45 protein-coding genes, 1 other RNA gene and 1 pseudogene are annotated in these 42,087 nt (G+C 55.8%); 20 read left to right on the top strand and 27 right to left on the bottom strand.

The annotated features are described in order from the left end of the window. Nucleotides 1-123: 123 nt before the first annotated feature. Nucleotides 124-507, top strand: coding sequence for a type IV pilin (locus SV253_04245; GenBank protein ID MDY6775274.1), 384 nt, complete (start codon nucleotides 124-126; stop codon nucleotides 505-507). A gap of 125 nt (nucleotides 508-632) precedes the next feature. On the opposite strand, the gene SV253_04240 is transcribed toward SV253_04245, so the two are convergent. Further along, nucleotides 633-1,670: a zinc-dependent alcohol dehydrogenase family protein gene (locus SV253_04240; protein ID MDY6775273.1), complete on the bottom strand. Its 1,038-nt coding sequence runs from the start codon at nucleotides 1,668-1,670 to the stop codon at nucleotides 633-635. A 102-nt stretch (nucleotides 1,671-1,772) separates the two neighbouring features. Here SV253_04240 and SV253_04235 point away from each other — a divergent pair, with 102 nt between their 5' ends. Continuing rightward, the gene (locus SV253_04235) at nucleotides 1,773-2,318 is read left to right on the top strand and encodes an OsmC family protein (GenBank protein ID MDY6775272.1); all 546 of its coding nucleotides are present in this window, start codon (nucleotides 1,773-1,775) and stop codon (nucleotides 2,316-2,318) included. A 23-nt stretch (nucleotides 2,319-2,341) separates the two neighbouring features. Then, nucleotides 2,342-2,515: a hypothetical protein gene (locus tag SV253_04230; GenBank protein ID MDY6775271.1), complete on the top strand. Its 174-nt coding sequence runs from the start codon at nucleotides 2,342-2,344 to the stop codon at nucleotides 2,513-2,515. On the opposite strand, the gene SV253_04225 is transcribed toward SV253_04230, so the two are convergent. Further along, on the bottom strand, nucleotides 2,499-3,716 hold the full coding sequence (locus tag SV253_04225; GenBank protein MDY6775270.1) for a bacterio-opsin activator domain-containing protein: 1,218 nt from the start codon (nucleotides 3,714-3,716) through the stop codon (nucleotides 2,499-2,501). The genes SV253_04230 and SV253_04225 overlap by 17 nt on opposite strands. An 89-nt stretch (nucleotides 3,717-3,805) precedes the next feature. Between SV253_04225 and SV253_04220 the strand changes: the two genes are divergently transcribed. After that, nucleotides 3,806-4,228, top strand: coding sequence for a hypothetical protein (locus SV253_04220; GenBank protein MDY6775269.1), 423 nt, complete (start codon nucleotides 3,806-3,808; stop codon nucleotides 4,226-4,228). A gap of 82 nt (nucleotides 4,229-4,310) precedes the next feature. Here SV253_04220 and SV253_04215 read toward each other — a convergent pair whose 3' ends face one another. After that, complete coding sequence (locus SV253_04215) at nucleotides 4,311-5,279, bottom strand: HAMP domain-containing sensor histidine kinase (protein MDY6775268.1); 969 nt, start codon at nucleotides 5,277-5,279, stop codon at nucleotides 4,311-4,313. Between the two features lie 854 nt (nucleotides 5,280-6,133). On the opposite strand from SV253_04215, the pseudogene SV253_04210 reads away from it, so the two are divergent. Continuing rightward, nucleotides 6,134-6,316: pseudogene (locus SV253_04210) on the top strand (DUF2237 family protein). 185 nt (nucleotides 6,317-6,501) lie between these two features. Here the strand turns inward: SV253_04210 and SV253_04205 are convergent. Continuing rightward, nucleotides 6,502-7,815, bottom strand: a complete 1,314-nt coding sequence (locus SV253_04205; protein MDY6775267.1) for a hypothetical protein — start codon at nucleotides 7,813-7,815, stop codon at nucleotides 6,502-6,504. 122 nt (nucleotides 7,816-7,937) lie between these two features. Here SV253_04205 and SV253_04200 point away from each other — a divergent pair, with 122 nt between their 5' ends. Then, nucleotides 7,938-8,675 (top strand): ABC transporter ATP-binding protein, encoded by a 738-nt coding sequence (locus SV253_04200; GenBank protein MDY6775266.1) that lies wholly within the window; start codon nucleotides 7,938-7,940, stop codon nucleotides 8,673-8,675. After that, nucleotides 8,672-9,916, top strand: a complete 1,245-nt coding sequence (locus tag SV253_04195; protein MDY6775265.1) for an ABC transporter permease — start codon at nucleotides 8,672-8,674, stop codon at nucleotides 9,914-9,916. The genes SV253_04200 and SV253_04195 overlap by 4 nt, the downstream gene beginning before the upstream one ends. A gap of 11 nt (nucleotides 9,917-9,927) precedes the next feature. On the opposite strand, the gene SV253_04190 is transcribed toward SV253_04195, so the two are convergent. Further along, the gene (locus SV253_04190; GenBank protein MDY6775264.1) at nucleotides 9,928-10,590 is read right to left on the bottom strand and encodes a cyclase family protein; all 663 of its coding nucleotides are present in this window, start codon (nucleotides 10,588-10,590) and stop codon (nucleotides 9,928-9,930) included. A 113-nt stretch (nucleotides 10,591-10,703) separates the two neighbouring features. Here SV253_04190 and SV253_04185 point away from each other — a divergent pair, with 113 nt between their 5' ends. From SV253_04185 to SV253_04175, 3 genes are all read left to right on the top strand, one after another. After that, nucleotides 10,704-12,281: a globin-coupled sensor protein gene (locus SV253_04185; GenBank protein ID MDY6775263.1), complete on the top strand. Its 1,578-nt coding sequence runs from the start codon at nucleotides 10,704-10,706 to the stop codon at nucleotides 12,279-12,281. Between the two features lie 128 nt (nucleotides 12,282-12,409). Then, on the top strand, nucleotides 12,410-13,744 hold the full coding sequence (locus tag SV253_04180) for a methyl-accepting chemotaxis protein (GenBank protein ID MDY6775262.1): 1,335 nt from the start codon (nucleotides 12,410-12,412) through the stop codon (nucleotides 13,742-13,744). A 56-nt stretch (nucleotides 13,745-13,800) separates the two neighbouring features. Next, nucleotides 13,801-14,271, top strand: a complete 471-nt coding sequence (locus SV253_04175) for a cupin domain-containing protein (protein ID MDY6775261.1) — start codon at nucleotides 13,801-13,803, stop codon at nucleotides 14,269-14,271. A gap of 73 nt (nucleotides 14,272-14,344) precedes the next feature. Here the strand turns inward: SV253_04175 and dph5 are convergent, their stop codons facing one another. Continuing rightward, nucleotides 14,345-15,097: a diphthine synthase gene (gene dph5 / locus SV253_04170; protein MDY6775260.1), complete on the bottom strand. Its 753-nt coding sequence runs from the start codon at nucleotides 15,095-15,097 to the stop codon at nucleotides 14,345-14,347. 60 nt (nucleotides 15,098-15,157) lie between these two features. On the opposite strand from dph5, the gene SV253_04165 reads away from it, so the two are divergent. After that, entirely contained in the window at nucleotides 15,158-15,733 is a 576-nt protein-coding gene (locus tag SV253_04165; protein ID MDY6775259.1) for an isochorismatase family cysteine hydrolase, read from the top strand. A 592-nt stretch (nucleotides 15,734-16,325) separates the two neighbouring features. Beyond that, a complete protein-coding gene (locus SV253_04160) occupies nucleotides 16,326-17,495 on the top strand; it encodes a nicotinate phosphoribosyltransferase (GenBank protein MDY6775258.1) in 1,170 nt (389 codons plus the stop codon). Here SV253_04160 and SV253_04155 read toward each other — a convergent pair. Beyond that, entirely contained in the window at nucleotides 17,488-18,114 is a 627-nt protein-coding gene (locus tag SV253_04155) for a TIGR00296 family protein (GenBank protein ID MDY6775257.1), read from the bottom strand. The two genes, SV253_04160 and SV253_04155, sit on opposite strands and share 8 nt — an antisense overlap. A gap of 110 nt (nucleotides 18,115-18,224) precedes the next feature. Between SV253_04155 and rnpB the strand changes: the two genes are divergently transcribed. From rnpB to SV253_04140, 3 genes are all read left to right on the top strand, one after another. Further along, nucleotides 18,225-18,606: RNase P RNA component (rnpB, locus tag SV253_04150), an RNA gene on the top strand. A 56-nt stretch (nucleotides 18,607-18,662) separates the two neighbouring features. Next, nucleotides 18,663-18,977 (top strand): hypothetical protein, encoded by a 315-nt coding sequence (locus SV253_04145; protein MDY6775256.1) that lies wholly within the window; start codon nucleotides 18,663-18,665, stop codon nucleotides 18,975-18,977. Nucleotides 18,978-19,035: 58 nt separating this feature from the next. Beyond that, nucleotides 19,036-19,950: a thiamine-phosphate synthase family protein gene (locus SV253_04140; GenBank protein ID MDY6775255.1), complete on the top strand. Its 915-nt coding sequence runs from the start codon at nucleotides 19,036-19,038 to the stop codon at nucleotides 19,948-19,950. Nucleotides 19,951-19,957: 7 nt separating this feature from the next. Here SV253_04140 and SV253_04135 read toward each other — a convergent pair whose 3' ends face one another. The 16 genes from SV253_04135 to SV253_04060 all read right to left on the bottom strand — a co-directional run bounded on the left by SV253_04135 (nucleotide 19,958) and on the right by SV253_04060 (nucleotide 35,438). Beyond that, nucleotides 19,958-20,551 (bottom strand): hypothetical protein, encoded by a 594-nt coding sequence (locus SV253_04135; GenBank protein ID MDY6775254.1) that lies wholly within the window; start codon nucleotides 20,549-20,551, stop codon nucleotides 19,958-19,960. A gap of 1 nt (nucleotide 20,552) precedes the next feature. After that, entirely contained in the window at nucleotides 20,553-21,866 is a 1,314-nt protein-coding gene (locus SV253_04130) for a divalent metal cation transporter (protein MDY6775253.1), read from the bottom strand. 60 nt (nucleotides 21,867-21,926) lie between these two features. Then, complete coding sequence (locus SV253_04125) at nucleotides 21,927-22,979, bottom strand: phosphate uptake regulator PhoU (protein ID MDY6775252.1); 1,053 nt, start codon at nucleotides 22,977-22,979, stop codon at nucleotides 21,927-21,929. Nucleotide 22,980: 1 nt separating this feature from the next. Beyond that, nucleotides 22,981-23,619, bottom strand: a complete 639-nt coding sequence (locus SV253_04120) for an MBL fold metallo-hydrolase (protein ID MDY6775251.1) — start codon at nucleotides 23,617-23,619, stop codon at nucleotides 22,981-22,983. Next, nucleotides 23,619-24,467: an NAD+ synthase gene (locus tag SV253_04115; GenBank protein ID MDY6775250.1), complete on the bottom strand. Its 849-nt coding sequence runs from the start codon at nucleotides 24,465-24,467 to the stop codon at nucleotides 23,619-23,621. Before SV253_04115 ends, SV253_04120 begins: the two co-directional genes overlap by 1 nt. A 1-nt stretch (nucleotide 24,468) precedes the next feature. Next, nucleotides 24,469-24,807 carry a P-II family nitrogen regulator gene (locus SV253_04110; protein MDY6775249.1) on the bottom strand — a complete coding sequence of 113 codons (339 nt, stop codon included), beginning with the start codon at nucleotides 24,805-24,807 and terminating at the stop codon, nucleotides 24,469-24,471. After that, on the bottom strand, nucleotides 24,804-26,126 hold the full coding sequence (locus SV253_04105; GenBank protein ID MDY6775248.1) for an ammonium transporter: 1,323 nt from the start codon (nucleotides 26,124-26,126) through the stop codon (nucleotides 24,804-24,806). Before SV253_04105 ends, SV253_04110 begins: the two co-directional genes overlap by 4 nt. 65 nt (nucleotides 26,127-26,191) lie before the next feature. Next, complete coding sequence (gene glnA / locus SV253_04100) at nucleotides 26,192-27,520, bottom strand: type I glutamate--ammonia ligase (GenBank protein ID MDY6775247.1); 1,329 nt, start codon at nucleotides 27,518-27,520, stop codon at nucleotides 26,192-26,194. 434 nt (nucleotides 27,521-27,954) lie between these two features. Beyond that, on the bottom strand, nucleotides 27,955-29,004 hold the full coding sequence (prf1, locus tag SV253_04095; protein MDY6775246.1) for a peptide chain release factor aRF-1: 1,050 nt from the start codon (nucleotides 29,002-29,004) through the stop codon (nucleotides 27,955-27,957). A gap of 160 nt (nucleotides 29,005-29,164) precedes the next feature. Further along, nucleotides 29,165-29,296 (bottom strand): hypothetical protein, encoded by a 132-nt coding sequence (locus SV253_04090; protein ID MDY6775245.1) that lies wholly within the window; start codon nucleotides 29,294-29,296, stop codon nucleotides 29,165-29,167. 45 nt (nucleotides 29,297-29,341) lie between these two features. Next, nucleotides 29,342-29,791, bottom strand: a complete 450-nt coding sequence (locus SV253_04085; protein ID MDY6775244.1) for a TRAM domain-containing protein — start codon at nucleotides 29,789-29,791, stop codon at nucleotides 29,342-29,344. A 53-nt stretch (nucleotides 29,792-29,844) separates the two neighbouring features. Further along, nucleotides 29,845-30,582: a phosphate signaling complex protein PhoU gene (gene phoU / locus SV253_04080; protein ID MDY6775243.1), complete on the bottom strand. Its 738-nt coding sequence runs from the start codon at nucleotides 30,580-30,582 to the stop codon at nucleotides 29,845-29,847. A 23-nt stretch (nucleotides 30,583-30,605) separates the two neighbouring features. Then, nucleotides 30,606-31,568 (bottom strand): phosphate ABC transporter ATP-binding protein PstB, encoded by a 963-nt coding sequence (gene pstB, locus SV253_04075; protein MDY6775242.1) that lies wholly within the window; start codon nucleotides 31,566-31,568, stop codon nucleotides 30,606-30,608. Then, nucleotides 31,561-33,084: a phosphate ABC transporter permease PstA gene (pstA, locus tag SV253_04070; GenBank protein ID MDY6775241.1), complete on the bottom strand. Its 1,524-nt coding sequence runs from the start codon at nucleotides 33,082-33,084 to the stop codon at nucleotides 31,561-31,563. The genes pstB and pstA overlap by 8 nt, the downstream gene beginning before the upstream one ends. Before the next feature lies 1 nt (nucleotide 33,085). Further along, nucleotides 33,086-34,177, bottom strand: a complete 1,092-nt coding sequence (gene pstC / locus SV253_04065; GenBank protein MDY6775240.1) for a phosphate ABC transporter permease subunit PstC — start codon at nucleotides 34,175-34,177, stop codon at nucleotides 33,086-33,088. A 121-nt stretch (nucleotides 34,178-34,298) separates the two neighbouring features. Further along, nucleotides 34,299-35,438, bottom strand: coding sequence for a PstS family phosphate ABC transporter substrate-binding protein (locus tag SV253_04060; protein MDY6775239.1), 1,140 nt, complete (start codon nucleotides 35,436-35,438; stop codon nucleotides 34,299-34,301). A gap of 212 nt (nucleotides 35,439-35,650) precedes the next feature. On the opposite strand from SV253_04060, the gene SV253_04055 reads away from it, so the two are divergent. Next, on the top strand, nucleotides 35,651-36,064 hold the full coding sequence (locus SV253_04055; protein ID MDY6775238.1) for a CBS domain-containing protein: 414 nt from the start codon (nucleotides 35,651-35,653) through the stop codon (nucleotides 36,062-36,064). Nucleotides 36,065-36,123: 59 nt separating this feature from the next. Next, nucleotides 36,124-37,191 (top strand): phytoene/squalene synthase family protein, encoded by a 1,068-nt coding sequence (locus tag SV253_04050; protein ID MDY6775237.1) that lies wholly within the window; start codon nucleotides 36,124-36,126, stop codon nucleotides 37,189-37,191. Here SV253_04050 and SV253_04045 read toward each other — a convergent pair. Further along, complete coding sequence (locus tag SV253_04045; GenBank protein ID MDY6775236.1) at nucleotides 37,188-37,454, bottom strand: hypothetical protein; 267 nt, start codon at nucleotides 37,452-37,454, stop codon at nucleotides 37,188-37,190. The two genes, SV253_04050 and SV253_04045, sit on opposite strands and share 4 nt — an antisense overlap. Before the next feature lie 58 nt (nucleotides 37,455-37,512). Continuing rightward, nucleotides 37,513-38,640 (bottom strand): nitric oxide synthase oxygenase, encoded by a 1,128-nt coding sequence (locus SV253_04040; GenBank protein MDY6775235.1) that lies wholly within the window; start codon nucleotides 38,638-38,640, stop codon nucleotides 37,513-37,515. 56 nt (nucleotides 38,641-38,696) lie between these two features. Here SV253_04040 and SV253_04035 point away from each other — a divergent pair, with 56 nt between their 5' ends. The 3 genes from SV253_04035 to SV253_04025 are packed head-to-tail and all read left to right on the top strand — an operon-like array spanning nucleotide 38,697 to nucleotide 40,897. After that, on the top strand, nucleotides 38,697-39,362 hold the full coding sequence (locus SV253_04035; GenBank protein MDY6775234.1) for a glycerophosphodiester phosphodiesterase family protein: 666 nt from the start codon (nucleotides 38,697-38,699) through the stop codon (nucleotides 39,360-39,362). Nucleotides 39,363-39,404: 42 nt separating this feature from the next. Then, a complete protein-coding gene (locus SV253_04030) occupies nucleotides 39,405-40,706 on the top strand; it encodes an adenylosuccinate synthase (protein ID MDY6775233.1) in 1,302 nt (433 codons plus the stop codon). Then, nucleotides 40,703-40,897: a methytransferase partner Trm112 gene (locus tag SV253_04025; GenBank protein MDY6775232.1), complete on the top strand. Its 195-nt coding sequence runs from the start codon at nucleotides 40,703-40,705 to the stop codon at nucleotides 40,895-40,897. Before SV253_04030 ends, SV253_04025 begins: the two co-directional genes overlap by 4 nt. Before the next feature lie 20 nt (nucleotides 40,898-40,917). On the opposite strand, the gene hisI is transcribed toward SV253_04025, so the two are convergent. Together hisI and SV253_04015 are read right to left on the bottom strand one after the other, a co-directional pair. Then, entirely contained in the window at nucleotides 40,918-41,289 is a 372-nt protein-coding gene (gene hisI / locus SV253_04020) for a phosphoribosyl-AMP cyclohydrolase (GenBank protein ID MDY6775231.1), read from the bottom strand. Between the two features lie 15 nt (nucleotides 41,290-41,304). Beyond that, the coding region (locus SV253_04015) for an A24 family peptidase C-terminal domain-containing protein (GenBank protein ID MDY6775230.1) at nucleotides 41,305-42,087 on the bottom strand (783 nt) is incomplete at its 5' end.

Here is a 42,087-nt window from a genome sequence, read left to right as displayed (position 1 = left end):
AGACGCTAGTTACCGCTACGCAACCGAGGTGTGAGTCTTAGCTAAAGACGAATGAGTCCTGACCTAGCCCTATCTTTTCAGCACAGGCAGAAGACTCAAATATCTACATAATAAATCATCTACATGGTAGACGGTGAGGGAGTAAGAGACAAGGCAATCTCTTCGACCGTGGGAGTGATTCTGATGGTCGTAATAGCGGTTATGATAGCCTCTGTCGTCGGGATTACGGCTATGGAGGTCTCAAGCGACAACATACCCGAGGAGCCGGGTTTCGCGGGAATCGAGACCCAAGAGTACACGTTTTCGGAAGACGCTGACGATCCGTGCGCTGACAACGAGATAGGGATTAAGGCGACCCTAGTATCGGCTCCCAAGGCGGATCACATATATGTCCTCGGTGACGGTGGAAAGGTCAATAAAACAGTCTGGGACGACCCCTCTTCTCAGATAGGTGACACGAAGTATCTGGCTAACGAGGTAGTAGGAAACGGGAACCCCCCCTACTGACGTCGACATAGGAGTTCCAGGCGGATCAGACTGGGCGATCTGCCCCGGCGAGAACGTCCGTCTTCGTTTCATGGCGACACACGACGGCGGGAAACACGTAGTACGGATACACGAGACCGGCTAGGCTAAGGCTTCACGAGAACCTTGATCGCCTCGCGTTCGTCCATCGCACGGTAGCCCTCAGCGATCTCGTCGAGACTCACCGTCTTCGTGAATACCGGTGATGGATCGAGAGTACCCTGTAAGACGTCTTCCATGAGATCGTCGGCGTACGCACGAACCGGGGCGACGCCTCCGCGTAACTCGACGTTCTTCCGGAAGAACGAGAAGACGTCGAATCCCTCGTTCTCGACGCCGTATGGGACTCCGACGTATCCGACAGTACCCCCGGGTCTACACACCTCGACAGCGGTCTCCATCGAAGACGCCGCACCTACACATTCGAGTACGTGGTTCGGACCGCCGTATGTGAGTTCACGTACGCGTTCGATGGCTTCCTCACCCCTCTCCGAGACTGTCTGGGTCGCTCCGAACTCCTCGGCGACTTCGAGCCTGTCGTCGTGGTGTCCCACCGCAATTACACGTTCGGCTCCGAGACGGCTTGCGGCTAGGACTCCACAGAGACCAACCGCTCCGTCCCCTATAACCACACACGTGTCACCCTCTCCGACACGCGCACTCTTCGCAGCGTGGTGTCCCGTACCCATGACGTCGGTGAGGGGAAGAAGGGATTCGAGTGCGTCGTCGTCGGCGTGTCTGTCAGGTATTCTCACGAGAGTTCCGTCGGCGTAGGGACACCGGACGTACTCTCCCTGTGCCCCGCCGTTTTCGTCGTCCCACGACTCGGATTTAACGCACGACGTGTAGAGTCCCTTCCTGCAGAACTCACAGTCTCCACAGCTTATAGAGAAGGGTGCCAGGACGCGGTCTCCGGGATCGACTGAGCGGACGTCGTCGCCGACCTCCTCGACTATCCCCATCGGCTCGTGACCAACGCGTGAACCCGGCTCCTGATCCTTCTCGCCGCGGTAGAACCAGAGATCGGAGCCACAGATCGCAGTGTGTGTGATACGTACCACGGCGTCGTTCGGGCTGTCGATCTCCGGCTTCGGAACCTCCTCGACTGATATATCTCCGGGCGAGTTATAGACTGCGGCTCTCATATACGTATATCCTCTTCGGGGCTGTAAAAGCCTTCCACTGAGTTCTCGCCTATACATATAGGCTCCGTCTTTTTCGGAGTCGAGGGAGTACTTAGACACGAGATGAACCGAGTAAACGGACTCCCGACTCAGAAGCTGGAGAGCCTCCTCGAAGACGTCAACCAGAACCCCGAAGCCGCGTCGTTCACCTTCCGATCCGAGACCGAGTGGACGGGCGGGTTTTCGAGCGTGACGAGGATATCCGACTTCGATCACAACGGCGAGACGGTCGAATCCCCCGAGTTCGAGATCGTCGGCGACGAGCCAGAGGCACTTCTCGGAGAACGCGAGGGACCTAACGCAGTAGAGCTACTCCTTGGAGCGGTTGGGTCGTGTCTCAGCGTCACCTACGCGGGACACGCAGCCGCGAAAGGCATCGAGATAGAAGATATGGAGTTCGAGTTCGAGGGCGAGTTAGACCTCCGCGGATTCCTCGGAATCGGTGACGTCAGACCAGGCTACGACGAGATAAGCTGTAGACTGAGTATAGAGACCGAAGCCTCCGAAGAAGAGATCGAGAGCCTCCACGAGGAGGTCAAACAGACCTCGCCACTCTACGACAACGTCACGAACGAGGTCAGCCTCGACATCTCTCTTGAGACCAACTGATACATAGATACTGACACAATGGTATGATATGTGAAAGCTGTGTCTACTATCCGCCCAACCTCCGGAGAGACGACTACTCCGACGAAGAGTGGGAGGAGCTTCAGTCAGTCGACTGTTCGGTAGGAGCCGAGCCCGGGGACGAAGTATGTGACGAGTTCCGGACTGACTCTTGTGACTTGGTCAGCCTCCGAGAATAGACGAGAGTATCTCGCTCTCGGCTTCACGTATGTGCTCTGAGAAGGTGGGCTGAGAGATCCCGAGCATATCGGCGACCTCGTCGGAGGTCTTAGATCTCGGATACTCGAAGTATCCGCTGAGATAAGCCGTCTCCAGGACTTCCGTCTGTCTCCTCGTCAGACCGTCAGTCGGGGAGGACGCGACACGGCTGTCTCCGTCTGTGTCTTCATCCCCGATCCCGCGTCCTCTGGGTCTTCTCGCGGGATCACGTCTTGCTAGTATCTCCACTCCGTCGTACTCCGACTCTAACGACTCCATTAGACCCGACACGTCAGACTCGGGCGGAAGACGGGCTACTACTGTTCCCTCGCCGTCGTCAGCGGCTGCCGTCTCAAGCTTGCCCCCGTGCTCGGCTATGACTGCGGCTATACACGGCTTCGAGGTGATCACAGCCCATCTACATCTACCCTCGGTCGCGGTGTCATCCGGGACGGCTATCCTCGCGTACTCGTCAATCTTCCCGAACCTCTCCGCTATCCCACGTATCTCGGAGTCGGCGGTACCGTCTACCTCTACTGTGAGTATCTGGAGGAATCTACCGTCAGGACGTTGTACCATGCTTTCGATCTCAACAGTCGAAGACAGCTCTTCCGAGACATAGACAGAGAAGAGACGTGAGTCCGAGACACCGAACTCAAGCTCGACGTATCTGTCCGACAGGAGGCTCTTTCTCGTCTCGGCGGAGCTTATAGTGAATCCTACGAGGTCGCTCAGGCTCTCGAAGGTATGTACCTCGTCGTCGCTGAAACGTCTCTCGGAAACCACACCGAGGATACCGTAGGGAACGTCCTCGAAACTTATTGGAACTGTGGCTATGTACTCAGTCTCGGCGTCGGTACCCGTGTCTGTGTCGTCGGTATCTGTATCTGTATCTGTGTCTGTGTCTGCCGTACCGCGGCTCTCGACGACTCGTCTCTCACGTCTCTCGGCGGATTCGAGGACGGCTTCCTTCTCTGTGTCTGATAGACAGCCTCTCGGATCTGTCTCCCCTTCGACGCCGTACTCACGTAAGACGACCTCGTTCCGATTTTTCACCTCAGAAACCCAGGCTCGTGTGTACGTCGCTGTCGAGGTAAGAGTTTCACAGACTGCTTCCTCTATGCCCTCACGTGTCCTCCTCTCAAGTATCTCGTCGGAGCTCTCACGGAGTATGTCTGTCACTACATACTGTAGTAGTCTCGTGACGAAATACGTTCCCACTCCTTCTCGGATAGACAAGATACTTAAGAGTTCGGAGGATACTCACGGACGTGTTAGACTTAGCCTCTATATTGGGGTTCCTCAAGGACTCGTCGTCTGAGTCGAGGGACTACTACTCACCCCACTCGTCGGAGGTGTTGGACGAGGCGACCGAGGGTCTAGACATATCCACATCCGAGGCTGACAGACTTCTACAGACGTTCGAGGAGGCAGTTCTGACGGACTCCGTACTGTCGGATCTCAGAGACAGGGCAGCCGGAGACGGTGACTCCTCGGGATTCATCTACATCGCAGACGAGAGCCAGAGGTATCTCGTAATCGGGGGTGCCTCACGTCTCTACGACGGTCTCTCGGAGGAGGTGCTGTCAGAGGATGACATCGAGGTCATACGGCGGATCTACGACGTCGCTGCGTCGAAGAACGGAGACGGCGAGGACACAGCCCTTGAGGACGTCATCTTCGTGGAGAAGTAGTTCAGTTTGTCTATATACGGTAATATTTCCCATAGCCCCCAAACTTTTACATATATCCCACATTCCACGGAAGATTTAATCTTCAGACGACGTCATCGAACGACCTCCACAGACGTATCTCGAAGACTGTGCCCTCGGGACGGCTGTCCCTGACCCGTATGTCGCCCCTGTACTCCTCCACCAGCTTGTCGGCGAAGAAGAGAGAGATTCCCTCTCCGTGCCGAAGGTCGTCCTTTTCCTCGTGTCCAAAGACGAGACACCTGTCTTCCTCGGGAATACCCGGACCGTTGTCCTCTACTGAGACAGTCACACTAAGCCGGTTTCTCTCGACGTCTATCTCAAGACGCGGCTCGTCTTTGTCGTTGTGTACGACTCCGTTCTCAGCCACGGCTCGGATGACTGATCTCAGATCTTCGTCAGCCACGACTTTCAGACTGTCCGTCGCGTCGAGTCCGAGACGTATATCGGCTTCGTCGAACCTCTCTCTGAGTCTCTCGACCTCTTCTTCGAGTATTCTGTCGAGACTAACCGAGTGAAGTCGTCGGCTTTCTGCGAGTATGCTTTCGAGACGACGGGCTTTACTCGCAGTCCTGTCCATCCTCTCGATCTCCTTCTCCGACTTAGCTAGATGATCCCGAACCCGGGAGTAGTCTCCGTTCTCGATCTTGGTCTCTACGAGATCTATCTGTCCCTTGATTACCGTAAGGCTGTTTCTGAGATCGTGTCTCATCACCCTGTCGAGGACATCCTTGCCTTCCTTAATCTTCTTCTCCTCGTTTATGACTCCGAGTGCGAAGTAGGCTGAGAATCCGGCAATCAGGTTAGTAGCCGTCTCTACAGCCTCGAACTTCGAGACTAAGTCCCCCGTCTGTATGAATGAGACTGTCTCGACAGACTGGTGTATAGCCATCGACCAGAGTAGTAAGACTACAGTCAAGGGCTTCCAGCTTCTCAGCCTGTTTGTCCTGAGTATTACGTGTGATATAGTGAGAAACAGAAACACCATCGGAAACAAGCTGTACAGATATATCTCCCATGTCCCATCAAACATATCCAGTTCGAGTACACCAACCGTTTTAGATATAATAAGGCTGTTAATAAGGCTGTTGGTGAATTACGGATATCTCAGACCTCGTGAAGTACCACGGGTCGGGTGTTTCGCAAATCCGAAGGATTTGCTAAAGTTGTGAAATCTACGATTTCACAGCCCGTGAATCATTGATTCACGAAGCCGAAATCACAGATTTCGGAAACCCGTGGCTTCCGTATCTATCCTCTGACACTATGCCAGCGTAACGGAGCAACGGAATTTAATTCCGCCTGCACTTCCATGTTGAATGGTCGTGTGGAGGAACAAACACCCGAACAGGCTTCACCTTCCGTGATAGGGTTTCTATCACCGCCGAAGGTTTATCACTCGCACAGTCCGTGCGAGCGTATGCAGTTGCATACTGTCCGTAGGCGTATGCCACTTCACTCACGGCACGACAAGACAAGACTCACCATGCTTCAGGGTTTTGTGATGCCTATAATTACCCTCCAACCATTATACAACGTAGGGTTAGTTAAATACTTCGACGCGATTCACCCACAGTCACTAACGTCTGCAAATCAGAGATTTGCAGGCTCGTGAATCATAGATTCACGAACGTTCCTTGCTTTGCTTCACTACGTTCAGCAAAACACGGGTCAGGTGTTTCGCAAATCGAAGATTTGCTAAAGTTACAAAATCTCTGATTTTGTAGCCCGTGAATCAATGATTCACGAAGCCGAAAACCTACGGTTTTCGGAAACCCGTGGAACTCTCGCTGCTCTCCTTTAGAACCAGAGGCAAAGCTTGATATTCTCCCCCTAAACGAGGACTCTTAAAGCCCTCGTGTGCACACGAATCTTCGGATTCGTGAACGTCCTGAGGTGGAGTTTGCGGATCTCGAGCCCGGAGACCGCTGGTGTCTCTGTCTCAGTCGTTGGATAGAGGATGAGGAGGCAGGCGTCGCACCTCCCGTAGTTCTGGAGGCGACCAACGATCCGGTTCTCGACACCGTGGAGTTCTCGACTCCTCTCATACTGAAGGACAAAAGAACGTGAATACGAATTTTTCCTATAAGTCGCAAAGAATAACACGGGTACCGTATCCGACGTTTTCCGAGAAGACCGTATTCAATCTTTATCTTTATCTATTTTTGTAACAAGATCTTTGATCTTGCTTACTCACAGAGCTTCGCTTTGTGAATGTCCTCCAGTATAAGCATTTCTGATGGTAAACTTAAGCCTCAGCCGAGATTCTCGACGACCTCTAAGACCGTCTCGGCAGACTCCGTCTCGGAGACTACTGCGTGTCTGAGTTTGTCTCCGTCTGTCTCGTGAGTCCAAGAGACTGCGGCTCCTCGGCTCGTCTCCGAGACAGTGACTGTCGTGTTGACTCCGTCTATAACGACCTCAGTCTCCTGAGTCGATGTCTTGTTTACGCTGGTACCCGTGTGCCGATCAGCGAAGCCGAAGCTTCGGCTGGTTTCTTCGGCTGAGACGACTCTGAGACGCGATCCGTCGTCTACGTACTCCTGTACTGCGGCTGTCTCACCCGCGTAGACGATCTTACGTCCCTCGTCGAAGCTGTAGTTCGAGCCTAGGCGGAGTAGATCGAAATCGGTCGAGTCCTGTAGACCGTCGAAGGAGTCGAAGGTCGAAGTCGCGAACTGTGAGCCTTCTCCGTCAGTCGGAGGCTCGAAGGTTGAGTCGGCTATACTCACGTTGAACCTCGTCCGGGTCATGTCGACTGTGACAGTCGCGTTCGGGGTCTCCACCTCCTGTCTCAGAACTACGTTGTCGTCCGAGACCCAGTAGGTCACGAGGGTCTCGGGATGTAGGCTCTGGTTCTCATCTCTGAGAGTTATCTCAACTACGTGTGCTTCGGTGCCACGGATACTCTGTGTTCCGACGTACTCAGACGTACTGTTTAGGCTGTGGTTCGAAAAGTCGCTGTGACTGTGTCTGAAGCTGTGGTTAGGGAGACCGTCGGCATTCCACGGCTGAGTCATGTTCATGTTGGCGTCGAACGACCCCCACGCTCCCGGATACTCAGACTTGCTGTGGTTGAATCCGTGTCCTTCGAAGGGATCGGCGTCACCCTGCTTAAAGTCATGTATCTCGTCGCGGCTGTAGACACGTGTTAAGCCCGTCTTCTCGGAATGTAGCCAGACAGCCGAGCCGTTCGATCCCATTACAACAGATCCGTTCTCAGTCTCTACCGAGACACGTGACTCGTTCTCGTCGGTAGCGGCGAACGAGACTGCGTAGCTTCTGGTTTCACCCTCCTTACTGACCTCGACAGTCGCGTTTCCGGCGAGAGTCTCGGAGGAGTTGTACCTCTCGTGTACCCCGTCGAGAACCGAGTCTGCGGTCACCGTCGCGTCGTCGCCCGAGTCAGTACCCATCGGGGTCTGGGCTATAGTAAGACCCGCTCCTACGACACCTATTACGAGAAGAGCTATCGCAAGTAGACCGAAGCTGTCCGTGATACCCCGGCTTTCTGAGTCGTCGGCTGCGGTGTCGGTGTCAGTGTCGGTGGGGCTGTCTCTCTTATCCATCACGATACATACACACTGTACGGTTAAATGGCTTGTGCGTGTTCGACGTTCTAGAGAGACGAACCACTGCCGTACGGCGGATAGGACAAAGGTATATACGGTCTCAGGCTCTATCTTGAGTAGTGACACACGCTAACTCAGCCCCGGGCGACGGCTCTCTGTCGGAGACGGTAGTCGAGGTCGCTGACGTCGTCAAGAGGTACGACCTCGGCGGCACCGTAAAGGCTCTCGACGGGGTCTCGGTGAGTCTGCGTGAGGGATCGTACACCGCAGTCATGGGTCCGAGCGGATCGGGTAAGAGCACTCTTCTGAACCTCATAGGCGGTCTAGATGTTCCCGACGAGGGTGAAGTGAGGATACGTGACGAGGAGATAGGGTCGGTTACCGGGGACAGACGTGCGTCCCTTAGAGGTACAGAGGTCGGATTTATATTCCAGACTTTCAACTTAATGCCTCGTCTCACAGCCGTCGAGAACGTCGCACTGCCTCTGGCTTTCGCCGGATGGGGAAAGGAAGAAAGGCTCGAACGCGCGAGACAGAGCCTCGACGACGTCGGCTTAGGAGACAGATACGACCACAAGCCGACCCAGCTTAGCGGAGGACAGAGACAGCGTGTTGCGATAGCACGCGCGCTTGCCCCGGACCCGTCGGTAGTTCTCGCCGACGAGCCCACGGGAAACATAGACACCGAGACGGGGGACGAGATAATGGATCTACTCTCGGAGATTCACGACGACGGAAACACGGTTCTCCTCGTGACACACTCACGCCGTATTGCCGAACATGCTGAGAGAATCGTACATATCCGTGACGGCGACGTTGAGAGAGTCGAAGATCTCAGAAAAGGGGATCGAGTATGAAGCTGAAAGAGATACTACGTATATCCGGACGTTCGATACGTGCTCACCGTCTGAGGTCTTCTCTCACAGTCTTAGGTGTCGTGATCGGTATCGCGTCTGTGATAGTCTTCTCAACATTCGGCGCGAGTGTCAGGGCTGACGTCGTGGGTCAGATAGGCACTACGAACGCTAACAACATCTATGTCTTTCCGGGCGAGGACGAACACGGTGCCCCGACCGACTTCGGAGCCTCGATAAACCCCGTGTTTACGACGGGTGACGTAGAAGAGATCTCGGAGATAGAGGGGGTCAAGAAGGTGATACCGAGAGGAATAATTCCGGTGTCGTCCCTGTCGTATGCCAACCGGACAGTCGCACAACAGACAGTGATCGCCACGGTTCCCGAGACGTTTAGCCAGGAATCCGTCTTGGAGGGGCGTGGATTCAGGTCTGGATCCGACGAGATAGTCATGAATCAGCCCGCCGCAGAGGCGTTCGGGGAGAACGTCACAGTCGGCTCGACGGTGGTTATGACAGACTCGTCAGGCGAGGAGACCGAGTTAAGAGTAGTCGGAATAGTGTCGTCGACACAGGGCGAGTTCGTCACGGGATTCGGCGACGCAGTCCCGCGTTTCTACCTACCCTCAGATCCTTTCTACACCACGACAGTGACGGTACCGGGTCTCGGATACGACCAGAAAGCCTACCCACAGATGACTGTCGTCGCTGACACTGAAAGTGTCGGAGAGACGGGAGACAAGATCGAGGAGTACCTCAGACAGAGCTCCGACGCCTCGGGTCTGGTTCCCGACAACAGTGGATTCACGGTTCAGACGAGCGGCGACATAATAGACGAGATACAGGACGTCATAGACAGGATAACTAAGTTCGTGACGGGGATAGCCGTTATATCACTCGTAGTCGGCGCGGTCGGAATAGCTAACATCACACTCGTGAGCGTGACCGAACGTACGAAGGAGATTGGAATAATGAAGTCAGTCGGAGCTACCAACCGCGACGTCGTGAAGCTCTTCCTCACCGAGGCTGTCCTACTGAGCACCGCGGGATCAGTCATCGGAATACCCATCGGTCTCGGAATAGCCTGGGGTGCTACGGTCTATGCGGGTGTCGGCTTCACTCCCGCAGTCGGATGGGTCGTCTTCTCGGTCTTCATGGGAGTCACAGTCGGTGTGGTCGCGGGCATATATCCCGCCTGGAGGGCATCGAAGGTAAACCCCATAGACGCCCTCAGGTACGAGTAGCCCAACCCGGTTCACACAGTTCCATCTGTCTTACTGAGTCTAACCCCGACAGCACGCACGGGCGACGCGTCGGTATCGAGACGTAATGGATAGGCTCGGAGTTCGAATCTCTCGGGTAGCTTTCCGAGGTTCGTGAGGTTCTCGAAGATCAGACATCCCTCGCCGAGAAGAGCACTGTGTGCGTCGAAGCTCGTGTTAGTGTCGTGGGACTCCTCCGAGGGCGTCGGATCGGGGCTGAGTGTGTCGGTTCCGACTGCGACCCCGTGTTCGGCACAGTACTCAGCCGCCTCGCGCGACAGATACGGATGATCGAGGTATCTGTCGGTATTCCAGTGTCTGTCCCAGCCCGTCCAGAAGACTAGGCAGTCGACGGATGTATCGGCACTGAGGTCAGGGAGACGTTCGAGACCTATACTCTCGCGCGAGCCCAGGTCACGGCAGTCGACACGTAGGCTCTCGAAGACGAACGACTCTACTCCGTACGACCCGAGCGAGTCTCCGTCGGGCTCTGTGTGGGACGGCGCGTCGACGTGTGTTCCGGTGTGGCTTCCGAGCGACAGACGTGAGACCCTGTATCCGTCCTCAGAGTAGACCGAGTCGGGCTCTATCTCGACGTCGGGGTCTCCTGGGTACGTCTGGGTCTGATCATCGACACGATGGGTCAGGTCTTGCATAAACGTACGACGCGTCCGCGGGTCAAAAAAGGAAGGAACCCCGGTTAGGACATTTTTACGGTATTTCCATATCTACCCAAAAAAATATAAGTTACCGTGCTGAAGACAGGCGCATGAGCCTGGGGGAAAAGTCCTCTTCTGGGGGGAGAGGAAGTAAAGTTGACGGCAGTAGTCTCATAGACGAGTTAGGAATAGACGAGAGCGAGATAGAGTTCAGAAAGAAGATAATCGGATTCGACGGCGAGGACGCTCGGAGACTCCGGAAGCTCACTCCTGTGTTGGAGAAGGTAAAGGACGAAGCCGTCGACGACTTCTATGCGACGTTGGAGTCGTTCGAGGAGACCGACGAGATACTACAGCGCTCGTCACGTCCCGTCTCCGAACTCAAGAAGACACAGAAGGAGTATCTTCTGTCTCTCGGAAACGGGAGCTACAGTACGGAGTACTTCGCAGACCGCGCACGGATAGGCAAGCTACACGACATGATAAATATGCCTCCGAAGTACTACTTCGGGGCTTACGTACTCTATTACAGAAACATACTTCCCGAGATAAGGAGACGTGCCCAAGACGGGATAGCTGAGAGGGTCGCCGACGAGGTATCCAACTCCGACTCCGACTCTGACTACGGCTCCGAGTCGGATCTCAAACGCAGTATAGAGTCAGCAGTCGAGTCGGAGCTGTCCGACTGTTTCGAGACCGTGATGTCGGTTCTCAAGATAACTAACCTCGACATGCAGATCGCAGTCGACACATACCAGCACTCGTTCCTCAGTGATATAGAGAACATAGAAGCCATGGAGAGAATGGCAGAAGGCGTCGAGGACTCCACCGAGATAGTCAAGGACACGAGCAAGGAAGTCAACCAACTCGCGTCGGAGACGGAGGAGACCGTGAAGGGTCAGAAGGAGGACATAGACGAGATCGCATCCGAGATATCCGGTCTGAGTGCTTCGGTAGAGGAGATAGCCGCGAGTGCCGACGAGGTCTCTCTCGCAGCTGACAGGGCGAGTCAGAAGGGGACTGACGGGAGACGTAAAGCCGAGAGAGCCGAGGTATCGATCCGTAACATACGTGACGCCAACGACGAGGTCAGACAGAACATGGAAGACCTCCACAGCATGATGGACGAGATAAACGAGGTGGTCGAGGTCATAAACGACATAGCCGACCAGACCAACCTCCTCGCACTCAACGCGAGCATAGAGGCTGCGAGGGCGGGAGAGGCGGGCGACGGCTTCGCTGTCGTCGCCGACGAGGTCAAGGATCTCGCCGAACAGTCCCAGGAACGTGCGACAGAGATAGAGGAGATCGTCGAGGGGATACAGGAGACCGCCGACGAGACCCTCGACAGCCTCGAAGAGATGGACGAAGACGTCAGCGAAGGAATCTCGGTTGTGAACACGGCTGCGGAGACATTCAAGGAGGTCAACTCCGCAGTCGAGGAGGCGTCCGACGGAATTAACGAAGTCGCCGAGGCGACCGAAGACCAGGCGACGAGCACCGAGGAGGTCGCCGGAATGGTCGACGAAGTCAGCACTAAGGCGGAGTCTGCGACACGTAAGACCCACGAGATGAAGGAGAAGACCAACGAACAGCTAGAGGACTTCGTTCTGATAACCGAGGCACTTGAGAATCTGATATCCGAGGCAGCAGTCGACATAGACGAGATCAGACAGCAGATAGGCTGAGGCTGAGATGAAGGCGGTCTGACCGTTCTGTATATCCGGATTTTTAGTAGGGTTTACTGTGTGAGAATCTTGCAAAATTCCTACATATACAAGTATATATAGCCATGTGATGAAGCCAGTATAGGCATATGTCTATTGATAAGAGCCTTCCAAGGCATGACAGCTCCGACGCTGACCTCTCTCAGGACATCTCAGGGGGCAAGGATCTGACTGAGAAGGAGTTCAGGGAAGAGCTCGGCAACAACATAAGGACGGTGATGGAGTCGACGGGGGCTGCGATGAGAATACTCGACACCGACTTCAATGTCATACTCGAAAACCAGCAGATGAAGGAGATGGGCGACATAGAAGCCGAAGGTGTCGAAGACGTCAAATGCTTCGACCAGTTCTCGAACCCCGACGTATGTGGCACGGATAACTGCACTCTCAACCAGATAGTCGACCACGGCAAGGACGAGATACGTGTCGAGGTCAACAAGGAAAGCCACGACGGCGAGGTGATACCCACCGAACTCATCTGCCGCCCGATTCGTGACACGGAGGGTGACGTAATAGGAATCGCCGAGACCTTCAGAGACCTCACAGACGAGAAAGAGACCGTGGGTAACGTCAAGGACTCGGTCGACGACCTCAAGGAAGTCTCCCAGCACGTGGCTCAGAACTCACAGGAGATTAGTCGCCTCACCGACGAACAGTCGGAGTCGATGGAACAGATATCGAGCGAGGTCTCGAATCTGAGTGCGACCGTCGAGGAGATCGCTTCGAGTACCGACGAGGTCAGCCAGAGAAGCGAGACTGCGAGGGACAAGGCTTCGGAGGGAGAGGAGTCAGCCGAGGAGGCGGTCGAGATGATGGAGAGGATAGAGGAGTCTTCTCACGAGGTCTCGGAGGACGTCAAAGACCTAAGGAAGAGCGTCGAGGAGATAAACGAGATAGTCGAGGTCATAAACGACATCGCTGACCAGACTAACCTACTCGCTCTCAACGCCAACATAGAGGCGGCAAGAGCGGGGGAGGCAGGCGACGGATTCGCTGTCGTCGCCGATGAGGTCAAACAGCTCGCCGAGGAGTCACAGAGCCACGCGAGCGAGATAGAGGAGATCGTCGAGACGATACAGGAGAACGCGATGGAGACAGTCGAGAGCCTCGAAGACAACAACCAGCTTATCGACGAGGGTGCCGACAAGGTCGAGACCGCGGGCGAGAACTTCAAGGAGATCGCCGATATGGTCGAGGAGGTCTCCCAGAGCGTAGAGGAGGTATCGAGTGCCACGAACCAGCAGGCATCAAGCTCCGAGGAGATAGCGAGCATGGTAGACGAGGCATCCGAGAAGGCTGAGAGGGTCTCCGACAAGGCAGAGGACATAGCCGCCTCGAACGAGGAACAGGAGGCTATGGTCGAGGGAATCAGCAGTGAGGTCGACAGTATGAACGAGTTAGACGTCCAGAGCGAGATAGACTGAATTTAATTTAAAAGCACCAGTATCTTTTTCGTCACTGAGGACACGTCTGTGGCTGTATGCAGAAGATCGACCTTAACAGTATGACTCCGGAGGAAGACCCCCGGAACAGACAGAGCGTCTCGGAGCCGCTGGGTGCTCAGGACTTCTCGATGAACTACTACGTGCTTGAGCCGGGAGAGAACTTCGCCGACGCTGTACACAGCCATCTTGACCAGGAGGAGACCTTCTTCGTTCTCGAAGGCGAGGCTACCTTCGAGACAAAGCCCGAGTTAGACGCCGAAACCGAGACTGTCACTGTGACTCAGGGACAGATGGTTAGGTTCGACCCGGGCGAGTATCTACAGGGACGGAACGAGTCGGACGAGACAGTCCGGGCTCTCGCACTCGGCACTCCTCAGGAGTCGACTGATATCCGTATTGCGGCATCTTGCCCCGACTGTGGCGAAGCCGACTACATGGAGTTCACAGTGATAGACGGAGAGCCGGGGATGAGATGTCCCGACTGTGGCGCGGAGTTCGAGGCTTAGCTTAATCCGTAGCCGTAGAATTAGACGTAGACTTAGGAGGTCGGCGTGGACGTATCAGAGAAGTAGTGTAGTATCACAGGTTCGCTATCTCCTTGAGGCTCTCCTCCTCTATGTGGTGTAGAGACGCGGGCACGACGAGTATATGGAGAGGAGGTCCGAAGTCGTGGTTCGAGACCTCGTCGGGGGTTCCCGCGAAGACCTCAGGAGACTCGCTCCCTGCACGAGCTATGCCGACGACGGTGTCTATCTCACCCGAGTTGTCGGTCTCGCCGAGTATCCTCGCGCCCTCGTCGGCGGTCATGTATCTCCCTTCCTCGCCCTCGACCTCTATGTCGAGGAAGACGACTGTATGGAGATCTCTTTCGAGGTTCTCGATCACCGCCTCGTAGGGCGAGTCAGGTCTCCAGCCGTCGTGTTCGAACGGAAGAGTCGTCGAACGTCCGAACCTGTAGTTCTGGAGTCCGGTGACACCCGAGACGGCGGTCTGTATGCTCGGCGCGTGTATCACACGTGTCTCTATCCCCCTCTCGTGGGCACGGAGACGCAGGTCGGCGTGTGTCGTGCTCACCATCGCGTCGCCTCCCGAGAGGAAGACGACGTTATTCTCGCGCGCCTCGTCTAAGAACTCTGGGTCTGACTCGACGTCCTCCCTTGACAGCCTGTTTATCTCGACGCTGTGGAACTCCTCTAGCTCTTCGAGTGACGTCCCCGAGAGTACGCTCGTGTAGAACTCGGCGTAGACGGAGTCAGCGTCGGCAATCGCGTCCCTCCCCTTGAGGGTGATATCGCGCTCGTCGTAGAGTCCTAGACCAACGAAGCTTAACATACGCCAAAGACGGAACGCGTGGTCAAAAGTCTGATTTTTTATGACTGTGTAGAGCCCAACATGGTAGATCTAAACCCCGACTCGACCGCCGTCGTAGTCGTCGACATGCAGAATGCCTTCTGTCATCCCGATGGCAGTCTCTACGCCGAGCCGAGCGAGACTGCGATAGTCGGCGTACAAGACGTCGTCGAGGAGGCGCGCGCCAACGGCGTCCAGCTAATCTACACGAGAGACGTACATCCCGAGGGACAGTTCGACGGAAACCATTACTACGACGAGTTCGAGAGATGGGGCGAGCACGTCGTCGAAGGGTCTTGGGACTCCGAGATAGTCGACGACATCGACGTACACGAGTCCGACCACGTAGTCGTCAAACACACCTACGACGCCTTCTACGAGACCGAGTTGGAGGGCTTCCTCGACAGCCACGGCATAGACGACCTCGTGATCTGTGGCACACTCTCTAACGTCTGTGTACTACACACAGCGAGCAGCGCGGGTCTGCGTGACTACCGTCCCATCTTGGTCGAGGACGCAGTCGGCTATATCGACGAGTCGGACAAGGAGTACTCTCTCGAACACGCTGACTGGCTCTTCGGTGAGGTAGTCGACTCGACCGAGATAGAGTACGATTGACCTCCTCCTCCGCCTGAAGACGGTACGAATTCTCCGAATTCGTTAGCCATCCAGATCAAAGATCTGGAGACGTATGCTGAGGTTCCCTCAGCATGCTCGTGAATCGGAGATTCACGAACGCAGGAATCCGCGAAGCGGAAATTAAGGTTGGGCGTTTCCTAACGGTCAAGTTCCTTTTCAGGAGCCGTGTCGTAGGTTCCCGCCTAATTATTACCAAAGTTGTGAAATATTTGATTTCACAGCCCACAAAATCGAAGATTTTGTGAAGGCGTGGTTTACAGCCCGTACAGCACGGTCAAACGTGCCTATCTCCCCACTCATGGTGGGCGTGTCTTCGCAAGGTCGAAGACCTTGCTCGACGGCAGGTTGTTCAGCCTGCGAGTTTCCGCTTACGTCAACCTAATGTTACGGCGGTTACATCCAATATACATTTGAGCAATATATTCTTTGTGCTGAATATCCGGTTAAGGCATACAAATTGGTTAAGTCAAATAGCATGACGCATTCATCCTGACCCTAAAGGGTCAGGCATTCTGCTGTCCTATCTGTAAGAGACCGAGTATATAAGGTGAGACGACGAGAATACTTCGGTATGGACAAGACCCACAGGAAGTACGACATACTCACTCCCGACGACATAGACGACGGACGGGTGACAGACGCCTACTTCGAGACGACAGAGGAGGTACTCGAATACGCCGACAGAAACCCCGAAGTCGTCGCCGAAGTTGGCGAGGAAACCGACGACTGGCACGTCTTCGCGGGTCTCAAGGACGTCGCCCAGCTTCTCGAAGGAAAGCCCGTCGACGTCTACTCAGTCCCCGAGGGCACCCTCTTCAGGAACTCGCCCGTGATGCGTATAGAGGGCGACTATCTCGACTTCGGGAGGTACGAGACGGCTCTCCTCGGATTCATCTGTAAGGCGAGCGGCGTCGCCACGAAGGCTATGAGGGCGAAAGCCGCCGCGGGAGACAGGACAGTCCTGAGCTTCGGGACACGCAGACAGCATCCCGCGACCGCGGGGATGATAGAGAGATCCGCCTTAATCGGAGGAATGGACGGAATCTCTAACGTCGCAGGAGGAGAGGCGATAGGAGTCGAAGCCGGAGGTACGATGCCCCACGCACTCGTTATCTCGATGGGCGACCAAGAGGAGGCGTGGCTCGCGTACGACGAAGCACTCGACGAGTCGGTGCCGCGGGTTCTTCTGTGTGACACATACGACGACGAGAAGAAAGAGGCGACGAGAGCCGTCGAACTCCTCGATAACGTAGACAGCGTCCGTCTCGACACTACTTCGAGTAGACGTGGCGACATGAAGGAGATCGCTGAGGAAGTCAGATGGGAGTTGGACGCACGAGGATACGAGGACGTAGGAATATTCGTGAGCGGCGGCGTCGACGCCGGCGAGATACTCGAACTCAGAGACGTCGTAGACGGATTCGGTGTCGGGGGATACGTAGCCAACGCCGACCCCGTGGACTTCTCACTCGACATAGTCGAGGTTGACGGCGAGTTCGCGGCTAAGAGGGGCACGAAAAGCGGTGCGAAGGAAATCTACCGTGACTACGAGACCATGGAAGACACCGTCGTGTATACAGGCGGCGACGGTGAGGCTCCCGACGAAGCCGAGAGACTCATGGAGCCCGTCATAGACGACGGCGAAATACTGACTGAGTTCTCGATAGAAGACGCGAGACAGAGAGTAGAAGAAGGAGTGGAGAGAGTCAGAGAAAAACAGGACGACTGTCTCTTCAGCTGAAGCTGACTTCTTCGACGTCTCCTCCGGGAGACCTCTCTCTGAAGACGGCTCCCTCGAAGGTATAGACACTCACGTTGTCCTGTTTCCAAGACCCACGCCCCATCTGACCGTTGTTACACGACCCGGCTTTACAGCAGACCCTGTCGAGGAACTCGGCGGAGCTCCAGCCGTGTTCGACCGGCATCGTCGGAAGCATCCATCCCGACTCGTCGGAGGTCTCGACTATCAGACCATGACGACCTACCTCGACGTCTGTCTCCGGGTCGGCGACCTCGTCTATCGAGTCGAGGGCACAGAGTGTGATACTTATACTCCTGAGCTCCGACTCCTCTATCTCGGACGTCCCCGAGCTCGAATCCGACGCCTCTATCACGGCATCGATTATAGCCTCCGAGAAATGTTTGTCCCTGTGGTACGATCCAGCACTACCCCTCACCGACCCCCGTCCCCGCGTCGAACTGAGCTTTATGAGAACACCCGTCCTCTCGTAGAAGACGTCCTCCATGCTTCCGGGATGTTCTCTCTGCCCGTTTATGACATACGACTCCATCGATTCGCGCGCGAGTTCGATGGCAGCTTTCCCCTTCTCGTGACTTAGAACGCTGTTCTGAGCCGCCATGGTTGAGTTAGTACGTGTTTAATCTGTGGCTCATTTAGTATAATCTTTTGGTACGTATAGGGGCTGACCGACCCGAAACCGTTTAAGGAGAGCGGTTCTATTTCGTAACACGTAGAGGAAGCACGGCTCCCGTGGGTACGTTTTTAAGACGTACCAAACGAGGAAAGTCCCCCCACCGCAGGGCACACGGCTCGGCGTTCGCTGGGACTCTCAGCGAGCACGTGGGTCGGTTCCGATCCACGCAGACAAGCCGGGGTCGGGAGACCGGCGGCTCTGGAACAGAAACGACACGTCCTCGCCCGATCGATGAGGAACGCGAAGTCGACGGCTACTTACAGACGCCGACGAGTTAACCTTCCGAGACACGACGGCGAGGGAACGGTGGAACGGCGAATCCCCGTGGGTGCAAGCCGGCTATGGTAAGCCCTGCCTCGATAGTCGGTGCTCAGCTGAATGCCGTGGTGAACAGAAGGGGGCTTACTCTCCTCAACGTGTACTCAATCTAACCGCCGACAGTATAAAGTTACTCGCCGTACAACTCTACTTCTATGTCACAGAGAGAGTCCGTAAAGAAGCTCAAGTCAGTCGTCAGCGACCTAGAGTCGAAGATGGAGTCAGAGGGGAAGAAGAAGGCGTCCGAACTCACACAGCGCGTCAAGGAGGAGGTCGAGAATATCGAGAAGAGACTGTCGGAGAAAAGAGAGGCAAAGGAGAGGCAGAAGGCGGTCGATGGACTCAGATCCGACGTGGACGAGATACAGGAGGAGTTCGAGAAAGGAATAGAGGAACAGAGAGAGGAGATGTCGGAGATGATCCAGAACGTGAGGAAGAGAATAGACGAGGTAGAGGAGAAGATGGACTGACTAATTAAGTTAAGTTGAGTTGAGTTAACTTAATAACTCCTTCTCACGAAAGACGCGTATGGCGTTACGTTTCCCGAGCGAGATAGTCGTCGAGAGATTTCTGCCTACAGCGAGGTCGATGCTGACTTCTGAGCTCAGCTCGCGCGGCTTCACACAGCAGGAGATAGCGAGCCACCTCGGTGTCACCCAGTCGGCTGTGAGCAAGTACATGAGTGGTGAGGGGGGCACAGAGGAACGTTTCGAGAACGACCCGCGGATGGAGGAGACGGTCGAGACGATAGCACGGAGGATAGACGACGACGGCATAGGAGGATACGAGATACTCTCGGAGCTACTCGAACTAGTGCGTGAGTTCGAGGACAGAGGTCCGATCTGTGAGGTACACGAGGACGAGATGCCGTCACTCGAAGGTCTCGGCTGTGACCTGTGCGTGAGGGGATCGGACGAGGAGCTTCTGGCTGAGAGAACCGCGCTCTCTTCTGTCAGAAAAGGCGCGAGGAAACTCGCCAACAGCCCCCGAGTCGCCGAGTACGTCCCAAACGTCGGCACGAACGTCGTGACCGCACTTCCCGACGCAGAGGACGAGACCGACGTCGCAGCCGTCCCGGGACGTATATACACTATGAGAGGACGTATCAATATACCCGCGAACCCCGAGTTCGGGGCGTCACAGCACGTCGCCAGAGCCGTACTCGCGGCTAAACGCGTCGATACCGACGTTAGAGGATGTGTCAACCTCGCGACCTCGGAAAGTCTGTTAGAATCAACCGAGGACGGAGGCTTAGACATAGTCGAGTTCGACGCATCCTACGACAGCCTACAGACGGATCTCTTCGAGGTGTTCAGAGAGTTCGACGGAGTCCCCGATATAGCCTACCACGAGGGGGGCTTCGGTGTCGAGCCCATAACATACGTCTTCGGTGAGACAGCCGTCGAAGCCGGCGAGCTAGCGTCAAGCCTCGTCGATGTGTGATTGTGGGTCAGAGACGTATCTCGGTATCAGACCAGTCTCTGAACCACTCGACAGTCCTCCTCTCATTTAGGTCGACGACGTCAGTCTGTGACGACGAGGACGGGAGACCGTCAGACTCTCTCTCGGAGTCAGCCTCGGTGTCGTAGAAGTTGAGTAGAGAGTCGTCGGCTCTCGAACAGTAACGGGTGAGTGTCTCGGGGTCGGAGCCGGTATACTGGAAAGGTATCGTGGCGTCGTTCACGAAGACAGCGTCGGGACTGTCCGGTGCCGAATCTATTAGACTGATCCCTCTCTCGTAGTTGTCACGCGCGAGTTCGAGGGTCTCTTCCTCGGTGTCAGCCTCTAGACGTGGCGCGTTTGCTTCGAGGACGTACGTAGAGACAGTCTCGGGAACCTCGACGAACCGCGAGACGTGTCCACCCACGAGATCACCGTCTCTCACGAACTCGGGAGCGAAGTCGAGGAGGACTACTGTCTTGTCGTATTCGTATTTGTATTTGTATTCGGCGTACCTCCGGAGTGTCTCAGCCGTGAGACGTGTCTTTCCGGCGTTGAGACCTCCCGAGACTACGACCGACCCCGAGACTGTGACTTCTAGCATTCTACCCCTCGACGGCGAATGCCCCGAGAACGAGTACCGCAGTCGTGAGGACTACGGTGTAGAGTCCCACGAAGACTCCGAGTGGATCGCCGAGTCCACCCGAAAGCTGCTGTCTGACGAAGGACGTAGCTGTCAGGAAGGTCACTCCTATCAGGACTAGTCCGCCGAGGTTTAGGACTGTCGGGTTCGGGGTGTCGACGGCGTCCGAGTTGAGGAGATAGAGGACGATGGCGAGCGCGAAAGGTGTTCCGACGAGCCCAAAGGCTAGGACGAGAACCAGGAGAGGGAAGAAGCTCCCGCCTAGGAAAGCCCCGACCGCGCTTATCCCCGCGACGAAGACGAGGAGTAGACGGTAACGTAGGTCGGAGACGTCTTTCTCCCAGTCGAGCTTGTCGGCGACGAGGTACGGCGGCACGACCGTGTTTCCGCCGAGCGTCGAGACTGCGGCTCCCCAGAGTCCCATCAGGAAGAGCCATTTAGCGTTCTGACCCGCTATGGGTTCGAGTGCGCGCGCTGCGGATGTCGCTGTGAGGTCGGCGGCGTTGATGTCAGGCGAATGGAGAACCGACGCCGCGACGACGAATATCGCGAGACTGTATACGCCGAAGGCGACCAGCATAGAGGTCACGACGTCGAAGGTCGCGACGCCGTAGTCTCGGCGTCTCCAGCCGTGTGACCTCATAGTGTACGACTGCATCGTTATGAGTGTTATATGTACCGCACCTCCGAGGACGCCAGCCGCGGTCACCGCACCGCTCAAGCCTCCGGGTATCCTCGGCACAGTACCCGCTGCGGCTGATCCGAGGTCAACCGGAACCACGAACACTGAAGCCACGAAGGCGATCACGACTCCCGAGACGAGTATCTTAGCACCGACTTCGGCTATCCTGTAGCCTCCGCCCGCGAGACCTGCCGCGAGTATCACCGCCCACGCGACACCCCATATCCGCGCGTCTATATCCGTGACAGTCGCGCTGACGTCGGCGACAGTCTTCATTATAACGAGCTGTGCGAGACCCGCGGCTAAGACGGCATCGACGACGAGTAGCCACGCCCAGCCCTCGCCGAGATGCTTCTCGACGGTCGATACTATGCCTTCCTCGGTGAGTAGTCCGAGACGCATCGCGAGGTACTGCGACACCGAGCCGAGAACCGCAGAGAGGACGACTATCCACAGAAGCTCGTAGCCGAACGACGCCCCCGCTGTCAGGAGGCTCGCCATCGTCGCGGGACCCGCGGCTATAGCACCCGCGAGCCACGTGGGTCCGAGGTCTGAGACATAACCCAGTATTCCCCTGTCTTGAGACTTGCTCATTAAGCCGTCTTATTCTCGCGTTATAGAAAGAGGTTGTGGAACTCTGTTCTCTGTTCTGCCCTACTCGAGCTCTATGCCGTCTCCCGAGGACTCAAGTGCCCTGTTCGATCCCACCTCGGCTATCTCGACGCCCTCCTTCGCCGACTGTGTAGCAGCCGAGACGGTGTCGTTGAACCTCATCAGACTCTTGACGTCGTCGAGATCCTCGAAAGCCTCGGAGACTAACTCCTCCTGCTTCGCTCTGACGTCCTCGAAGAGGTCACGTGTCTGTGTCGCTGCGTCTATGTCGCCTCTCCTGAGACTCTCAAGCGCGTGGTCACAGACCGAGTCGGTGAGATCTATGAGATCTTCGAGACCGTCTACGAGTTCGTCCTCGAAGGGCGATCCGTCCTCGCCCTCGCGCGTAGCCTCCTCGGCGTTCTCCGACATCTCGGCTGCGTAGTCGGCACATCTCTCCAGGCTCTTTGCCGCCGCCCTCGCACCGACTATGTGTAAGGGATTCGTGAGACCTATCTTGTCGACGAGGACGGGGTTCTGCTGGGCTGTGAGTAAGAGACGGAGTATGAGGACGAAGACCTTGTTGGCGTGTTTCTCGCGGTCAGCGCCTCTCCTCGGGAGATCCTCCGTCGGATCTCGGACTGTCTCGACAGCCTCCGCTCTCATCGTCTCGGCGGTCGAGTTGAGACGTCCGAGTAGGTCGTTGACCGAGAACTCAGAGGGGTTTACCGAGAACCTCAGAACCGCCTTACTCGGACGCTCCTCTATCACACCCGCACCCATAAGCTGTTCCTCGGCTCTGTATATCGCGTCGGTCTGTGCGTCTGTGAGACCTTCCTCCGACTCCGACTCTATCACTATCTCCTTCCTTCCTAAGACGTAACTTCCGACTATCGATCTCTCTACGACTATCGGGGGTCGTCCCTCGGCGTCGAGGGTGACCTTCGTGACAGATACGGAGCCCGAGACTGACGGGTATATCGTGAGTGACGAGTCGTTTCCGCTGAAGAGATAGACGTGGTCGCCCTTCTCTACGCCGTATCTCTCAGCCCAGTCGCTCGGGAGGGAGACAGTGAGTGTGCTCTTGCCGACCTGCTGTATCTTTCTCGGCTCCATCCTAAGCTATCCGCTCCTCGGCTTTTGTGATCGACTTTTCGAGAGTCTCTTCGGGATCATACGATATATCTCCGTGACCCGGACATATAACGTCTATTCTGAAGTTGTTGAGTCGCCGGAGCGAGTTGGCGTACTCTCCGTAGCTCCCCGACTTGTAGATGTCGGAGATAGTGCCGTATGCGTAGACTGTGTCTCCCGTGACGAGAGCGCGTGTCTCGGTGTCGTAGACACACAGAGACCCCGAGGTGTGTCCGGGGGTGTGGAGGATCTTGAGCCGCTTACCACCCAGGTCGAATAAGGCGTTGTTTTCGAGCCAGAGATCGACCTCGTACTCCTCTGGCTGTCCGTTCGCCCTGCATTTCATGACGTCGTCGTCGCCTGTCACCATCTTGACGGCGGAGTACCTGTGTGCTGCGACGAGACAGTCGTCCTGGAACCTCGGATTAGCACCTATATGGTCGAAATGCTCGTGCGTGTTCACGAGTATGTCGGGCTCCCCGACCTCCGAGACGACCCTCTCGTAGTTCGAGCTCAGACCCGGGTCGACGACCGCGGTTCTCGACTCGCCCTCGAAGACGTAGGTGTGGCTCCCGGGCTTGTCAGCCTCCACGAAGTAGAGATTCTGGGCTATCTCTTCCATTATGGCATGGGGAGTGGTACCCTCTTGTGTTCGGCTGACTCGTACATCCGACGTAAGCCCGAGACCGTCTCGGTATCGACATCGGTGTCGATCGACTCGGCAATCTCGGAGTCATCGAGGTCTACGTCCGACGAGACCATCAGACGCAGTATCTCGTCGACAGTCTCGTAGGGCGCGCCTAGCTCCGTCTCGTCTGTCTGACCCTCCCAGAGACCCGCTGTAGGGGTCTTCTCGACTATCCGGTCGGGAACCCCAACGTGGCGCGCTAACTCACGCACCTCGGTCTTGTAGAGGCTGCCGAGTGGGAGTATGTCGACACCTCCGTCGCCGTACTTCGTGAAGTATCCGAGGAGTAGCTCGGTTCGGTTTCCTGTGCCGAGGACGAGTAGGTCTCGTGCGTTGGCGACGTAATAGAGGGAAGTCATCCTGAGTCTCGCCTTCGAGTTTCCGACGGCTTTCTTGTTCTTGTCGTTGTCGTCCGCTTCGTCGAGTCGCCCCATCGCGTCCGTGAAGCTATCGACGACTGGCTGGAGATCAATCATCTCGTAGTTGATTCCGAGTGACTCAGCGACTTCGACTGCGTCCTCGGTGTTCGACTCCCGCGTCGACTCGGTCGGTAGTACGAGACCCAAGACCCGCTCGGAGCCGAGGGCTTCGACAGCGACTGTCGCCGCGACTGTCGAGTCTATGCCCCCACTGAGACCCACGACGACTCCGTCGGCTCCCGCGTCCTCTACGTAACTCCGGATGAACGAGGTTATCTCGTTGGTCGTGGCTTCGGGATCGAGACGCGTCTCAAACTCGGTGACTGTCTCAGTCTCGGACTTCTCCTTCATGCTCACTCTCATATCAGACAGCGTCGTCTCCCTCCTCTCCGGTACGTATTCTGACGGCTGTCTCGACGGGCGAGACAAAGATCTTTCCGTCACCTATATCACCAGTTCTCGCGCTGTCGGCTATGACATCGACTATCTCATCGACGTCCTCCTCTGAGGCGACTATCTCTATCCTCGTCTTGTTGAGGAAGTCGACGTTGTACTCCTCGCCCCTCCACGACTGAGTCACACCTTCCTGGAGACCGCGCCCCTTGACGTCAGTCACCGTCATCGAGGGAAAGCCTGCGTCGGAGAGAGACTCCTTGACGTCCTCGAGCTTCTCGGGACGTATCACCGCCTCGACCTTCTTCATCTCTTCTCACCTCCGTCGACTGCTGTCTCTCCGGCTCCCGCGTTACCGCCACTTCCGCTGAACTCGGGGTACGCCGAGACTCCGTGTTCGCCCTCGTCGAGACCCTCTATCTCCTCCGACTCAGAGACCCTGAGACCGACAGTGACCTGTGCGAGCTTGAATATGAAGTATGTCGCGACGACTGTCCAGACGGTTATGACTCCTATTCCGACAGCCTGCATCGCAAGCTGTGTCGCCGAGAATCCCGATACTGCGAAGACGGGTATCAGGAGTGTCCCTATCGCACCCGCGCTTCCGTGAACAGCGAAGACGCCACAGACGTCGTCTATGCCGAGAACGTCAACTACCCATCTGTAGACGAACGGAAGCTGGACTCCGGCTATAAGACCGAGTATCAGACCGCCTACCCACGTCACGTGGGGGACTGCTCCTGTCACGGCGACGAGTCCCGCGAGAAGGCCGTTCGCAGTGAAGAGGGGATCGGGCTTGCCTTCGGTGTAGACTGTTGTGAGTGCGGCTGCGACTCCTCCTGCACCCATTCCGAGTGTGGTGTTGAGTGCTACACGTCCGAGTGCGGTACCCTTGAAGGCGAGCGCGCCGTTCTCGACTGCGAGTACGGTTGCCTGTGTTCCGACGTTGAAGCCGTACCATCCGAAGGCGAGTATCATAGTTCCGAGAGCGACGAGCGTCATCGAGTGACCGGGTATCGGGACGCTGTCACCCTTCGAGTCGAACCTGCCGCGTCTCGGTCCTACCATGTAAGCTCCTACGAGACCCGCGACGCCTCCGAGCATATGTACGACTGTGGCTCCCGCGAAGTCGAGGTAGCCGACCCCGACTGCCGCGCCTAAGAAGCCGTTTCCTGAGAGGAGACCACCGCCCCATGCGAATCCCTGTATTACGGGGTAGACGACCCCCGTGATGCCGACCGAGTAGAAGACGTACGCCTTGAACTTGAGACGTTCGGCTACCGCACCCGAGACTATCGTCGCGGCTGTCATAGCGAAGACAGCGCCGAAGAGCCAGCTTACCCACGCGCTTGAGTCGTTTATGTAGGCGAACGACTCGGCGACTGAGAAGCCTCCTGAAGACGTGAGTCCCGCCGCGACTCCGGCTATTCCGAGTCCCACGAAGAAGTATACGAGGACTCCGAGCGACCAGTCCATCATGTTCTTCATCAGGACGTTGGCGACGTTCTTAGCCCTCACCTGTCCGGCTTCGAGCATCGCGAAGCCCGCCTGCATGAAGAATATCAGGAACGTAACTGTGAGGACCCAGATCGCGTTGACACCGTTCGTGAGTACCTCTAGCTCTACCATCTATGCCACCTCTCTCTGTCTTTCCTCTGTGTCGTGTTTAGATGTGGTTCTCATTCTATGTCACCTCAGAACTTCTCTAAGTAGCTCTCCGTCTCCCAGTCGGAGACGTACGCCTTGTACTCGTTCCACTCGTGTCTCTTCGCCTCGACGAACTTCTCTGCGACGTGGTCACCGAGAGCGTCGAGTATGACGTCGTCTTCTTCGAGGGCGTCGATCGCCTCGTCGAGGTTACTCGGCAGTGTGTCTATGCCGTACTCGTCGCGCTCGTCCTCGTCGAACTCGTATATGTTCTCCCTGACAGGCTCGGGACCTTCGAGTCCTCTCTCGATTCCGTCGAGTCCCGCCTGGAGTATGACCGCGAAGGCGAGGTAGGGATTCGAAGACGGATCGGGAGAGCGCAGCTCTATACGTGACGCTGCGGGCGTTCTCGCGGCGGGCTTACGTATCAGAGCCGAACGGTTGGTGTCGCTCCAAGCGATGTAGACGGGAGCCTCGTATCCCGGCACGAGACGTTTGTACGAGTTGACTGTCGGATTCGTGACCGCCGTGATCGCTGGTGCGTGTTCGAGAAGTCCGGCGAGGAACGACTTCGCAGTATCCGAGAGACCGAACTCGTCGTCGGGGTCGTGGAAAGCATTTCCGTCTTCGTCAAAGAGCGAGAGATGTGTGTGCATTCCGCTTCCGTTTATCTCGGATATCGGCTTAGGCATGAAGGTCGCGTGGAGATCCTTTAGCTCTGAGACCGCCCTCACGACCGAACGGAAGGTAGCGACGTTGTCGGCAGTCGTCAGACCGTCGTCGTACTTGAAGTCGATCTCGTGCTGTCCTTCGGCGACCTCGTGGTGGCTAGCCTCGACGTCGAATCCCATCTCTTCGAGAGCGAGTATGATGTCACGTCGGAGATCACTCGCCATGTCCTTCGGAGCGAGATCGAAGTAGCCTCCCGAGTCGTGGGGCGTCATAGTCGGGTCTCCGTCGTCAGTCTCGAAGACGAAGAACTCGGGCTCTGGACCAGCGTTGACGTCGTAACCCATCTCGTCAGCCTTCGAGAGGGCGCGTTTGAGGACGTGTCTCGGGTCGCCCTCGAAGGGCGTTCCGTCGGTGTCGGTCACATCACAGATGAGACGTGCTGTCTTCGAGCCGTCCTTGTCCCTCCACGGCAGGACTGCGAAGGTGTCAGGGTCGGGATCGAGACGCATGTCCGACTCCTGTATCCTCACGAATCCGTCTACCGACGATCCGTCGAACCAGATACCCTCCTTGAACGCCTTCTCGGCTTGGTCGGCGGGTACCGAGACGTTCTTTACTACTCCCAGGATGTCCGTAAACTGGAGACGCAGAAAGTCCACGTCCTTCTCGTCTATCTCCTCAAGTACCTCGTCGGGGGTCGTCATGCTACCACCTTGTGATCTTCGAAAGACGTCCGTCCAGACTTTACTTTATTAATTTCGGTTCCGCCTATACCGTACATACTTCTTTTTCTCACCACATATACTACAAATACACCTACTTATTTATGTCTTGTCGAAATAAACATGGTACTTAATCCCCTTACAGTTCATGATTCTTTTAATTCTATATTCCGTAAATAGAGTATATACATTGGAAATGTGTCCATATTTAGTGGATTTACTGTAGAAGATAAAGCAGCGACTACGCGTGTAGTACTATCCTAATGATAGTTAATGGTTTAAGACAGGGCGTCTACGGATTATATGTGCTCTCTCACAGGGGGAACGGGAGGGCATAGAAAAGAAAGGGTGACACCGTATACCTGTTCGTGGGGGAATGGGGAAAAGAAGTATACGTCAGACTCGCTGTTTTCGTATTACCATCTCAGAATAGCTCCGACTCCGCCGAAGCTCTGGTAGAACTGTTCTCCCTTGTCGAAGTCGGTCGATATGTACTCAGTCTCGCCTCCCATCTCGTCGGCTTTCTCGGCGAGCTCTTCGTACCTCTCTCCCTCGACGTCCTCCGATATGAGTAAGGTCTCGACTCTGCCGTGTTCGACGAGATCCTCGACCCTGTCGACTCCGTAGGCGTTCTTGCCCTCACGTAGGTCGGAGTAGAAACGTTCGATTAGCTCTTTCTCCTCGTTTATTCTCTGTTCAGAGATGACCTCGTCGGCGGCGTCTGCGAGCTGTCTCAGACCGCTCTCGCCGGCGTAAGAGACAGCGAACCTGCCTATTATCATCTTCTCAAGCTCGTGGTGGAGGTATCCGCCATCGAGGAAGTCCTTCCTCGTGATCTCGGTTCCTCCGACTATCACGCCGTCTATCTCCTCGGAGTCGAGTATCTTGCCCGCGCTCTGACCGACCTTCTTGAAGAATCTCTTCTTCTTCTCCCTCCTGTCACGCGCGAAACGCTGGGCACTCTGACCTCCCGCCTTGTGCTTACCGTGGAGGTTACTCTCCATATGCTTCCTCTCCCTCACTGTGTTGCCCTCCAAGACGCCTATGCTCGCCTCGTTCTCCGTGATTATGACAAGACCATAGGTCGTCGAGCTGTCGAGCGACGTCTCCAAGGGTTCTATGAGGAACTCGGAGTCACAGTGGTAACGTGACGAGTCTATCGGGGTTTCGAGGTCGTCGAAGACGTAAGTCTCGTCCTTCGACGAGAATATCACGAGACCGTTCTCGGGCGTCTGTCTGTAGTTGCCGAGGACGTCGAGTATCGACTGGAGAGCCGACTTGACGTTCTGTCTCGTCTCCTTGCTCTTTATGTTGTCAGCCTCCGAGATCTCGGTACGTATCCTGTCCCTGTAGTCGGCGATGTTGCTCCCCGGAGATATGTAGAGTGAGACTAGCTCGGTGTTGCCCCCCTTTATCTCGGAGAGCCTCTCGAACTCCTTCTTCTTTTCGTACTCTTTCGCTTTCATATTTTGTCACAGATGAACCTCTCGTACTGGTTACTTACTCGGTTATTCGTGACGGTTACGTATACTGTCTTCGGTAGTTAGCCGTCGACGAGAACTCCGTCACCGATGAATACATTTATATATTAGGAACTGAGGATTATAAATCTGTCGCTGGAGTGGGTCAGATCCTCACGGATTCGAGGAGACGTGTCCCCGTCTCGGGATCTGCGGTGAGGACTACCCCGACGGCGGTAAACGTCAGGAGGAGAAGTAGAAGTATATTTCCGTGTCTGTGCTCCCGTGGAGTATACATCACGGTTTATCATTAATTTACACAGATAAATATCTTTTGTTGGGCTTAGCCCCAGAAGTTGTCGCGGCTTCCGAGAGCGGGATCGTCTGTCTCGGTCTCTGTATCGGAGTCGTTCTCGTCGTCTGACTCTATGACCTCCTCGTCGGCGTCGTCAGGGAGTCTCTCTATGAGCTTAGACCTGGCGTAGGAGCTTTTGACCTCGGAGACGCGTGCACGTACCTTGACGCCCGGGACTACTCCGTCTACGAGTATTATAAAGCCGTCGTCTGTTCTTCCGAGCCCCTCACCGCTCTGGTGTATGTCGGTTATCTCGACTACGACCTCGTCGCCGACACTCACGGGCTGTTTACGTGGGAGCTCTACGCCACATTTCCAGCAGTGAGGCTCGAAGTCGTCGGAGTCGGGTGGAGCGTTCCTCGCGGTACATCTGCTTCTGGGACACGCGAGGTACTCTTCGTGTCTGTCTGGGTCGTAACGGTTAGAGGCTCGGGGCATTGTCTCTAAGTACTACGTCTACTCGGAAAGGTCTTTCCTGTCTGAGTCGGGCCTCAGTAGACGAGCTCCTCCTCGTTCTGTGCGATATACAGGACACGTGCGGCGATGTTGACAGAGTGGTCACCGACCCTCTCTATGTCACGTATAGCGAGGACTATATGTCTCGCCTCGTGGAGGACGTCGTCTATCTCCGCCTCCGACCCAGACTTCTCGATCAGGCTCCTCATGAGTCCCTGACCCACTTCGCCACACGCCTCATCGAGGTCTTCGTCTTCTGCCGCAATCTCGTAGGGTATACGTGTGTCGGCGTCGTCGTAGGCTTGTACCGACTCCCTCAGCATCTTGAGAGCGTTTCTGGCTATGTTCCCGATCTCGACGCCTTCTATGACCGAGTCCCTGCTTTCGAGGGCGTACTCGGCGATGTTGGTCGAGAGGTCGCCGACACGTTCGAGGTCGGTGATTATCTTGAACGAGCCGACTACGAGACGCAGGTCACTCGCGACAGGCTGCTGGAGTGACATCAGATCTATACAGTCCTGTTCGAGACTGAGGTAGAGGTCGTTTATCTCATCGTCCGACTCTATGACCTCACGTGCAAGCTCCTCGTCGTCGTTCTCGAAGGCTTCGAGACTCCTCTCGTACTGTTCGACGACCGCCTCCGCCATCTCGGTGACACCCTCCTGAAGCTCGTCGAGATCCTCTCGGAAGCTCTTCCGAGTGTGTTCTTTCTCGGATTCGGATCGGGTTTCTGTCACTGTCTCGTCGTCTTTTTCTCTTTCTCTGATAGTCATGTCAGGTTAGATAGGTTAGGTCTTTAACCGAACTTGCCTGTTACGTAGTCCTCGACGCGCTGACTCTCGGGGTTCTCGAATATCTTGTCGGTCTCGTCGTACTCAGCGAGCTCTCCGCCAGTGAGGAAGACAGCCGTCTGGTCGCTTATACGCGCCGCCTGTTGCATGTTATGTGTCACTATGACGACTGTGTAGTCCTCGGCGAGGCTCTCTATGAGATCCTCTATCCTCGCTGTGGCTATCGGATCGAGAGCACTCGCGGGCTCGTCCATCAGAATCACCTCGGGGTCAACTGCGAGACACCGCGCGATACAGAGACGCTGTTGCTGTCCTCCCGAGATTCCGAGTGCGTTGTCGTCGAGACGGTCTTTGACCTCGTCCCACAGAGCCGCACGTTTAAGCGATCTCTTGACTATCTCTTCTTCTTCTTCCGATTTCCTCCCGAGAAGCTTGTCGACTATACCCTTCCGAACCTCGCCGTGTTTCCTCGGACCGTAGGCTATGTTGTCCCAGATCGACTTCGGGAACGGATTAGGGTGTTGGAAGACCATTCCGACCCTCTTCCTGAGCTCGACGAGGTTAGTGTTGTCCTGGTAGATGTCCCTGCCGTCTATCTCGACTGTACCCTCGACACGTGCCGACTTTATGCGGTCGTTCATACGGTTGAGACATCTCAGGAAGGTCGACTTTCCACAGCCACTCGGACCGATAAGAGCCGTGACGCTCTTCTCGGGTATGTCCATCGAGATACTCCGTATCGCCTGTTCGTCCCCGTAGTAGACGTCGAGATCCTCGACGGATATCTTCGCGTCGCCCTCAAAGTCGTACTCGACCCACTCGTCCTGTATCTCCTCGTGTGTCTCTCCCTTGGTCGTGTTGACTCCTCCTGAGCTCGACTCACGTGACCGACTCTCTAGATCTGGATCTGACTCTACTTCTGTCTCAGTCCCGGCTTCGGAACCGGTTTCTGTTTCTATGTCACTCATGTTTTAACTTCCTCCTGAAGTATTTCCTCGATACTATTCCGATGGCGTAGAACGACAGCACGACTAAGAGAAGAACGAAGGCTGTTCCCCAGCCGAACTCCTCGTTGCCTCCTACACCCGCTGTTATTATGGCGTAAAGCTGGTACGGGAGAGCACTCGAAGGCTGCATAAGCTCCGAGAAGTTAGCCGAGACGAACGGGAAGGAGCCGCTGAAGCTGAAGACATCGACCGCGGCTTGGGGAAACGGCTGTCCCGAGGTCACGAGTAGTATAGGCGCGGTCTCGCCGGCTATCCTTCCCACCCCGAGTATGACCCCTGTGGTTATTCCCGGCATCGCCGCGGGAAGCACTACGCTCTTTATAGTCTCCCACTTGTTGACGCCGAGTGCAGCACTCGAATCCCTGTATGCCTTCGGGACGCTCTTGAGTGCCTCTCGTGTCGTTATGAGAACGAGAGGAAGGAGCATAAATCCAAGAACTATCATGCCCGATAGAAGCGAAGAAGTATTTCCGAACCGGGGAACGAGGAAGGCGTACCCGAAGAGACCGAAGACTATGCTCGGTGTACTCCAGAGTCCGTTAGTCGCTGTCTCGACGACACGTGTGAACTTACCCTGTTCGGCATACTCGGTGAGGAAGACCGCGGCTCCGACTCCGAGCGGAACCGAGAACAGGACGGCTCCCACGACGAGCCATACGGTTCCGACTATTGCGGGGAATATGCCGTTGTACTGGTTGAGTATCGAGTAGCTGTTCATAACGAAAGGAACCTTCGGGGGGAATACCTGGGCACCCTCCACGACCTGAGGGAGACCCTTGGCTGTCACGAAGAGTATCAGAGCGAGAAGAATAGCTAGCATACCGAAGGCGTTGAGACCTATGAGTACGAAGGCTCCTTTCTGACGTCCTCGGCTTCCGAAGTCACCGTGTGCCTTCGCGGAAGTCCAGGTCGTGAGAAGGCTACTGAAGGCGGAGAGAGCCGGAACCACGACCGTGGCACTGAAGGTAACTGAGATCCCTTCGGGGTTCCACGACCATCCCGGGTCTATTATACCTGTTACGAAGACGAGACCGATACCTACCGAGAGAAGACCCGGGACTGCCGTCGACCCGAGGTCTTCGTCGACGTAAGCCGTGAAGGCTGCGACTAAGAGACCCGCAGCCACGCCTACTACTAAGGAGCCCGCCGCGATCCAGAATCCGAGTACTCCTATCAAGCCGAAGACTGCGGCGACGAAGATCCCCGAGGTCTGGCTCGGATCGGTCTCCACGAAGCCGAGGTACGACGACAGACCGAGTCCCACGACTCCGGCTCCTATTACTAACAGTCCGAAGCCGAACAGACTGAAGACTGTCGTTCCGAGTATCTCCGACTCTACGTCAACCAGTCTGAGTATAACGGCGTTGCTCAGAAGAAAGACTAAGAAGCCCAACGCCGCGGCTCCGACTGCTGACCACTCGTAAAGCGATGCCTCCTCCTCTATGAGTTCGGTCTCGTATGCCTCGCTCCCACTCATATTACTGTAGACCCTGGAACTTCTGTTTCATTCTTGCTTCTATCATCTGTGACACAACCGATATCACGAGAACTGTGACGAACAGCACGACACCCGCCGAGAAGAGAGCCTTCATATGGGTACCATGGGCATTACCGTACTGACTTGCTATTAGACTCGTGAGCGTCTCAGTGTTACCGAAGATATTGTAGACCGGTTCGGGAAACACCTGAGAATGTCCGAGTATGACAGTCGCAGCCATCGTCTCTCCTATCGCCCTTCCGACTCCGAGTAGAACCGCCGCCGAGATACCCGAGACAGCCGCGGGTATCGTGATGCTCTTCATCGTCTCCCAGTCGGTGACTCCGAGAGCGAGAGATCCGCTCTTAGTCGACTCGGGGATGCTGTCTATTGCGTCCTCGGCGACAGAGACAACTGTTGGGAGAGCCATTATTCCGATGACGACTCCAACGACGAAGAGACTTCCGAAGGTAGGGAGTGCGAAGACCTGCATCATGTACTCGTTGATTATGACGTATCCAATGAAGCCGTAGACTATCGAGGGTATTCCAGCGAGTATCTCGACCCCGGGCTTCACGACCTCCCTGACACGTCTCGGAGCTATCTCCCCTATGAAGAGAGCGCCCGCGACGCCAAGAGGACCCGCTATCGCCATCGCTATCAGAGTCGTTATGAGAGTCCCCCACATCATCGGTGCGAGTGAGTAATAGTCCTTGTTGGGATTCCACATCGCTATGGGGGATGTGATATCTTTTCCAAAGGGGATGAATATCTCAATACCCATACTTCGGAAGACTGGTATCGATTCGAGAAAGAGATAGACTGTTATGAGCCCGAGAACCAGAACCGTGAAAACAGTGGTGAGAAACGCGAGGGATCGCGCTGTTTCTTTCTGATAGGAGTACCATCCGTAGGCTGCAGACATTACGAAGACGCTGAGAGGATAAACAGTCCACGACGCCTGGAGAAGGAATCCGACGAAAGCAGCCATCACGGAGACAGCACCTAGTATCTGTAGACCGACGACCCCCGTACGTGAGCCTGAGGTACTGTCGGTCTGAGTCTTTCCTGTCAGTTCTACATCATCCAGCATTGTTTTGGTCTTATCTTTTCTGGTGTATTAAACTCTCTTCTTCTCCACCGAGCTAGCAGACACAGTAACACGGAGCCCGTCGAGATAAGGTGTAGAGGGGAAGAGCTCTACTCGCGTCTACTTACACCACGGTATCGGGGAGCTTCGCACGCTGCTCCTCACGTCTACTCTCAGGAAGCTTGAAGTAGTTGTTGGGCTCGACGAAGTTCTTCTGTCCGTACTCGCTTAGGAGCATACGTATGAACACAGCCTCCTTCTTGGATGTTCCGTCGTAGGTGTAGCAGTGGAGGTCACGCGAAAGGGGGTATCCCTTCGCACCGAGGTTCTTTCCGTACTCATAGGTTGTGCCGTTGAGTTCGAGTGCTATAGGGGGAACCTGTCCATTAGGCTGGATGAAGGCGAGAGCCATGTATCCTATGGCGTTGTCGGAGTTGGCGACGAGTGTCTGAACCTGCTGGTTCTCTCCCTTTCTGACATCGGGCTTTATAGATGCTTCGGGGTCGCCGTAGAGGTTCGCACGGAAGGCTGTGTCGGTTCCCGACCCGACCGCACGTCCAACAGCCTGTATCTTCTTGTCGGGACCTCCGACTTCGCTCCAGTTGGTGATCTCCTGCTTGTAGATAGCTCTGAGCTGATCCCCCGTGAGCTTAGTAACTCCTGCGTCATAGATCTCACGCGAGACAACGATGGGCTGTCCGTCGACTCCGACTACGTGGTCGACAAACTTGTCTAGCTTCGACTGCGAGAGGTCGGGAAGCTCGTCGGCGACGGGAGCACTTGAGTCTCCTATGTCAACCTGTCCCTGCATGACCTTGTTGACTCCCGTGCCCGAGTGGCTGAGTCCGACGTTGACCATGAAGGGGGGCTGACCGCTATCCTTGGGCTCGAAGCCGTAGAGACCTGCCCAGTAGTCGGCGAGGGGCTTGTCAGTGTCTATGCCGTACTGACCCGGTCCCCAGTACTCCTTGTCGTCAGCAGGAGGGTTCGAGTTCCACACAGAGGCTCCCTGGCTCGTTATGGGGTAGACAGTCGAAGATCCGTCAGCCGTCAGAGGTCCTACTCTACTCTGAGACTGCTGCTGGTTCTGATCCTGAGACTGACCTCCGCCGTTCTGTGTCTGCTGACCTCCGCCGTTGGTGTCGGTAGTTTGCTCTCCTCCATTTCCTCCTCCGCCTCCGGTACATCCTGCGAGTCCGGCGATACCTGCGGCACCCGCTGCCTTGAGTAAGTCACGTCTCGAAACTCCGTCTTGGTCTGACATCACTTTGAGAAGCAGTTGAGACAAACATAAACCTAACGGAATGAGTATATATCTGAATACATATCTGTATTTTTTACCGATTTAAATATATATTTCTATATACCAATATAGATGAACCACGTTTTATCCAGTCGCCCCAAAGCTCATAAGTATTAATTGTGATCATTCTAGGGTATCGCCCGACAGATACCACAGACATCCAGAGAAAGAAAATGACAGTAAAAGATATCGCCAGAGAAGACGTCGTGACCGCAGATAGGGGAGAGAGCATAGCCGGAGTGTGTGAGATAATGGAAGACGAGAGCGTCGGGAGTGTCGTGATAGAGAAGAACGGCTCTCCTGAGGGGCTCGTGACGGACAGGAAGATAGCGATGGAGATGGGACACGGAGTCGACGGCGGAGCACCCGTAAGCGAGATAATGACGACCGACCTCGTGACTGCCGACGCAGACGACGGTGTCTTCGAGGTTCTGAGGACGATGTCGGACGAGGGAATAAGGAGATGTCCCGTAGTCGAGAACGGCGAACTCGCGGGTATCGTCACGCTCGACGATATGGTAGTTCTCCTCAGCGACGAGCTCGCCAACGTCTCGGAGGTCATCACAGGTCAGTCGCCGCCGTATTAGGAGTCGAACGGTAACCAAAGTACCTTAACCTTTTGTTTGGTTGGATTATATAGGGTAACATGGAAGAGTCCAGCCTCGACCTCGGAGACAGGAACTTTAAGGATGAAGACCTGGAGTGGTGTTACGACACTGTCCAGGACGTCTCGCGCACGTTTGCTATCACTGTGGATCTACTCGACGAGCCGATGTCATCGTATATCTGTGTAGGTTATCTCCTCTGCCGTATCGCCGATACCGTTGAGGACGCCGGACATATACCTCCTGAGGAACAGGCTGAGATACTCGACAGATACAACGACGTACTTGAAGGAGCCGACCCCGAGGAGTTCGAGGAAGAGGTCGAGAAATGGATTCCCGACGGGAACGACGACGACTGGAAGCTCGTGGGCAACGCCTCGCGCGTCGTAGGAGTATTCAGGTCGTTCTCGCCCGAGAGCCGGAGGGCGATACTCCCGCCTGTACAGGAGCTCGTAGGTGGGATGTCTGAGTTCGTAGAGAGATACTCGTCGAAGGGCGGTCTACGTATACACTCAGTCGAGGAGTTAGAGGAGTACTGCTGGTACGTCGCCGGAACCGTAGGCGACCTCATAACTAACCTCGTCGTGAGAGGTGCATCGAAGTCGAAGACAAAGGTCGATGTTCTGAGACAGAACTCACGTTCGTTCGGTCTCCTCCTCCAGTTGGTCAACGTCGCCAAGGACGTCAGGAAGGACTACGAGGAGGAGAACAACGTCTACCTCCCCGCCGAGTGGCTCGAAGAAGAAGGCGTAGGACAGGAGGAGGTCGCGGATGAAGAGAACGCCGACGCCGTCGCGAGAGTCGTGAGACGTGTCGTAGACCGCGCCGAGGGCTACCTCGACGACTCACAGACGTATCTCGAGGAGGTTCCCGAGAAAGACGGCAACAACTTAGAGGCGTGGGCAGTACCTTTCCTCCTCGCGGTCGCTACACTCCGTGAACTCAGGTCACGTCCGAGCGACGTCGTCTTAGAGGGCGACGTAAAGATATCACGCAGAGAAGTGATGGCAATAATAGATGCCTTCACGTCGCCTGACTCCGACGTCGGAAAGGAGTCAGTAGGCGACCTCAGAAAAACCGTTTCGAGGAAGCCTTTCCACAGATCCTAGCGAGGCTCTACCTTCCAAGTCGTCGCATTGCTCTGACTCCATCTCTCTATCGAGACGGGAAGATCCGACTCCTCCGACAGCCTTCCGAGATTAGCGCCGACCTTCTTCGCCGAGATTCCGAGGTCGCGGGCAATCTTTTTGCTCTTGAAGAAGACCTTCCCTTCTTCGGATCTCTTTCTGAGATACTCAACGATTGCTCTCCGTTCATCGTTGTAGTCGTCACGTCGGTGCTTGGAAGCCCGGGCTGTCTGTGTCTGCGACATCGTAATTCTACATCTGACCGAAAAACAGTTATAACTGACTTAGGCTAAAAAGACGGTTTTAGTCTTCGTCGTCGTTCTCGTACGGAGCGTCCTGGTAGAAGTAGTTGGGTGTCCTCACAGTGTCGTCGTAGGGCTTGTGGAAGATATGTGTCGTCGCGGGCGAGACGGGAGGTATGAGCCAGCTCCATTTCCCCGTGACCTCGCGTCCCTCGTCTTCTTCCTCCTCCTCGAACTCCTCGAACTGTTCGGCTGCAGTGTGGTGGTCGACTATCTTGACGCCGTCCTCCTCGTACGAGTGGAGAACCGCCCTGTTTAGCTCGACCACCGCCTCGTCCTTCCAGAGTGTGCGCGGGTTCGATATGTCGTACCCGAGTCCCTCGGCGACCTCGGGAAGCATGTCGTACCTGTCCTCGTCGGCGAAGTTACGCGCGCCTATCTCTGTCTCCATGTACCAGCCGTTGAAGGGCGCGGCGGTATACTGGAGTCCTCCTATTTCGAGACGCATGTCCGAGACTATCGGAACAGCGTACCATCTCAGACCCAGATCCTCGAACCAGTCGTACTCAGGATGGCGTATACTGACTTCGAGAGCAATCTCGTCGGGGACGTCGAAGATCTCGGGTTCGTTGTCCCGGATCTGTATCACGAGAGGAAGTAGATCGAAATCTGTCCTCTCGCCCTCGGTCTCCCATCCCCTCGACTCGCAGTACTCGGTGAACTCGACCTCGTCGGGGTCACCAATTATGCCGTCTTCTGTCTCGTAACCCGCGTAACGCACGAGTTCGTAGTTCCAGATACGTACCTGCTGTTCGCCCCGTACCATCGGCTTGAATATCGATATGGCGGGCTTTATGTCGCCGTCACTAGTGGCGTATTCGATATGGTCACACAGAGCCTCATAGACCCCTTCGGCAGTCTCACGTCCGCGCTCGTCTATGACATTGAGCCTGTCCCAGAAGAGACGTCCTATACATCTGTTACTGTTACGCCACGCCATCCGCGCCCCGTGTTCGAGCTCCTCGTAGGTGTGTTCGTAATGCCCAGTCTCGTCTATCGAGGATCTTATCTCTTCGAGACGTTCGTCGATCTCGTCTTCCTTTCCGAGTTCGGAGTAAGCCTGTCGCACGAACTCCTCAGCCTCTTTATATACTTGATCGGGGTCGTAGTCGGGAACAGAAGACTCCATGAACTGTTGTATAGTAGTCACGTAGTGCTTTAGAGTCTGCGTTTCGTACCCGGGGTATGACGAGACTCATCGGACATAGAGGCTGTTCTCTCGCACCCGAGAACACGGTAGAGGCGGTGGAAAAAGCGGCGGAGTACGTCGATGTGGTCGAGGTCGATGTCCGAGCGACAAAGGACGGTGTTCCTGTTCTCCTCCACGACGAGACAGTCGACAGGACGACTTCGAAGACGGGAAGACTCGACTCATACAGGTACGAGGAAATAGAGGACGTCGTCCCACGTCTCGACGAGGCTCTCGAAGCCGCCGAGGAGTACGGCTTAGACCTCAACATAGAGGTGAAGGAGAGACGTGTCACCGACGCAGTACTCGACCTCCTCGAAGGCTACCCGGGGGACGTCATCGTCTCGTCTTTCGACTACGCGGCTCTGAGGGAGTTAGCCGAGAAGTCGAACCACGGTCTCGCGCCTCTCTTCGAGGAGGGGGACGGATTCGGTGTCGCCGAGGAGGTCGACGCGTCGGCGGTACATCCCCACCACGACCTCGTCGACCCGGAATACGTAGACGAAGCGATCCAGAGAGGTCTCGAAGTCAACGCGTGGACTGTCAACGATGTCGGGAGGGCTCTCGAACTCGTCGGTATGGGAGCCGGAGTAATCACGGACGTTCCTCACGAGATAGACCCGGAGATGAGAGACCGAGCCGAGGATAACGAAAGCTACTAAAACGCGCGCGAGGAAGATCAAGAGGGTAATAGAGGTAGAAGAATGGGAGCAGGAGTAACTATAGTCGGTTCTCAGTTAGGAGACGAAGGCAAAGGAAAGATAACCGATCTCTACGGGGAGTCAGCGGATGTCATAGTCCGTTTTCAGGGAGGAGACAACGCCGGTCACACCGTCGTCGCAGACGGTGAGGAGTTCAAGCTCCATCTCGTCCCTAGCGGCGTCATAAGAGGTAAGACAGCAGTCGTCGGCAACGGCTGTGTCGTCAACCCAACTGTCCTCCTCGAAGAGATAGAAGAGCTCAGAGAGAAGGGTATCGACCCCGATCTGTATCTCGCGGAGCGCGCACATATCATAATGCCGTACCACCGCGTCCTCGACGGAATGGAGGAGGACGCCAAGGGGGACATGGCAGCCGGAACGACGGGACGTGGAATAGGACCGTGTTACGAGGACAAGGTCGGAAGACGTGGAGTGCGCGCGCTCGACCTTCTCAACCCCGACAGACTCAGAGAGAAGCTAGAGTACGTCGTTCCGCGTAAGAGAGCTGTCGTAGAGGACGTCTACGGACTCGAAGCGGGTGACGAGTTCGACGTCGACGAGATATACGAGGAGTACGTCGAGTACGGCGAGGAGCTCGAAGACTGGATAATAAACGCGAGCGAAGTCATAAACCAGAGACTCGACGACGGCGACGACGTCCTCTTCGAGGGCGCACAGGGAACATCGCTCGACATAGACCACGGAATATACCCGTACCTCACGAGCTCTAACACCACAGTCGGGGGAGCGTGTACGGGAACCGGAGTCGGAGCGACACGTCTCGACGAGACCGTCGGTGTCATGAAGGCGTACCTCTCGCGCGTCGGAACAGGACCCCTGCCGACAGAGCTCGAAAACGACGTCGGAGACCATCTCGTCGAGGTCGGAAACGAGTACGGCACGACGACGGGCAGACGGAGACGTGTCGGCTGGTTCGACCTTCCGATGGTGAGACACGCCTCACGCATAAACGACTTCACTGGAGGTGTGATCACGAGCATAGACGTCCTCGACGGTCTCGATGAGGTCAAGGTCTGTGAGGCGTACGACCTCGACGGCGAACGTGTCGAGAGTATCCCCGCCGACATGGACGACTGGGCGAGATGTGAGCCCGTCTACGAGAGATTCGACGGCTGGGAAGGCGTCGACTGGGACGCGATAGAGACCTACGACGAGATACCCGAGAACGCGCGCGCCTACGTCGAGTACCTTGAGGACGAACTCGACACCGAGTTCTACGCCGTGAGCGTAGGTCCCGGAAGAGAGCAAACTATAATCCGTACCAACCCGTTTGACAAGCCATGAAGCCAGACCTAATGGATATAATCTGCTGTCCGGTGTGTAAGTCCGACCTCGAATTCACTGTCGACGAGGAGGACGACGACGGCGAGATAATCGAGGGTAGTCTCTACTGTGAGGACTGTGACGAGACATACCCCATAGAAGACGGAATCCCGAACCTCCTCCCTCCCAATATGAGGGAAGACGACGAGTGATCAGTAGTCAGTATCAGTAATCAGTAAACTTCGTCGGGGTCGAAGACCTTCTCGCCGACGACCTCGCCGTCTACTCTTCTGTGGAAACACGACCTGTAGCCGGTGTGGCAGGCGCCGCCCTCCTGTTCGACCTTGAGTAGAACGGCGTCGGCGTCACAGTCGACGAGTATCTCGTCGACGTCCTGGGTGTGTCCGCTCGTGGCTCCCTTGTGCCATATCTCGTCGCGCGACCTCGAATAGTAATGTGCCTCGCGCGTCTCTCGCGTCTTTTCGAGAGCCTCCTGATTCATGTAGGCGAGCATCAGAACCTCTCGCGTCTCGGCGTCCTGTGTGACAGCAGGGACGAGACCGTCTTCGCCGAAGTCTATCTCTATGTCTTCTGTCTCAGCCATACACCGAGTACGCCGCTACGTCAGAAAAAGCCAGCGTAAGACGGCATATACGACGTCACCGTAGGTCAGAGCTACGACGAGACCCACCGTCATAGGAAGTATGAAGGGTATCCCAGGGGTTATCCAGACTTTGTCCGCCTTGAGTATCCGTCTCATCTCCTCCTCGTCGTTCTCTATGTCGTCGGTGACCCAGTCGGTCTCGTTGACGAACTCCCTCAGATGCAGATCTGAGGCGTCGACCTCCGACAGCGACTTGAGATCCCTCCAGTCTACGTAGTCACGGAAAAAGTCGAGATCAGTTCCCGAGAAGGTCATAGACTCGTCGGGTAGCTTCAGAATACGTCCATGTCGCGTGTGTAAGTCGTCAACTTTGACCTGTCTGCCGACCACCATCAGGACGGGGTTACTGAATCCGTGTCTCAAGATATTCTCGACGAGGAGACCCAGAGGATACAGAGCACCTACTACGACTGTGTTTCCGAGGACTGTGAGTATGAAGACCCCGGCTTCCGACCGGACTACGGGAAGACCCCAGAAGTCGGGATAGACAGGGAACAGAAGGCTCAGGACTACTATCGCCTTCATGTCTGCGCCACCGAAGGCACCTATGCGGTAGAAGAAGTATCCGAAGACGCCGCCGAAGAGTAGGCTGATAGCGGCGAAGACAGCCACGGTCTGTGTGTCGAGAAGGAGTAGGTCGGCAGTAAGCCCCCCTAATCCCAAGACTACTAAGGGATACCAGACCTCGTCGCGCACACGTCTCTCAAGCACGTCGCGGTAAGAGGCGTAGCCGAAGAC

The organism is Candidatus Afararchaeum irisae (assembly GCA_034190545.1).
In the GTDB taxonomy this organism is placed as follows: domain Archaea; phylum Halobacteriota; class Halobacteria; order Halobacteriales; family Afararchaeaceae; genus Afararchaeum; species Afararchaeum irisae.
Note: the sequence above shows the minus strand (reverse complement) of the source record. Positions and strands in the feature narration are given on the sequence as shown.

Coding starts and splice junctions, on each gene's coding strand:
- SV253_04230 (MDY6775271.1), top strand. CDS start 2,342: ATGATATGTGAAAGCTGTGTCTACTATCCGCCCAACCTCCGGAGAGAC.
- dph5 (MDY6775260.1), bottom strand. CDS start 15,097: ATGTTAAGCTTCGTTGGTCTAGGACTCTACGACGAGCGCGATATCACC.
- pstB (MDY6775242.1), bottom strand. CDS start 31,568: ATGAGTGACATAGAAACAGAAACCGGTTCCGAAGCCGGGACTGAGACA.
- SV253_04155 (MDY6775257.1), bottom strand. CDS start 18,114: ATGGCGGCTCAGAACAGCGTTCTAAGTCACGAGAAGGGGAAAGCTGCC.
- SV253_04060 (MDY6775239.1), bottom strand. CDS start 35,438: ATGTCAGACCAAGACGGAGTTTCGAGACGTGACTTACTCAAGGCAGCG.
- SV253_04055 (MDY6775238.1), top strand. CDS start 35,651: ATGACAGTAAAAGATATCGCCAGAGAAGACGTCGTGACCGCAGATAGG.
- SV253_04245 (MDY6775274.1), top strand. CDS start 124: ATGGTAGACGGTGAGGGAGTAAGAGACAAGGCAATCTCTTCGACCGTG.
- SV253_04115 (MDY6775250.1), bottom strand. CDS start 24,467: ATGAGAGTGAGCATGAAGGAGAAGTCCGAGACTGAGACAGTCACCGAG.
- hisI (MDY6775231.1), bottom strand. CDS start 41,289: ATGGCTGAGACAGAAGACATAGAGATAGACTTCGGCGAAGACGGTCTC.
- pstC (MDY6775240.1), bottom strand. CDS start 34,177: ATGCTGGATGATGTAGAACTGACAGGAAAGACTCAGACCGACAGTACC.
- SV253_04165 (MDY6775259.1), top strand. CDS start 15,158: ATGGTAGATCTAAACCCCGACTCGACCGCCGTCGTAGTCGTCGACATG.
- SV253_04030 (MDY6775233.1), top strand. CDS start 39,405: ATGGGAGCAGGAGTAACTATAGTCGGTTCTCAGTTAGGAGACGAAGGC.
- SV253_04205 (MDY6775267.1), bottom strand. CDS start 7,815: ATGGATAAGAGAGACAGCCCCACCGACACTGACACCGACACCGCAGCC.
- SV253_04185 (MDY6775263.1), top strand. CDS start 10,704: ATGAGCCTGGGGGAAAAGTCCTCTTCTGGGGGGAGAGGAAGTAAAGTT.
- glnA (MDY6775247.1), bottom strand. CDS start 27,520: ATGACGACCCCCGACGAGGTACTTGAGGAGATAGACGAGAAGGACGTG.
- SV253_04240 (MDY6775273.1), bottom strand. CDS start 1,670: ATGAGAGCCGCAGTCTATAACTCGCCCGGAGATATATCAGTCGAGGAG.
- phoU (MDY6775243.1), bottom strand. CDS start 30,582: ATGACTATCAGAGAAAGAGAAAAAGACGACGAGACAGTGACAGAAACC.
- SV253_04235 (MDY6775272.1), top strand. CDS start 1,773: ATGAACCGAGTAAACGGACTCCCGACTCAGAAGCTGGAGAGCCTCCTC.
- prf1 (MDY6775246.1), bottom strand. CDS start 29,004: ATGAAAGCGAAAGAGTACGAAAAGAAGAAGGAGTTCGAGAGGCTCTCC.
- SV253_04140 (MDY6775255.1), top strand. CDS start 19,036: ATGGCGTTACGTTTCCCGAGCGAGATAGTCGTCGAGAGATTTCTGCCT.
- SV253_04090 (MDY6775245.1), bottom strand. CDS start 29,296: ATGTATACTCCACGGGAGCACAGACACGGAAATATACTTCTACTTCTC.
- SV253_04145 (MDY6775256.1), top strand. CDS start 18,663: ATGTCACAGAGAGAGTCCGTAAAGAAGCTCAAGTCAGTCGTCAGCGAC.
- SV253_04120 (MDY6775251.1), bottom strand. CDS start 23,619: ATGGAAGAGATAGCCCAGAATCTCTACTTCGTGGAGGCTGACAAGCCC.
- SV253_04025 (MDY6775232.1), top strand. CDS start 40,703: ATGAAGCCAGACCTAATGGATATAATCTGCTGTCCGGTGTGTAAGTCC.
- SV253_04215 (MDY6775268.1), bottom strand. CDS start 5,279: ATGTTTGATGGGACATGGGAGATATATCTGTACAGCTTGTTTCCGATG.
- SV253_04175 (MDY6775261.1), top strand. CDS start 13,801: ATGCAGAAGATCGACCTTAACAGTATGACTCCGGAGGAAGACCCCCGG.
- SV253_04110 (MDY6775249.1), bottom strand. CDS start 24,807: ATGAAGAAGGTCGAGGCGGTGATACGTCCCGAGAAGCTCGAGGACGTC.
- SV253_04085 (MDY6775244.1), bottom strand. CDS start 29,791: ATGCCCCGAGCCTCTAACCGTTACGACCCAGACAGACACGAAGAGTAC.
- SV253_04160 (MDY6775258.1), top strand. CDS start 16,326: ATGGACAAGACCCACAGGAAGTACGACATACTCACTCCCGACGACATA.
- SV253_04050 (MDY6775237.1), top strand. CDS start 36,124: ATGGAAGAGTCCAGCCTCGACCTCGGAGACAGGAACTTTAAGGATGAA.
- SV253_04135 (MDY6775254.1), bottom strand. CDS start 20,551: ATGCTAGAAGTCACAGTCTCGGGGTCGGTCGTAGTCTCGGGAGGTCTC.
- SV253_04045 (MDY6775236.1), bottom strand. CDS start 37,454: ATGTCGCAGACACAGACAGCCCGGGCTTCCAAGCACCGACGTGACGAC.
- SV253_04035 (MDY6775234.1), top strand. CDS start 38,697: ATGACGAGACTCATCGGACATAGAGGCTGTTCTCTCGCACCCGAGAAC.
- pstA (MDY6775241.1), bottom strand. CDS start 33,084: ATGAGTGGGAGCGAGGCATACGAGACCGAACTCATAGAGGAGGAGGCA.
- SV253_04125 (MDY6775252.1), bottom strand. CDS start 22,979: ATGGAGCCGAGAAAGATACAGCAGGTCGGCAAGAGCACACTCACTGTC.
- SV253_04040 (MDY6775235.1), bottom strand. CDS start 38,640: ATGGAGTCTTCTGTTCCCGACTACGACCCCGATCAAGTATATAAAGAG.
- SV253_04190 (MDY6775264.1), bottom strand. CDS start 10,590: ATGCAAGACCTGACCCATCGTGTCGATGATCAGACCCAGACGTACCCA.
- SV253_04130 (MDY6775253.1), bottom strand. CDS start 21,866: ATGAGCAAGTCTCAAGACAGGGGAATACTGGGTTATGTCTCAGACCTC.
- SV253_04195 (MDY6775265.1), top strand. CDS start 8,672: ATGAAGCTGAAAGAGATACTACGTATATCCGGACGTTCGATACGTGCT.
- SV253_04180 (MDY6775262.1), top strand. CDS start 12,410: ATGTCTATTGATAAGAGCCTTCCAAGGCATGACAGCTCCGACGCTGAC.
- SV253_04105 (MDY6775248.1), bottom strand. CDS start 26,126: ATGGTAGAGCTAGAGGTACTCACGAACGGTGTCAACGCGATCTGGGTC.